This is a genomic window from Pseudoflavonifractor phocaeensis (assembly GCF_021531815.1).
GTDB classification, from domain to species: domain Bacteria; phylum Bacillota; class Clostridia; order Oscillospirales; family Oscillospiraceae; genus Lawsonibacter; species Lawsonibacter phocaeensis_A.
On sequence record NZ_JADYUM010000015.1, the window covers coordinates 1 to 57671 of the forward strand.

Consider the following 57671-nt stretch of genomic DNA (forward strand, 5'->3'; position numbering starts at 1 on the left):
CCCCCTCCTCTGCGCCCGGCCGGGGCGCAGAGGAGGGGGCGGCCTGAACAGGTATGCCTTGGGCTAAGCGCTCTTCCAGCCGGGCCACCCGGGCGGACAGGCCGGCAAAGGACTCGTCCAGCCGCTCGTCGCACAGGCGGATGAGGCAGAGCTCCGCGTCGGTGCGGCGGTTGCTGCTCCGGGCCAGGTCGGCGGTGGCCGACTGGAGCAGGGTCAGGACCTGAAGCAGCCGCTGGGCGGAGAATTGTTCCCCCAGGCCGCGCATGGTGGCCTCGTCATACCCGCCGGTGAGAAGGGCGGCGCTGCCCTGGGGGGCCGTCTTGCGCAGCAGCAGGTCCCGGGCCAGGGAGGACAGCTCGCTGAGCACCGAGCCCACGTCCTTGCCGTTGGCGTACAGCCGGGCCAGGGTGTCCAGGGCGGCGGCGGTGTCGTGGGCGGCGACACGCTCCATGAGCGCGGCGGTCTCCAGATTGCCCGCCAGCCCTAAGGTGTCTAAAATCTCCTGCTCATCCACGGTCTGCCGCCCGCCGGAGCACTGGTCCAGCAGGGACAGGGCGTCCCGCAGTCCGCCGTCGGCCAGCCGGGCCAGCAGGGCGGCTCCGCCGGCGGTGAGGCCGATGCCCTCCTGCTCCGCTACATAGCCCAGACGCTGGGCGATCTGGCCGGGGAGGATGCGCTTGAAGGAGAACTGCTGGCACCGGCTTTTGATGGTGGCGGGCACCTTGTGCAGCTCGGTGGTGGCCAGAATAAACATCAGGTGGGCGGGGGGCTCCTCCAGGATTTTCAGCAGGGCGTTGAAGGCGGGGGTGGACAGCATGTGGACCTCGTCCACGATATACACCCGCTTGCGGACGGCGGCGGGGGTGTACACCGCCTCGTCCCGGAGGGCGCGGACCTGGTCCACGCCGTTGTTGGAGGCGGCGTCCAGCTCCAGCACGTCCAGAATGGAGCCGTTTTCAATGCCCAGACAGGCGGGGCACTGGTTGCAGGGATTGCCGTTCTGGGGGTTCTGGCAGTTGACGGCCCGGGCCAGGATCTTGGCGCAGGTGGTCTTTCCGGTGCCCCGGGTCCCAGTAAAGAGGTAGGCGTGGGACAGCCGGTCGCCGGCCACCTGCTGCTTCAGGGTGTCGGTGATGTGGGACTGGCCCACCACGTCGTCGAAGGTGCGGGGGCGCCATTTGCGGTATAGGGCCTGGTACATCCAATCACCTCACGGAGAAAAATAGCCCCGCCGCTTGGGGCGGAGCGAAGATGAAACTGAGTGCCGCCGCAAAACCGTCTGGGCGGGCACGCCTTGGAAACAAGGAAAAGTGCGCTTCGGCGCGGAACAAGGCCGCACACCGGCCTTTGAAGCGGGCGGTATATCCGTTACCTGGACAGCCGGCTCAAGAACAGTGACCCCGCGGCACACGCGGCGGACCGCTTAGTGCTGCTCGGTTCCCCGCCTGACACGGTTCACGGAGCCGCGTTGCGCGGGACCGGTCTATCATCACTGCTTATCCAGGGCAGACGACACATCGCACGTCCGGGGGCCGGGATTCATCCCCGCTGCAGCGGATTGCGGGTACAGGGCACCGCTATCTCCCCAACTAGTGCGGCCTTGTTCCGCGCCGAAACGGCAACAAAGCTAAACTGTATTGTACTATAATTTCTCCGTTTTAGCAATGATAATTTTCGGAAGCGCCTGATTTTATGCCCGTGCCCGGAGAAGCGCGGTAAATTGGAATGGATCTGACAGCGCCATGGCAGGACGGCTCCAAGAGGCCGCCCTGCCACATGGTCAAGTAAGGCATCACATTCCGGTGTCCGGTTGATGGCGCGGCCCGGAAGAAAATAACATGGCCGGGTACGCGACAAACTGTTTGCCATTCCCATATAAATCCTGTATACTGGGGTGGAAAGAAAGACGAGGTGTTGTCCAGTGGGTGAGCTTACCTTTGCCATTCCCACATTATTTGGACTGGAGGGCCTGTGCGCTGACGAGGCGCGGCGGCTGGGGCTGCCGGGGGTCTGGGCGGAGAACGGCCGGGTGCTGTGCGCCGGTTCGGAGGCCGACCTGCCCCGACTGAACCTGAACCTGCGCACGGGGGAGCGGGTGCTGCTGGTGCTGGGGACCTTTCCGGCGGAGGACTTCGACGCCCTGTTCGAGGGGACCCGGGCCCTGCCCTGGGAGCGGTTCATCCCGAAAAACGGCCAGTTCCCCGTGAAGGGCCACTCGCTGAACTCTGCCCTCCACTCGGTGCCCGCCTGCCAGTCCATCATCAAGAAGGCGGTGGCGGCGCGGCTGGGGGCCAAGTATGGCATGAGCACCCTGCCGGAGACCGGGAACCTGTACCAGATCCAGTTTTCCATTATGAAGGACACCGCCACCCTGATGCTGGACACCAGCGGGGCGGGACTCCACAAGCGGGGCTACCGGGCCAAAGGGGTGGACGCTCCCCTGCGGGAGACTTTGGCTGCGGCCATGGTGCTGCTGTCCCGGTACCGGGGGCGGGACCCTCTCTGCGACCCCTTCTGCGGGTCGGGCACCATCCCCATCGAGGCGGCCCTCATCGCCAAGAACCGGGCTCCCGGCCTGAACCGGAGTTTTTCCGCCCAGAAGTGGACATGGCTGGACAACAAGCTGTGGATGTCTGCCGCGGACGAGGCCATGGACCAGGAGTTTGACGGGGATTATGAGATCTGGGGCGGGGACATCGACCCCGCCGCCGTGGAGCTGGCCCGACACAACGCCGAACTGGCCGAGGTGGAGGACCTGATCTCTTTTGAGGTGTCGGACGCCCGCACCTTCCACTGGGGCGGGCTCCATGGCCGGGTGGTCACCAATCCCCCCTACGGCGAGCGCATCATGGAGCGCAGGGAGGCGGAGGAGCTGTATCGGGCCTTTGGAAAGGCGTGGGACAAGTTCCCCGAGGGCTGGAAGCTGTATCTGCTGTCCTCCCACACGGAGTTTGAGCGGACCTTCGGCAAGCGGGCCGACAGAAAGCGGAAGCTGTATAACGGCATGCTCAAGTGCGACCTGTTCATGTACCTGTGAGAGTTGGAATTCAGGAACTGGAAGTTCAAGTGCCGCCTTCGGCGGTGATTTGAAACAGTCCGGCGGAGCCGGACACCGAAACGCCTGATCCCGAATCAAAAGGGGGCGGCGCCGTGCGCCATCTGTTTATCATCAACCCCGCGGCGGGAAAAAAAGAGAGCACCGCCCGGCTGGAACAGCTGCTGGCGAACCTGAGCTTTGACCACGAGGTGGCCTACACCCGGAAAGAGGGGGACGCCCAGCGTATCGCCCGGGAGGCGGCCGACTCCGGAGAGAGAGTCCGGATCTACGCCTGCGGCGGCGACGGCACCCTGAACGAGGTGGTCAATGGCGCGGCGGGCCGGGAGAATGCGGCCATCACCTGCGTCCCCAAGGGGACGGGCAACGACTTCTTGAAAATTTTCGGCGCGGATTACCGGGAACTGTTTTACGACCTGGAGGCACTGGCCGGCGGGCCCCAGACTGCCTTTGACCTCATCGACTGCAACGGGAAGCTGGGTATTGACGTGGTGTGCGCCGGGGTGGACGCCCGTATTGCCGCCGACGTCCACCGGTACAAAAACTGGCCCCTGGTGTCCGGGATGGGGGCCTACATTCTGGCCCTGATGGAAAACGTGCTGATCAAGGGTATCGCCCGCCCCATGGCCGTCCGGATGGGGGAGCGGGATTGGAGCGGAGACACCGCCGTCCTGTGCGTGTGCAATGGACGGCACTACGGCGGAGGCTTCATGCCCGTGCCCGAGGCCATGCCCGATGACGGGGTGCTGGACATGCTGCTTATCCCCAAGGTCAGCCTGTTCACCTTTGCCCGGCTGGTGGGCAAGTACGCCCGGGGGCTGTACCGGCAGTACCCGGAGCTGATCTTCCACTACCACGGAGGCCGGGTGGACTGCGCCTCGGAGGAGGAGATGACCGCCGTGGTGGACGGGGAGGTCATGCGGGACACCCGGTTCACCATCCGCCTGTCGGAGAAAAAGGTGAATTTCTTCTACCCCGCCCGGGCGGGCTACGGCGCGCCCCTCCCAGAAGTGGCCATTGCCGGGGGGCAGCGGGGCCCGCGGGAGGACAGCCTGGTATCGTGAGGGGAAACACCTCTGGGCTAGCACTCAAAACAAGAGTTTGTGAACGAAATGTAAAACATGAAAAAATCAACCCCAATTTTTTGAAATTAGGGGTTGATTTTTTTGCCGGAAGCGGTTATTATCATACTTGTATTTGGCACTCGGATAAAATGAGTGCTAAACTGAGGGGCAGAACCCCTGTGAGGCCCGCTTTTCAATTTGTTTATACCAATATCTTATATAAGGAGGAACCCTATTATGAAACTCAAACCCTTAGCTGACCGTGTGATCGTGAAACTGGTGGAGGCCGAGGAAACCACCAAGGGCGGCATCATCCTGACTGGCGCCGCCAAGGAGAAGCCCGAGGTGGCCGAAGTCCTGGCTGTTGGCCCCGGCGGCATGGTGGACGGCAAGGAAGTCGTCATGACCGTGAAGGTGGGCGACAAGGTCATCACCAGCAAGTACGCCGGCACCCAGGTGAAGCTGGACGGCGAGGAAGTCACCATCGTCCGCCAGAATGACATTCTGGCTATCGTAGAGTAATCAAACAGATTGATTTGGAGGTAATGCTTTATGGCTAAAATTATTTGCTACGGCGAGGAAGCCCGCAAGGCTCTGGAGAAGGGCGTCAACCAACTGGCCGACACCGTGAAGATCACCATGGGCCCCAAGGGCCGCAACGTGGTGCTGGACAAGAAGTTCGGCGCTCCCCTGATCACCAACGACGGCGTGACCATCGCCAAGGAGATCGAGCTGGAGGACCCCTTTGAGAACATGGGCGCCCAGCTGGTGAAAGAAGTCTCCACCAAGACCAACGACGTGGCTGGCGACGGCACCACCACCGCTACCCTGCTGGCCCAGGCCATCATCCGCGAGGGCCTGAAGAACCTGGCCGCCGGCGCCAACCCCATGGTCATGAAGAAGGGCATTGCCAAGGCCACCGAGACCGCCATCGAGGCCATCAAGGGCAACAGCCAGAAGGTCAACGGCACCGCTGACATCGCCCGTGTCGGCACTGTTTCCTCCGGCGATGAGAGCATCGGCAAGCTGATTGCCGAGGCCATGGAGAAGGTGGGCCACGACGGTGTCATCACCATCGAGGAGTCCAAGACCGCCGAGACCTACTCCGAGGTCGTGGAAGGCATGCAGTTCGACCGGGGCTACATCACCCCCTATATGGTCACCGACACCGAGAAGATGGAGGCCACTCTGGACGACGCCCTCATCCTCATCACCGATAAGAAGATCTCCAACATCCAGGAGCTGCTGCCCATTCTGGAGCAGGTGGTCCAGTCCGGCAAGAAGCTGCTGATCATCGCCGAGGACGTGGAGGGCGACGCCCTGTCCACCCTGATCGTCAACCGTCTGCGCGGCACCCTGAACGTGGTGTGCGTCAAGGCCCCCGGCTTCGGCGACCGCCGCAAGGAGATGCTGCAGGACATCGCCATCTTGACCGGCGGCACCGTCATCTCCTCCGATGTGGGCCTGGAGCTGAAGGAAGCTCAGATGAACATGCTGGGCCAGGCCCGTCAGGTCAAGGTCACCAAGGAGAACACCACCATCGTCAACGGCGCCGGCAAGTCTGAGGACATCAAGGCACGCGTTGGCCAGATCAAGAGCCAGATCGAGGTGACCACCTCCGACTACGACCGCGAGAAGCTGCAGGAGCGGCTGGCCAAGCTGGCCGGCGGCGTGGCTGTCATCAAGGTCGGCGCTGCCACTGAGGTGGAGATGAAGGAGAAGAAGCTGCGCATCGAGGACGCCCTGAACGCCACCCGCGCCGCTGTGGAGGAAGGCATCGTGGCCGGCGGCGGCACCGCCTATATCAACGCCATCCCCGCCGTGGAGAAGCTGCTGGCTGAGACCGAGGGCGACGAGCGCACCGGCGTCAACATCATCGTCAAGGCTCTGACCGAGCCCGTGAAGCAGATTGCCGCCAACGCCGGCATCGACGGTTCCGTGGTTCTGGAGAAGATCAAGGAGTCCGGCAAGACCGGCTACGGCTTCGACGCCTACAACGAGACTTATGTGGACATGATCTCCGCCGGTATCGTGGATCCCACCAAGGTGACCCGCTCCGCTCTGGAGAATGCTGCCTCCATCGCCTCCGTCCTGCTGACCACCGAGTCCCTGGTGGCCGACAAGCCCCAGCCCCCCGCACCCGTGGCGGCTCCCGCTGACCCCGGGATGGGCGGCATGTATTGATCAAGTGACCCTGAAAGCCCGTGGCCTTACGGCCACGGGCTTTTTGCGGCTGGGGCTTGTCGGCCGGGGCCGACAGTGGGGTACCCGACGAAACCCGAGGGGATCTCGCCGGGGAGAGGAGGAGCAGCGGAATGAGCGAGACTTGCCGCATGCGGCGAGAGGAGCGATATGGAGCTTGCGACGACGAAGCCCCCCGCACCTGTGGCGGCCCCCGCTGACCCCGGGATGGGCGGCCATATATGGAGCACTTTACGCAGAACGCCCGGAACGAAAGTCCCGGGCGTTCTTTTGCATATTTTTGTGGAATAGGTGCAGAGCCGGGTCACAGATTCAGGAACCGCTGGGCATCCCGGTTGCTGCCCAGAATGAAGATCGTCTCATCCGCCCGGAAACAGTGGGCGGGGCCGGGCAGGGGCTCCAGCTTGCCGTTCTGTCTGGTGGCCAGGACGTTGATGTGGTATTTCTGCCGGACCGCCAGCTCCACGATGGTCTTGCCCACCCAGGAGGCGGGCACCGCCGTCTCAAAAATGGAGTGGTCCTCCGTCAGCTCGATGTAATCAAAAATGTGGTCGGCGCTGTACCGTACCGCCGCCCAGTTGGCCATCTGCTTTTCGGGGTAGATCACGTCGTCCGCGCCGTTGCGCAGCAGAAACTTGGCGTGGACGTCCCGGGCCGCCCGGGACAGCACGAAGGGGGCGCCCTGCTCTTTCAGCAGGGCGGTGGTCTCCAGGGAACTCTGAAAATCGTCTCCGATGGCCACTACGCACAGGTCGAAATTCCGGACCCCAAGGGAGGCGATAAACTGTTCATTGGTGCTGTCGCCGATCTGGGCGTTGGTCACCAGGGGGAGAATGTCGTTGACCCGGTCCTCGTTCCGGTCCACCGCCAGCACCTCGTGGTGCAGCTCCCGCAGCTTCTGGGCCATGTGCCGGCCAAACCGGCCCAGACCGATCAAAAGTACAGATTTCATCGTCAAATTCCTTTCTTATCCCACAGTCACCGGCTCCTGGGGGAACTGGGAGGCGGTGATCCCGTTCCCGGCTGTGACGGCGTAGATCAGGGTGAGGCCGCCCACCCGGCCGAAGTACATCAGAAAAATCAGAACGGACCTGGAAAACAGGGAGAACCGCGCCGTGCCGCCCAGAGACAGCCCCACGGTGCCGATGGCCGAGGCGGCTTCAAACAGGGCGTCCATCAGGGAAACGCCGTCCGCGCAGCAGATTAGGATGCCGCCGGTGAGAAACAGCAGAAGGTACAGCAGGAAAATGGCGCAGGCATTTTGGAGCGCGCCCTCCTGTACCCGCCGGCCGAAGCACTGGGCGCTGCGGCGGCGGCGAAACACCGCGGCGGCGCTGAGAAGCAGGACGGCGAAGGTGGTGGTTTTGAAGCCGCCAGCGGTGGAACCGGGGGAGCCGCCGGTGAGCATCAGCAGGATGGTCACCAGCTGGCTGGCTTCCGACATCCGGGACAGCTCCACCGTGTTGAAGCCGGCAGTCCTGGGGGTCACGGACTGAAACAGGGCGGCCAGCACCCGATCCCCCGGAGAGAGCCCCTCCCACTGGGGAAGCCGGAATTCATAGAGCAGGAAAAACAGAAAACCGGACAGTAGCAGGGCGGCGGTGGTCACCAGGATGAGCTTGCTTTGCAGCCGGTACTCCTGGAACCGGAGACAGCGGGAGGCGATGTCCCGCCAGGTAAGGAAGCCCAGACCGCCCACCACGATCAGCAGCATGACCGCCAGGTTGACCACGGGGTCCCCCACATAGTCCGTGAGGGAGGAGAAGGGGCCTCCCGGCCCATCAGGTCAAAGCCGGCGTTGCAGAAGGCGGAGACGGCGTGAAACAGGGCGTACCACAGCCCCCGCCAGAAGCCGAACCGGGGACAGAACCGGACCGCCAGCACCGCGGCCCCCAGCCCTTCGATGGCGAAGGCGGTCTTCAAAATGAAGCGGGTCTGCCGGACGATGCCGCCCACCTGGGGCGCGGAAATGGACTCCTGCATGACCCAGCGCTGCTTCAGACCGATCCGCCGCCCGGAGAAGATGAAGATGGCCACCGCCATGGTGACCACGCCCATGCCCCCCACCTGGATCAGAAACAGGATCACCAGCTGCCCGAAGCCGGACCAGTAGCTTGCGGTGTCATGGACCACCAGGCCTGTGACGCAGGTGGCGGAGGTGGCGGTGAACAGCGCGTCAAAAAAGGAGGCGCCGCCCTGGCCCCGGGTGGAACAGGGGAGCATCAGCAGCGCCGTCCCCAGCAGGATCAGCAGAAGAAATCCGCCAATGATGATGCGGGCGGGAGATACCCGGTCGCTTTTCCAAAAAGGTGCGGATACCGCCCGGAATTTTTCCCTGAACATGGGGTAAACGCCCCCTTTGAACGCCGGTATCGGAATCAATTTCATTATATCATGGAAAGGATGAGGAGTTTATTAGGGTTCTCAGCCCGGCATTAAAATTGCATTAAGGCGGAGGAAAGGACCGGATGGCGTTAATGCAATCTTAATCTCCCGCGGAAAACGCAAATCTCACCCATAGGCGTTTGCGTTTATAATGGAATCAGGAAAATGGTCGGATACTGTTTTCACTGTGGGAGGGATCGGTATGGAGGCCTTGGTGCTGATCGGCGGTTTCCTGTTGGTGGCCGGGGCGGGTTATGTTGCGGCCGGACGCCTTGGGCGCTTCCTGGAGAAAGACGGTATCTCGCCCTATTGGGACGAGGGGGAGGAATCCGCGGCCAAAGGGGAAAACAAGACGTGCGCCCGGGCGGACGCCCAAAAAACGCAAAACTGTTGCGGCGCGCCTGAATCCGATATATGATAGAGGCAGACCAAGAGAGAGGAGCGGTACCCATGCTGGAGGACCACCGTCCGGATCCCGGCCCGCGGATGCGGGGCGCGCAGCAGGTCCGGGGGCAGACCGGGGGGCGGCTGAAGATATTCTTTGGTTACGCGGCCGGCGTGGGCAAGACCTACGCCATGTTGGAGGCTGCCCGCCGGGCTAAAGTCTCCGGCATCGACGTGGTAGCGGGCTATATCGAGCCCCATACCCGACCGGAGACCATGGCCATACTGGAGGGATTGGAGCGGCTTCCTGTCATAACAATCCCGTATAAAGGAAGGACGCTGCGGGAGTTTGACCTGGACGCGGCGCTCAAGCGCCATCCCCAACTCATCCTGGTGGACGAGCTGGCCCACACCAACGCCGAGGGTAGCCGCCACGTCAAGCGCTACCAGGATGTGCAGGAGCTGCTGCGGGCGGGCATCGACGTCTATACCACCGTCAATGTCCAGCACCTGGAGAGCCTGAACGACAAGGTGGCCGCCATCACCGGTGTCTCGGTGGGGGAACGTATTCCGGACAGCGTGTTTGACTCCGCCGACCAGGTGGAGCTAGTGGACCTGGAGCCCTCCGACTTGTTGGAACGGCTGCGGGAGGGGAAGATTTACCGCCCCCAACAGGCTGGTCAGGCCATGGAGAACTTTTTCACGGACAAGAACCTGGCCTCCCTCCGGGAAATCGCCCTGCGGCGGACGGCAGACCGGCTGGATGCGGCCCCTTGGTTCGAGGGGGACGAGAAGCCCAAGGCGGGGGAACATATCCTGATCTGCCTGTCCGCCTCCCCCTCCAACGCCAAGGTCATCCGCACCGCCGCCCGCATGGCAAAGGCCTTCCATGGCGCGTTTACGGCCCTGTTTGTGGAGACGCCGGAGTTTGCCGACCTGTCCGAGGCGGACCGGAAGCGCATCAACGCCAATGTGCGCCTGGCGGAGGAGCTGGGCGCCAAGATCACCACCACCTACGGAGACGACCCGGCGGTCCAGATCGCGGAATATGCCCGCATCAGCGGCATTTCCAAGATCGTGCTGGGCCGCAGCCCCCGCCGGGAGGGGTTCCATCCCACAAAAAACCTGGTGGACCGGCTCAACGAGCTGGCGCCGGACCTGGACATCTATATCATTCCGGACCAGCGGGCACGCCAGAAGACGGGCCGCGCCTTCCGGCGCAGCCGCCATCAGGAGCAGTTTTCCGCCAGCGATGTGCTGAAGATGCTGGGGGTCCTGCTGCTGTGTACCCTGGGCGGCTACTTCTTCTCCTTCCTGGGGATCTCGGACACCAACATTATCATGCTCTACCTGCTGGGGGTGCTGGGCATCTCCATGATCACCACCGGCCGGAGTTACAGCCTGGTGGCCTCGCTGCTGTCGGTGCTGGCCTTCAACTTTTTCTTTACGGCTCCCTATTTCACCCTGCGGAGCGATCCCAGCTATATCGCCACTTTCGGCATCATGCTCCTGGTGTCCCTGCTCAGCAGCTCTCTGACCATCCGGGTCAAGACCCAGGCCAAGATGAACGCGGACAAGGCCTACCGCACCGCCATCCTGCTGGAGTCCACCCACAAGCTCCAAAGCGCGGAGCGGGCGGAGGATATTCTGACCATTGCGGCCCAGCAGCTGGGCCACCTGCTGGAGCGGGACCTGGTGGTATACCAGGCGGACGGCCAGGGCGGGCTGCTGCCGGCCATGCAGTTTCCGGTGGCGGAGGAGACGGACCTGTCCCCGCTGCTGACCCCCGCCGAGGAAGCCGCGGCGGAATGGGTGATGAAAAACAACAAGCACGCGGGCGCCACCACCAATACCCTCCCCAACGCCAAATGCCTGTACCTCTCCATCCAGGGCAACGGCGGCGCCCTGGCCGTGGTGGGCATCGCCGTCAAGGGCGGCCAACCCCTGCTGGCCTTTGAGAAGAACCTGATGGTGGCCCTGCTGGACGAGTGCGGGCTGGCGCTGGAGAAAGAGCGCTCCATGCGGGAGAAGCAGAAGGCGGAGGCCCAGGCCGACCAGGAGGCTCTGCGGGCCAATCTGCTGCGGGCCATCTCCCACGACCTGCGCACCCCCCTGACCAGCATCTCGGGCAACGCCAACATCCTGATGGAGCGGGCGGACCAGCTGGAGCCGGACAAGCGCCAGAGCCTGTTCACCGCCATCTATGATGACGCCATGTGGCTGATCAACCTGGTGGAGAACCTGCTGGCCATCACCAAGATCGAGGACAACCGCATCCATATGAACATGGAACCGGAGCTGCTGGAGGATGTTTTTGCCGAGGCCCTGTCCCACCTGGACCGGAACGCCGGCAAGCACCACATCCGGGTGGTCCTGGAGGATGATATGCTGATGGCGGACATGGACGCCCGGCTGATGGTACAGGTGGTCATCAACATCGTAAACAACGCCATCAAGTATACGCCCGAGGGTTCCCACATCACCCTATCCGCCCGGAAAGACAACCGGCTGGTGGTGGAGATCGCCGACGACGGACCGGGCATTTCCGGCGAGGCCAAGGGGAAGCTCTTTGACATGTTCTACACCGCCAACAACGAGCGGGGCGACGGGCGACGGGGCCTGGGCCTGGGCCTTGCCCTCTGCAAATCCATCGTCACCGCCCACGGCGGAACAATCGAGGTCCTGGACAATCATCCCCGGGGTGCGGTTTTCCGCTTCACATTGCGCGCATCGGAGGTAAAGCCCTATGAATAAACCGCAGATCCTGTTTGTGGAGGACGACACCGCCGTCGGAAACCTGATCGCCACCACCCTGGAGACCCAGAATTACCAGTTTCAGCGGGCCAAGAACGGACAGCAGGCGGTGCTGGACGCCCTGTCCTGCCGGCCGGACGTGATGCTGCTGGACCTGGGGCTTCCCGACATTGACGGCATCGAGATCATCAAGAAGATCCGCTCCTGGAGCAACATGCCCATCATCGTGGTGTCCGCCCGGTCCGATGACCGGGATAAGGTGGCCGCCCTGGACGCCGGAGCGGACGATTATCTCACCAAGCCCTTCTCCGTGGACGAGCTGCTGGCCCGCCTGCGGGTGGCCCTGCGCCGGGTGCGCTATGACAGCCAGCGCACCGGGGACGAGGCGGCGGTCTACCGCAACGGCGGCCTTGTTATCGACTATGCCGCCGGCTGCGCCTACCGGGACGGCCAGGAGCTCCATTTGACCCCCATCGAATATAAGCTTCTGTGCCTGCTGGCCAAGCATACCGGCAAGGTGCTGACCCATAACTATATCATCAGCGAGATCTGGGGCACTGCCTCGGAAAATATGTCCACGGAGCTGCCCTCCCTGCGGGTGTTTATGGCGACGCTGCGGAAAAAGCTGGAGCCGGACCAGAGCCATCCCCAATACATCCAGACCCATATCGGGGTGGGGTACCGGATGATCCAGAGCAACCGGGACAGCGAAGGGTAGGTAACCCCCCGCGGGGGACGGGGCCGCGGCAGGTGGAGGGGAAACGCCCGGGACCTCCTGCGGACCGGATACGGACAACTGGAACGGGAGGTCCCCCTGAGAGGATAAAACGGCAGGCCGAAGCGGCCTGCCGTTTCCTTTGCGCATGTTGCGGACATTTTGCGGGCAGGGCCTTGAATCTGGGATCATACCGCAAACAGCGCGGCCGGGAGAACTTTGCATGCTCCCGGCCGCGCCGTTTTTCTTTGCCCATGTTGTTGGGGGAACTTTGCTGTGTGTTCCGGGCCTTGGGTCCTATCCCGCCTGTTCCGCCGCCGCGCACCAGCGGTCCAGGATCTCGGTCCCCACCACGCCGGCGATGCTGGAGTAGGCCACGTCGTAGCTCAGCGCCCGGCATTGTGCCCGCAGCCCGGGGATCTGGTCGAAATCGATCAGCCGCGCGCCCTCCCGGAGCATCCGGTCCAGCGCTTCCTGATTCACCCGGTCCACATAGTCGGGCAGGATCTGGCGGCACTCCTCCGCCGCCTGCCACAGAATATCCTGGGCCGTATAGGAGAGGCTGTCCCAGGTGATCTTGCTGACATGCATACCGCCAATATATAAAAGGTGGCTGCTGTTGGTCATATATTTCTGCACTTCATAAAATTTCCGGTTATAGATCTGGTCGTAGGGGTTCTCCTGTCCCTGCACGCCTCCCTTTTGGAGGGCAAGGTAGACGTCCGCGATGTCCATGGACACCGTCTCCAGACCCAGGGCTTGCCAGAAGGCCACATGGTGCTCGTTGTACATGCAGCGGATGGTCATCCCCCTCAGGTCCGCCAGGGACTCCACCGGCTCGCTCAGGCTGAGATTCCGGAAGCCCTCGTCGGTGAGTGGGAGGAGGACCAGGCCTTTCTGGGCGTAGGCCTCCGCAAGATAATCAAAGAATACTGGGTCGGCCAGGGCGGCCCGGGCGTTTTCCAGGCTTTGGAACAGAAAGGGCATGTCGAACACCGCTGCCTCCGGGACAAAGGTGACCAAGGAAGCCGGGCTGGTAATCTGAATGTCCACCGTGCCATACTGGCAGTCCCGGACCACCTCCAGGTCGCTGCCCAGGATGCTGTCGCTGTAGATGTCGATGGTGATCTTGCCGCTGCTCAGCTGTTCCACCCGCTGTTTGTACTGCTGGGCCCAGTAGCCGTTGATGGAGGTCTCGGGGCCGGAGTAGCTGAGGACCAGGTTGATTTGGCTGATCTTGTCGGAGTCATAGGGGGAGCCGGAACTGGCGGCCGGGATTGGCGGCTCCGGCTCGGCTCTCTCCCCTTCGGCCTCTCCCTGGCAGCCGCTGAGCAAGCATGCCAGGAGCAGGAACAGGGCGCTGATTCGTTTCACGGCTGCTCCTCCTTGTGGTCGATACTCTGCCGGAATTGCTTCGGCGTCATGTTTGTGTGCTTCTTGAACACCCGGAAGAAGGTGGCCACGCTGCAGAAACCGGTCAGGTAGCCGATCTCCTGGGCGGGCATATCGGAGGTGGCCAGCAGCTTTTTGGCGTTTTCCACCCGGCAGTCGTTGAGGTAGGTGTTGAAATTTTGCTGCACAATGGTCTTGAAGATCCGGCTGAGATAGGCGGAGTTGATGCCAACATACTCCGCCGCACTCCAGCTTCAGCGCCTTGACCTGTTCCGGCAGCAGGTCGATGAGCAGCTGGTACAGCTGCCGCTTCATGCCGGGACCGGAGACGTCCCGGTCGATGTCGTACAGCAGCTTCAGCAGCGCGCCGGCCAGTTTGTCCGTCTCCTCTTGCCGGATGGTGGTCAGCAGGTTTCGGATCTCGCCGATGTAGATGGTGCGCTCCCGTTCTCCAGAAGTGGCCATATCGGGCAGGTCGGAGTGGTAGCGGTTGAATTCCAGCTTGTTTTTTGCGTCGGCCATGGAGTCGGCCAGCCGGAACAGGTCCGGCGCCGGGGTCCCCATGCCGAACACCGGCTTGCCCATCTCCAGCTTCAGGCGGGAGAGCTCCTCCCGCAGCCGGCGGTAGTCCTCCTCCTGCCGCTGGGGCCCGGGGAAGGCACAGATCACGCACAGGTCGGCGGGAGATTTCGTCTGGATATGGTAGGGGATCTCCTGCCCCTCCATGATCTTCTGCAGCTTGTTCCGCAGACTCAAAACCGCCAGCTCCTGGGCCAGCCGGTCCGGAATGGCCTCCTCCGACAGCTCAATGGAGATCAGGATCACCGCGCAGGGCAGTTCCTCCCGGAAGGGGCTGCGGATCAACTCCAGCTGCTGCCGGACCGCGTTGGGATTGATCTCCTCCCTGCGCAGCAGGTCCCGGAACAGCTGCTCATGAATGGAATCCGCCGCCAGGGGCAGGTATTGCTCCAACTCCTCCTTTTGGGACAGCAGGTGGGAATAGGACAGCTCCAGATACTCCCACTCGCTCTGGTTGCGGGGGATCTCAGCCCCCGCTGTGGCCTGGACCTTCTGCACCAGGGAGGAGATGGGGCGGCTGATCCGCTTGGCCGACCACAGACTGGCTGCCAGGAAGAACAGGCATACCGCCAGCGCCGCGATCACCAGCAGCTCGTTGGAATACAAGTAGTGGGCGCTGAGCTTGCCCACCGGCTGGGTCACATAGACGCTGGTCCAGCCGGTAAACGGGTCCGTGGAGTAGATCACATGGGAACAGGAGCCGTTCTCCCAGTCGTAGAGGAAGCTCCCGTCCCCCGTTTCCTCCTGCTTGATGCGCTGGTACAGGGCGTCTGAAAGGGTGGTGTCTGTATTCTTGGGCAAAAACATCCGCATCCCGCTGGCGTTGAAGAACATCAGCGATTCGTCCCCGGTGGAGTTGATGGTCTGGTAGAATTGATCTGAGTCCAGATGGAACAGAATGTAGCAGGAGCACTTCTCATATTTAATGTTGGAGAACCCCTGGATCAGGTAGATGTCGTTGTTCTCCGTATAGAAATAGGTGGCGGTGCCGTGAGCCTCATAGGGGACCATCTTGTTTTTCTTGGTCTGGAACCGGGCAAGTACCGCGGCGTAGGAATAGTCCTGATAGTTGGATAGCGTATAATCCGAGGAGAGGCCCAGGTCGCTGCGGGCGGAGTAGAGGTAGGCCGAGTCGATCAGGGTGGAGGAGTCGGCGGAGCTGGTCAGCGCGCTGTTGGCCTGCGCCCTGACCGTCTCCCTGGCCGGCTGCGGCAGCTCCGGCTCCAACAAGGGCGGTACGTCCGCCAACCAGTCCCCGGCCCCTGCCTCCAGCGGCAATGCCGCTTCCTCCGCCAGCGGCGCCGGCTCCAGCTACGCTGACGTGTTCAAAAAGTCCATTGAGATCATCTGCCCCTGGGCCGCCGGCGGCGGCGCGGACGGCAATGCCCGCCAGATCGGCGCTGTGGTGGGCGAGATGACCGGCCAGACCGTCACCGTCTCCAACCAGACCGGCGGCAGCGGCGCTGTAGGTTTCTCCGCCATCATGAACGCCGATCCCGACGGCAACACCATCGGCATCATCACCGCTGAGCTGAACACCCTGCCTCCCCAGGGCCTGGTCACCTTTACTTATGAGGACATGTATCCCCTGATCCGGCTGTGCACTCTGCCCTCCGTGGTGTCCGTTCCCGCCAGCTCCCCCTTCAACACTCTGGACGAGCTGGTTGAGTTTGCCAAGGCCAACCCCGGCAAGCTGAAGGTGGGCACTGTGGGCACCGGCTCCATCTGGCACATCTGCGCCGCCAAGCTGATGTCCGCCGCCGGTATCGAGCTGACCACTGTTCCCTATGACGGTGCTTCCTCCGCCGCCACCGCCATGCTGGCCGGCGAGATCGACATGACCACCACTGAGCTGGCCGTGGCCCACGCCTATGTCCAGTCCGGCGACATGAAGATCCTGGGCATTATGACCGAGGAGCGTCTGGAGGACTACCCCGATTATCCCACCTGCCGCGAGCAGGGCTACGACTGCGTGGGCGGCTCCTTCCAGGGTATGTTCTGCCCCAACGACGTGTCCGACGACCTCAAGGCCAGCTGGGAGGCCCTGCTGACCGACGCCTATAACTCTGACGCCTATCAGACCTACTGCAAGAACGCCGGTATGATCCCCGCTTACCTGGACCACGCCGGCTGGGAGGCCTTCCTGGCCGAGGACCTGGTCACGGTGGACGCCCTGATGAAGGATCTGGGCCTGGCCAAGTAATCAATCACCGCCTGTCTCAGGGGAAGAGGCCGCCGCAGGGCAGCCTCTTCCCCCTATCTGAAACCGATATAAAGGTGAGATCGACATGAAAAAAGCAAACGTCGCGGTGGGCTGTATGGGGATCCTGATCAGCGCTTACGTGATCTTCACGGCTTCCAAATTTCCGGAGAATCAAAGCGCGGTGGACCCCGGCGCGGCCTACTTTCCCACCCTGATGGGGTGGTTCGTCATCGCCCTTTGCCTTCTGCTCATTGTCCGGTCCCTGATGGGCAAAGGCGCCGACATCCAAGAGACTTTTTCCATCACCCCCGGCGTTAAGCGCGCGGGTCTCGGTATTCTGCTGTTTGTGGCCTACTGTTTCCTGCTCAAACCCCTGGGCTTCATTTTGGACTCCGTCGCCCTGTGCGTTGCCGGCATGCTGCTGCTGCAAAACCGGAAGTATATCCAGATCGCGGTGATCAGCGTAGTCACCTCCGTGGCAATCTATGTGGTCTTCGCCACCCTTCTGGGCGCGAAGCTCCCCGCCGGCGTACTGGGCGGGATCCTGTAACAGAAGGAGCGGTACGGCAATGACAAATCTTTCCTTGTTTTTCAGTTCCGTGGGGGAACTGCTGACCGACCCGAAGTGTCTGCTTTTGGTCTTTGTCGCAGTGGCCTGCGGCATCGTGGTGGGCGCCCTTCCCGGCCTGACCGCCACCATGGGCGTGGCCCTGATGGTCCCCTTTACTTACAGCATGGACATGCGGTATGGTCTTCCCATGCTGATGGGCATCTACTGCTCCGCCGTGTACGGCGGCTCCATCTCCGCCATCCTCCTCAACACCCCCGGCACCCCCGCCGCCGCCGCCACGGTCATGGACGGCTATACCATGGCGAAACGGGGCGAAGCCGGGCGGGCGCTGAGCATGTCCATCTTCGCCTCCACCGTGGGCGGACTGATCGGCGTGGCGGTCATGATTCTGGCGGCCCCCGCCATGTCCAAGATCGCCCTGCACTTCACCTCCGCGGAATTCGCGGTGATTGCCCTGTTCGGCCTGTCCGTCATCGTCAGTATCTCCGGCGACAGCCTGCTCAAGGGCTTTATTGCCGCCGGCCTGGGCCTGCTGCTGTGCTGCATCGGTCTGGACCCCATGGACGGCTATCCCCGCTTTACCTTCGGTTCCATGAACCTGTACAGCGGCTTTGAGCTGGTCCCCGTGCTCATCGGCCTGTTCGCCGTGTCCGAGTGCCTGGTGAGCATCGAGAACATTGAGCATGCCAAAACGGTGAAGAGCAAAATGGAGCGCCTGCTCTCGCCCCTCTCTGACATCAAGCGGTGTATGGGGCACATCATCAAGTCCGGCCTGCTGGGCACCTTCATCGGCTGCATCCCCGGCGCCGGGTCCGACATCGCCTGCTTTGTGGCTTACGGCGAGGCCAAGCGTTCCTCCAAGCACTCGGAGGAGTTTGGAACGGGCTGTATTGAGGGCGTGGCCGCCCCCGAGTCCGCCAACAACGCCGTGGGCGGAGGCGCCATGATCCCCATGCTCTCCCTGGGCGTGCCGGGCGACCCGGTCACCGCCGTCCTCATCGGCGCGCTGATGATCCAGGGCCTGACCCCTGGCCCGTTGCTCTACCGGGACCACCAGGACGTGGTGTACCTGATTTTCGCGGCCATGGTCATCGCCAACATCTTCATGTTCATCATCGCCACCGCCGGCCTGCCCCTGTTCACCAAGGTCATCTCCATCGACAAAAACATTTTGGTGCCTGTTATCTTCATCCTGTGTATGGTGGGCTCCTTCTCCCTGCGCAACAACATCTTTGATGTTTGGACCGCGCTGGCTTTCGGCGTCGTGGGTTACCTGATGCAGAAGGTCAAGCTGCCCGTGGCCCCCGTTCTGCTGGCCCTGATCCTTGGCCCCATGGCGGAGGAGAACCTGCGGCGCATGCTGGTGGCCAACGACGGCAGCTACATGCCGCTGACCAGCCCCATCTGCCTGGTGCTGTTTGCCCTGTCTGTCTTTATGGTTGTCTCCTCCCTGAGAAAACAGAAGAAGAACAAATCCAAATAAGCTTCCACAAAACGAAACGGGAGCGCCGCGGAATCTGTATTCCGCGGCGCTTTTGAATGAAAAAAGTCCTGTAGCCAGTATGGTTACAGGACTTTCTTCTGGCACCCCTTTCGTTTTGCGGGAGGAATCGGAAGCCCGGAGATTGGGATGAACCTGAGCTTCTTTATGGGACGGCAACGGCTGCGTTCACGGAAAAGCATGCGGCGAACGATACACAATCCGCCGGGCCGTTCCAAATTTATAGTTTCATATGTTCGTCTGAGCTTTGCTTCAAAAGCCCGAAGAAGTCGGTGATATATTGAGGGTAGGAGAGCATCTGATTATAAGCCAGTTCCGAACGGATGCTGTGTTCCAGACTGCGGACGGGGAGGGCGAAGAGCTTACGGTCACCGGAGCAAAAACTGTTGCCCTGATCAATCGCCGACAGGTAGATCTGTGGACAAAAAGAGGCTGCTTCCCCGATGCGGCAGATCCCCTCCAGGACCTGGTAATCGCTGACGGTCAATATGGTCTGGATGGAAACATCCGCCTTGGACATGTGTTCTTTCAAGAGCTGGTGGGTGGTACTTTTTTCCTGATTCATTGCAAAGGGCAGGCCGCGAAACTGTTCCAGCTCAACTTCGGTGCGGAAGTTGACCAGTTCATCGGGATCCCAGCCCAACTGGCGCTTCAGGTAGTGGGCGGAGGCGATCAGGTAAATACTCTCCGAACTCAGGGGCATGGCGGCAAGCGGAATGGAGTTTTCCCCGGAAGCTTTATCCGGAGGTCCCAATATGGGGCTGATCCGCCGCAGAGCGGGAATACAGAGGACCCCCGACAAGTAAAGCGCTGTCGGGGGTTCCGATTTAACTGTTTTACAAAAAAACAATATGCTTATCGGCTTAACTCAGCAAGCCACAACAACTTGATAAAGTCCATATTATCGGACAGGTGATATGAGATAATGTTCCCAGAACAAAAAGGGGGACATCATCATGGCGCACGCAGCAGCGATCACCTTCAAGGAATTTCGCCACCGTTACAATAGCGAGGACGCTTGCAGGGCGGAATTGTTCCGACTGCGCTTTCCAAATGGGTTTGTATGCCCTAAATGCGGCTGCGTGGAATACTATCCTATTCAAGGCCGGAATACCTGCCAGTGCCGTTCCTGTCGACACCAGACTTCTGTTATCGCCGGAACGGTCATGCACCGCACACACCTCCCCTTGACGATCTGGTTCTGGGCGATCTATCTGTGCGCAACGGATAAAAGAGGCATTTCTGCTGTTCAATTGAGCCGTACACTGGGAATCTGCTACGATTCCGCATGGCATTTACTGAATCGCATTCGCACCGCTATGGGCCAAAGAGATGAAAAATATCTGCTTTCAGGTATCGTAGAGTTGGATGACGGCTATGTTGGCGGACCATCTCAAAACGGCAAGCGTGGCCGTGGTACAGATAAAGCCAAGATTGTAGTAGCGGTGTCAAAAGCTGAAAATGGCATGCCGCTGTTTGCCAGGATGAAAGTGGTTGAAAACGTACAGGGCAAAACATTGCAGGAAATCATTGACCAGTACTTCGCTCCACAAACGAAGGTAGAGTGCGATGGGTACCGGAGTTACATGAATCTGGAAGGCGTGGAGCTGAAGGCAAAACGGTACGAGACCAACGATCTGCATTGGCTGCATAAGGCAATCAGCAATCTAAAGGCTTTCCTGCTGGGAACCTACCATGGAAGATGTACCAACCTTCAGGCATATCTGGATGAATACTGCTTCCGTTTCAACCGCCGTATGACTGGCAATCAGATATTCCTTCGCTTAACCAGAGCTGTTGCTACTTCTTGTGGTATGCTGAGTTAAGCCGATAAGCATTAAAAACAAAAATAATTATAATAATAATTGTTCATGCTTGTAAACATATATTCTGGAGATACACGGAGGCGGCTCGCAGGCCGAGTACTGGTGTTTACCCTGGCCGTGCAGTGCCTGAAGAAGCGGGAGTTCCAATTTGGCTATCTGGTGGCGAACTATCCGCCTTCTGACAATTATGAGGACCCCGCCGATAAACCGGGGATGGAAAACGATCCGGCCTTTATGGAAAAATGCCGTCAGTTCATGGAACTGTATTTTTAGGACCGGGAGGCGGAGGGGCACCAGCTCCTGGCCAGTCCCCGCTATGCGGATGACACATGGCTGCGCGGGTTCCCGGAGATCATGATCAATACAGCGAAGAACGCCCCCTACATACAGAGGCGGAGGAGTTCGGACTCCGGCTGGCCCGTCTGGGGACTCAGGTACATTTGCGCCAGTATCAAAACAGAGGCCACGGTTTTGTCATCTATGCGACCGGGGACGAGTGGCAGGAAGCGGAGCAGGAGATCGCAAAGGCTCTGCGGGGATTTTTCAACGAGGAAGAATAGGAGACAGACGCAATGGATGAGAAGAAGCTGAAAATTGACAATCAGCAGGCGGCCTATTATGTCGGCCTGATGGGTGCGTGCGGATACCGGGAGAAGGATCTCCGCAAGCCGTTGATCGGGATCGTAAACTCCTATACGGATGTGAACCCCAGACACAAGCCGCTGAAGGATCTGGCGGGGTATGTGAAGGAGGGCGTCTGGACGGCAGGCGGCACGCCGGGGGAGTTCAATGTTCCGGCTCCGTGCGACGGCATGTCCCAGGGAGTTGGGATGCACTGCGTCCTGCCCTCCCGGGATCTGATCGCTGCGTCCATCGAGTGCATGGCGAGAGCGCAGGGCTTTGACGGCCTGGCCTTTCTCTGTTCCTGCGATAAGATCGTGCCCGGTATGCTTCTGGCCGCTGCTGCGCTCGACCTGCCGTGTATGTTCCTGACAGCAGGATGCATGGTGCCCTATGAGGATGGGGAAAAGACCTATGTGACGCTGGACTTGAAGGAAGCCATCGGGGCATACAACGCGGAGAAGATCAGCGCCGAGGATCTTCACCTGTTTAAAGAGAATATCTGCTTCTCCTGCGGGACCTGCTCCATGTACGGCACGGCAAATACCATGGGGGTCTTTTCCGAGGTCATCGGGCTGACGCCCGTCGGTTCCACCACCACGCTGTTTTGTTCAGCCGCCAAAGTCCGTCAGGCACGGGACGTGGGGGAGCGTGTGGTGGAGCTGGTGCGGGAGAACATCCGGTTCAGCGACATCGTCACGAAAGCTTCTATTATCAATGGCTTGCGCCATGTATCCGCCACCGGCGGCTCCACCAACGCACAGCTGCACGTCTGCGCGCTGGCCAATGTGATGGGAATTGATTTTTCCCTGAAAGAATTTGACGAGGTACAGGCAGATATCCCTGTGATCGCAAAGTTCAAACCATCCTCCCAATATAATATCAGCGATTACCATAAGGCGGGCGGTGTGGCGGCCACACTGAATGCGATCCGCCGGCATTTGAATCTGGATGCGAAGCTGGCGGCGGGAGGTACTCTGGGAGAGTATCTGGACGGGTTCCATGGCCGGGTGGATCCAAAGGTGATCCATACAGAGCAGGACCCCCTTTATCCCAATGGATGCTACACGGTGCTTTACGGAAACATTGCTCCCGGCGGCTGCATCGTGAAAAAGAGCGGGGTGGAGCCGTCCATGTTCCGCCATACAGGGCCTGCGGTCTGCTTTGACTCGGAAGAGGACCTGCGCAAGTACATGGTCGGGAAAAAGATCCGGCCGGGCTGCGTCCTGGTCATCCGGTACGAGGGGCCGAAGGGCGGTCCGGGCATGCGGGAAATGTCCATCCCGGCGGCCATGCTGGTGGGTATGGGGCTGCATACCTCGGTGGCCATGATCACGGACGGACGCTACTCCGGTGCCACCCGCGGGCCGTGTATTGGACATATCTCACCGGAAGCATGGGATGGAGGCCCCATCGCGGCGATTCAGGATGGCAATATGATCACCATCAATCTGGATGAAAAAACCATCAACGTCGCATTGAGCGACGAAGAGATCGCGGAGCGCCTGAAGCATGTGGTAAAACCAGACCATCCCGCAAAGGGCATATTGCAGGCATACCGGAACGGCGTCTCCAGTTCTGATTCCGGAGCGCTGTGGCTGTACTCAAAAGCAGAGAAAGAAGGCAGCGGGAAATAAAAGTGTGCGTCTGTGGGTGCTGTGAAACGGTATACATTTAATGCAAAATTACGGAAACAGCGGCGCAGAACGTATGGCCAGGATAATTCAAAGCTGGCCTACCGTAAAATCATATTGACGAACGGGGCAGAACTGAAATAAAACGAAAAGGCTTTCCGCCAACGCGGAAAGCCTTTTTCGTGGAAAGCGCGAACAGTTTCGAGACGCCAATTTTCCGGTTTGCACCCAAAACCAAATCACAACCCAGCGAAGCGGTTGTGATTTGGAAAGGAGGAGCAGCGGAATGAGCGCGCGCTGACTTTTAAAAAAAGTCGAAGCAAGCGATATGCAGCTTGCTCCGACGTGGTACGCCCGAAGGGACTCGAACCCCCAACATTCAGAACCGGAATCTGACGCTCTATCCATTGAACTACGGGCGCATTTTCATTTGACGCTCCGTTATTATAGCAGGATTTTCACGGATTGTAAAGGGGAATTTTCACGCAAATTTTCACAAAGTCATCCATTGGATGTCTTCGGGCGGCTGTTCCAGTCCGCAGGCCGCGCCCCGCCAACCCGCACCGCAGTAGGTGCGGAACCAGAGACCGTCCTGCTCCATCAGGAGGCCCTCCCCGGTGGGAAGGGGGACCTGAATGGCGGAAATGGGGTGGGTCAACCCGGTGCCCCGCTGCTTGACCAAGCTTTCTTTCAGTGCCCATAGCTGGCAGAACCGCTCCCAAAAATCCGGCCCCTCGCCCAGCCATGCCAGCTCACGCGGGGAGCATACCCGTCTGGGCAGGCCGGGACGCCAGGCGCGGACGATTTGGATGTCCACGCCCACCGGTGTTCCGCCCAACGCGCACAGGGCCAGGGAACCGCTGTGAGAGAGGTTGAAGGTCAGATCCTCCCGCCCGGGGAAAAAGGGTTTGCCCTTGGGACCGCGCTCCAGAGGCGGAAGGGGAAAGAGTCCCCAATGGGTCTCCGCCGCCTTGGCCAGAAGGTCGTGGGCCTGTTGCCGCTGGGTCAAACCTGACGCGCCATATAGGATCATGTCTCCGCCCCCTCTCGGCGTGCCTGCCGAACGGACCGTGGAAGGTGGTCCGCTGCAACCGCTATGGTATATTATAGAAAATGGAGGGGTGCTGTGTCAAATAAATGCGGGATATTCAGCAGGGAAGGGAGAGCCAGGCGCTGGACAGGGAAAGGTCGGCAAACAGGGTCAGGCGGGGCGGCCAGAGGGTGAACAGCAGGATGGCGGTGGCCAGTAGAGCGGTCAGCAGGGGTGGGAGCAGCCATAAAGGTCCTTCAAACGGGCCGGAAAACCGGGTGGGGAACCAAAATCCGAGAACCATCAGCAGGACGAACAGTAGAATGTCCACCCATAAGGCCCGTCCTCCCAGAAGGATATGGTATCCAAAGCCCAGCAGAAGCATCAGCGCGCAGATCATCAGCAGGGAAAGGCACCAGGGACGCGTCCCGCCGGGGCGGCCGCGGTTGAGCCACAGGGCAGCCAGGAGGTAGGGCCAAAATATAATTTTGAGGTGCTCCCAGAGACTCTCACAGACAGGGGAGAACAGGGCGGTGGCCCCATTGGGACACCAGGAATAGAGAAAATGAAGGGCTGTCCCCAGCAGGAGGGACAGAAACGCGGTAAAGAACAGCTGACGTTTGGGATAATACAAAACCATCACCTCCACAGCATGATTTTATGCTGAGGCCGCAGGCTTTATGAGCGGCGGCGCATAAACTGCGGAGGCCGGGAGACACTAGAGGGCAAGAACCGGACAGGAAAGGACTGGGGCAACAATGACAAATCAGGATTATGGAAAGCTGGTGGACGAGCACGCAAAGCCGTCGCCCATGGGGAAAGACCTGGTGTGGGCTTTTTTGGTGGGGGGCGCCATCTGCACCATTGGCCAGGGGTTGTCCAACCTGTATCAAAACTGGGGCTTGGACAAAGAACAGGCGGGCACCGCCGTCTCCGTCACGCTGATCCTGGCAGCAGCCCTGCTCACCGGACTGGGGTGGTTTGATAAACTGGCCAAGCACGCCGGCGCCGGCACCTTGGTGCCCATTACCGGATTTGCCAACGCCATGGTTTCCCCGGCTGTGGAGTTCAAAAGCGAGGGGCTGGTCACCGGTACCGCGGCCAAGCTGTTTACAGTGGCCGGACCCGTGCTGGTGTTCGGGATCAGCGCCAGTGTGATCTATGGGATGATCTTGTGCCTGTTTCAGGCGTGAGCGGGCAAACTGTAAAACGCAGATGCGTCCTTCGGCGCATCTGCGTTGTGATTTCGGAAACCGTTCTTGGGGGAAGGACAGCCGGTGTTGATGCAACGTTAAGAAGAATTGCCGGAAGCCAACATCGCGGGTCAAGACACCGATAGGGGCTTTGGCAAGAATGGACAACAAAAAAGAGAGATTCTTTCGAATCTCTCTTTTGGTGCGCGAGGCGGGAGTCGAACCCGCACGCCCTTGCGAGCACTGGCACCTGAAGCCAGCGAGTCTACCAATTCCACCACTCGCGCATCCTTATTGTTTGCGCCGTTTCGCTCAGCGCAAGATGTATATTATCACAGACGCCCCCATCTGTCAACACTTTTCCGCAAAAAATTTTCGGCGGGAAATCTTTTCTTGGCGCCGGCGCCGCGAACAAAAAGCAAAGGCGGGGCGGCGCCGGAAAAATAGGTTGACAAGGGGGCAGTCCCGTGGTACCCTGTCCCTACAAAAGTAAGGGAGTAGTCGGCGCGGGAGCGCGGCCCGGTCAACATGCTGGAGAGGGTGTCTCTCCTGGCTGGACCTGAAATGATGAGACTTACCTGTCCGGAGGGGACGGGTGGGTCTTTTTCTTTACGTTTCTTTGCGCCGGAAGGAGGAGACAACATGAGCTTGTGGGAGCTGTTTGTCATTGCGGTGGGGCTGTCCATGGACGCCTTTGCCGTATCTGTTTGTAAAGGGCTGTCGGTGACCCGGGTGCGGCTGGGCCACAGTCTGACCTGTGGGGCGTATTTCGGGGCCTTCCAGGCGCTGATGCCGTTGGCGGGGTGGCTGCTGGGGGTCCAGTTCCAGGGGATGATCACCAGTGTGGACCATTGGATCGCCTTTGTCCTGCTGGGGCTGATCGGGGTGAACATGGTGCGGGAGTCCCGGGGAGAGGAGGAGGCCATAGACGCCTCCTTCACGCCCGGCGCCATGCTGCCCCTGGCAGTAGCCACCAGCATCGACGCCCTGGCCGTGGGAGTTACCTTCGCTTTTCTCCAGGTCAGCATCCTGCCCGCGGTCTGCTTCATCGGCGCCACCACCTTTGTGCTGTCGGCAGTGGGTGTCCGGGTGGGGGCGGCCTTCGGGGCGCGGTTCCGGAACCGGGCTGAACTGGCGGGAGGCGTGATCCTGATCCTCATGGGCGTCAAGATCCTGCTGGAGCACCTGGGGTTCCTGGGCTGAGAGGTGCCGGAACAGAGATCTGCCCGCAGCAGTTTCCAGTTTTATATTCCAAAATCCCCGGACGTATGTCCGGGAATTTTTTGTCACAGGCCGGTCTGGGCGGGGTTGTCGATGAGGTTTCCGTCGCAGTCGAACCGGGAGCCGTGGCAGGGGCAGTCCCAGGTGTGCTCCTCTGGGTTCCAATTCAGCTGGCAGCCCAGGTGGGCGCACCGGGGGGAAGTCAGATGGACCTGGCCGTCGGGCTCCCGGTAAGCCGCCACCTTTTTTCCGTGCCAGGTGACCACCGCCCCCTGGCCGGCAGGGAGCTGGTCCAAGAACATTCCGGGGCGCCACAACCAGCCGCGGAGCAGGCCCTTGGCGGCGCGGCCGCTCTCTCCGGCCAGGCTCCGGGCCGCTGTCCAGCTGAACCGCCGGGGGGAGAGAACGGAGGAGAGGGGGTGTTCCTGTCCGGTTATCTGGGCGGAAATAAGGTCCGCGGCCACCATGGAGGCGGTCATGCCCCATTTTTGGAATCCGGTGGCCACATACCAGTGGGGACGGGAGGGGCTGAATACGCCGATATAGGGCAGGCCGTCCAGGGTGACGCAGTCCTGGGCGGACCAACGGGCTGCCGGGACGGCTTGGGGCCAGAAGGACCTGGCCTGGGCCTCCAGCATGTCGTAGGGACTCCGTTCCGCACCCTTGCCGGTGGGGTGGCCGCCGCCGCCCACCAGAAGGTAGGCTCCGGCGTTCCGGAAGGACAGCCCGCCGGGGTCCACGCCGTAGTAGATGCCGTCCAGCTGGGGAGCGCCTGACACCGCCGCCACATAGCTGCGCTCCTGGTGCATCCGGGCAAAGTAGAGGCCGGGAAAATTGACAAAGGGGTAGTGGCAGGCGAATACCACATACCGGGCGGTCACCCGCCCCCGGGGAGTGGTCAGACGGGCTTCCTCTGCGGTCAGAACAGGGGTGTGCTCATAGACCTCCAGTCCTTGGGCGGCTCCGTACAGAAATTTCAGGGGGTGGAGCATGGCCTGTCTCTCCATCCGCACCGCGCCCTTGACCGGAAAGGGCAGGGTCGTGGTCACGGTGAAGGCGGTCTCCAGCCCCAGGGCGCGGCAGGCCACGTCCTCCCGGACCAGGGGCAGCTCCCGGGAGCGGGAGTAGAGGTAGGCGGGGCAGTCCATGAAGTCGCAGCGGATGCCGGAGCGGGCCAGCCGGCGGTACTCCTCCACCGCCTCCTGGTTGGCCTGGGCATACAGCCGGGCCCGGGACTCGCCTAGTTGCCGGATGAGCCGGGTATAGATCAGGCCGTGCTGGGCGGTGATCTTGGCGGTGGTGTTCCCGGTCTGTCCGCTGCCCAGGGTGCGGGCCTCCAGTATCACGGTATGCAGTCCCGCCCCGGCCAAGGCCCGGGCGGTGAGCACCCCCGCCATTCCTCCGCCGATGACCGCGGCGTCTACCGTCAGATCGCCGCCCAAGGACCGTCCGCCGGGAGCCGCGGCATCCCATCGCCAAAGAGATTCCATGTTACCGCCTCCTTGCGCATCCAGCATGCGCCGGAGACGGCGGTTTTATTCTGGTTTAAAGACGTTCCGTCTCTTGGGGTAGGATATGCTCCGCCTCCCGGACCCGGAAGCGCTGGGAGTGGATCTTGTCCTCCTCCAGAAAGTCCTGGACGTAGTCGATAAACGCCTGGACCAGGCCGGAGGGCTGCTGGGCCTTGCTCCACACCAGCACATATTCCGCCTGTCGGGCGGGCTGGGTGACCACCTTAGACACCACCAGGTCGTTGGGGGTATAGGTGGTCTGAGGGAAGATGCTGATGCCCACCCCCTGCTCCGCCAGCGCCACCGCGTCCACATAGTTGGACATTTCGCAGAAAATGTCGGGTTCCGCCCCGATCTCGCCGAACCACTTTCGGATGGCCTCGATCCGGGATTTCCGGGTGGGGACGATCAGGGGCTGGCCCACCAGCCGGGCCAGGGGCAGCTGGTCCCCGGGCAGCTGGGCCAGGGGGTGCTTCCGGGGGATGATGGCCACCCAGGGCTCCCGGCCCACAGGGAAGCCCTCCAGATGCTCCGTGTCGTAGGGGGCGGCGATGACCGCCAGGTCGGCTAGCCCCCTGTGCAGGCGGTCCAGCACGTCGTCGCTGCTGCCGTTCCACAGGCTGTACCGAACCAGGGGGAATTCCTCCCGGAAGCCCGCGATCCACCGGGCGGTGAGATAGGGCGCCCGGCCCTCCACCAGGCCCAAAACGATGGTGCCTGACACGCCGCTTTTCATGGCTGCCAGTTCCTGGCGGGTCTTCTCCTCCAGATCCAGCAGCTGGACGGCCCGGCGGAGGAGGAGGCTGCCCTCGTCGGTGAGGGTCAGCCGCCGCTTGCCCCGGATGAAGAGGGGGGCTCCCAGCTCCTCCTCCAGACCCCGGATCTGGTTGCTCAGGGGTGGCTGGCTCATATTCAATTTTTCCGCGGCCCGGGTGATGTTCAGCTCCTGGGCCACCGTGATAAAGTAACGGAGGGTACGCAGTTCCATTCCCATTCACCTCGGACTTATCATATCAAAAAAATATGGTAAATGCAATGATATATGTATTTCCTTTTTTAAACCGTTGGTGTTAGGATAAGGGCGTCCAAAGGGAACAGAAAGATTTCCCAAAGCAAAGAGCAGTAAAACGGAACGGAGGTCCTGATAATGGAACAGAATGTTTTACGTCACGTCGTCGGCGCGGGTCATGGGAATTGTCAGACTTCCCAGTACGCACGATAAGAAGCAAGCACCGGATCTCAAAATGAGCAGAAAGGAGCGTAACACCATGAAGAGCCTGGCCGCCCTGCTGAGTGATTACTACCGCACCTTCTCCCGCTGAGGGAAACGTAGGTGGAACTGATAAACCGGACTTGATCTTGAAAGGAGATTTTCGTTATGAAAAGCCTGTCCAGCCTGCTGAGTGATTATTACCGCACCTTCTCCCGCTAAGCGGAACGGCGCGCGGAAACCGATATACCGATTTTGATGTGAAAGGAGATCATCCCCATGAAAAAGCTGTCCAGCTTCCTGGCTGCCTATTATGGTTCCTTTGCCCGGTAAAGAAATGCCTTCTTCCCTTTGTGTGATCCATCCGTCACTCAAAGTAAAAAAACACGGCCCGAACAGCACCTCTCCGCTGTTCGGACCGTGTTTTGTTTTGGTTGGGAGATGGAGAACCGATGGGAGCCGCCGTTTACTGGATCTTCAGTTGGCGGCGCAGCTCTTTGATGCGGTCCCGACCGATGGGCAGGGGGATGTCGGCCCCCCGGACCCGCAGGGCGAAGCTGTTGTTGTTCCAAGGGAAGATGTCCTGGATAAATTTCAGCTGGACCAGGCAGGTCTTGTGGATGCGGTAGAAGCCCTGGCCGTTCAGCCGGCTCTCATACTCGGAGAGGGAGGCGTTGTCGGTATACTCCTTGCCGGACAGGGTGTGGAGGACGCAGCCCCGCCCGGAGCCGTCCGTCTCGATATAGGTGATGTCGCCCACATCCAGCAGGATGGTGTGGCGGTTGCTGCTGATGGCCAGCCGGTCCAGGGGCTGGGGGGAGGCCGGAGGCTCTGCGGCGGCGCTGGGGAGGCAGTGGTCCAGCACCTGGTCCAGCCGCTCCGGGTCGAAGGGTTTGAGGATGTAGTCGTTTACCTGAAGCTCAAAGGCCCGCACCGCGTATTCGGAGTAGGCGGTGGCGAAGACGATCTTGGCTTGGGGCATGAGCTTCCGGGCCAGGGCGGCCACGGTGGTCCCCTCCATGTCTCCCAGGTGGACGTCGATGAACAGCAGGTCGAAGGTCTGCCGCTCCAGCAGGGCCATGGCCTGCACGCCGCTGCCCGCCTCGGCGATCTCCGCCTGGGGCAGGCGCTTCCGGAGCTGGTGGATCAGCTCCACCCGGGAATATTTTTCATCATCGATCACAGCGATCCGCATAGGGTCATCTTCCTTCCGACAGAGTTTGGGCGGCGGTGGGGGGCTCCAGGGGGATGGAGAGATAGAAGGTGGAGCCGTGGTCGGTGCTCTGGATGTCAAAGACGCACTGGTCGCCGTAAATGCTGCGCAGCCGCTTTTGTACGTTGAACAGGCCGGAGTAGCTGGGGTCGTCGGGGTCGTGGAATTTGGCCAGCACCTCCGGCGGGAAGCCGTGCCCCCGGTCGGAGATCCAGATCTGGGCGCGGGTCTGGTCCTGCTCGATCCGGATGTCCACATACCGGTGGCCGTCGGAGGACCCGCCGTGGCGGATGGCGTTTTCCACCAAGGGCTGCAGGAGCAGGGGCGGGAGCCGCAGCCGCTCCAGGTCATCGGGGAGCTGGCGGGTGACGTGGACGGTCCCCTCAAACCGTGCTTCGGTGAGGAAGAGGTAGTTGTCCACGTTAGACAGCTCCTGGGACAGGGTGACGAAGCTCTCGTTGATGGATAGGGTCTGGCGGAAATACCGGGCCAGGACCAGGATGGTCTCCCGGGCCCGGTCCGGGTCGGTGAGACAGAGGGCGGAGATGGTGTTCAAGGCGTTGAACAGAAAATGGGGGTTGATCTGGGACTGAAGCGCCCGGAACTCCGCCTGGTGGCGCAGGTCCACCTGGTGCTGCAGCTCTCCCAGCTCCAGCATGGAGGAGAACAGCTGGGCCAGACTCTCGGCGGTGAGCAGGTCCGCCTCCAGGATCAGGTTGGGGCCTGTGGGCGTCAGCAGGATCAGTGCTCCCACCGCCCGCTGGTCCCAGACCAAAGGGGCGGCGATGGCCGCCTTCTCCTGAAAACGGCGGGATTGGCGTTCTCCCTGGTAGTTGCGGATGACGGACAGCTTTCTGGACTCTTCGGCCTGCCGGACGAAATCGGGGAGGGGCTGTCCCGCCAGGGACATCCCGCTGGCCACCAGGATCTGCTCCCGGTCGGCGATGGCCACCTGGAAGTTGGGCAGGTTGCGCCGCACTGTGTCCGCCGCCTTTTGGAGGGCCTCCCGGTTGCTCAAGCCCTCCCGGAGGTAGGGAAGGCACTCCTGGGCCACAAACAGGGCCGCCGAGCGCTGCTCCACCAGCTCAAAGGTCAGGTTGCGGTTCAGGCGGTCCAGCATCCCCATGAAGATGACCAGCCCCACGGAGTTGACCGCCATTTTGGGCAGGAGGATGGCTTGTTCCAGGGCCACCGCGGCGGGGAAGGGCTTGGCCATCACCAGGATGATCCCGCACTGGATCATCTCAGACAGGACCGCAATGCCCACCAGAGCGGCATTCCGGTGGGAGATCCGGGGGAGCCAGCGGTAGAAAAAGGCGCCGATAACGCCGAAACAGAAGGTGCCCACGCCGCAGGCCAGGGAGGTAAAGCCGGCCGGATTATAGAGGTAGCGGTGCACGCCGCTGAGCAGGCCGGCGCAGATCCCGGAGAGGGGTCCGCCCACCAGTCCGGCGGCCACGGTGCTGATGACCCGGGTGTTGACCACGGCGCCCTGAAACTGCAGGCCGGTGTAGGTGCAGCTGATGGACAGCAGGCCGAAGATAAGCCCCAGAAGCAGCTGGTTGCTTACGGAGCGCTCCTGACGTTTCAGGATGGTGCGCAGGGGCTTGATCTCGGTCAGCGCGGTTGCCGTCAGCATCAAAAGCCCCAGATTCAGCAGCAGATACCCCAGCAGGCTGTCATCCAGCATACGACACGTCTCCCTTTTTGTCCGCTCATTGTTTACAAAATTTTAACGGAAACAGTGTAACACGGAACAGGAACCATTGCAAGAACCAGCTATCCGTTCTCACCCGGATTTTTACCGTTCCCCCGCCAAAAATGACCGTACCCGGCAGTTTTGTTGACAGAAGGGTAGAATACACATAAAATGCGGATGTCCCGAGAGAAGATTTGTGTGTTTTGCGTTTCCGCGGTCACGCCGCTGAAATAAAACTGAGAAACTTTTGAGAAAGGGAGAGACTAAAATGAAAATGAAGAAGATCCTGGCCCTGGCCCTTGCATTGTGCATGACCATGTCCCTGGTCGCCTGCGGAGGCGGAGGCAGCAAGAGCTCCGCTTCCAGCGACAAGCCCGCCGCTTCCGGTGCCAGCAGCGAGGGCGCCTCCACCGGCCTGACCGAGGCCGAGCGCGCCAAAGAGTTCGTCACCGTAGCCACCGGCCCGACCTCCGGCATTTACTATCCCATCGGCGGCGCCTTCGCCACCGCTCTGGGTGATTGGGGCTACACCACCAGCGCTCAGGCCACTGCCGCCTCCGCTGAGAACATCCAGCTGATCCTGGACGGCGACGCCGAGATCGCCATCGCCATGCAGGACTCCGTCATGCAGGCCTATGAGGGCTTCGGCGCTTACGAGGGCAAGGAGCCTGCCAGCGACCTGCGCGCCCTGATGCGCCTGTGGCCCAACTACGTGCAGCTGGTCACCACCGCCAACACCGGCATCAAGTCCGTGGAGGACCTGAAGGGCAAGCGCGTGGGCGTTGGCGCCGCCAACTCCGGCGTGGAACTGAACGCCCGCATGATCTTTGAGGCCTATGGCATGAGCTATGACGACTGCACCGTGGACTACCTGGCTTACGGCGAGGCCATCGACAACATGAAGAACGGCCAGTGCGACGCCGTGTTCGTCACCTCCGGCCTGCCCAACGCCACCGTCACTGAGCTGGCCACCAGCTATGACATGGTCATCGTGCCCATCGACGGCGCCGGCCGTGACAACCTGATCTCCAAGTACCCCTTCTATGCCGAGACCGTCATCCCCGCTGATACTTACAACAACACCGAGGACGTCCAGAGCGTTTTCGTGTACAACATCATGCTGGTGCGCGGGGACCTGTCCGATGAGATGGTCTACGATATGCTGACCGGTATCTTCGAGAACATCGACACCATCCAGGCCTCCCACAACGCCGCCAACAAGAACATCTATCTGGATGTGGGCGTCAGCGACATTCAGCTGCCCCTCCACGACGGCGCCGCCAAGTTCTGGGCCGATCACGGCTTTGAGCAGTAATCAGTGACCTTTCTCAGCCGGCACGCGGTATGTCCCTGACCTCTGCCGCGTGCCGGCTGTCCATTCCATCCGGACAAAGGAGCGGTGATCCGGTATGCCGGCGTCTCCGGAGAAGTGGCGCAGATGCGTCCTGGCCGTCCTGCTGGTGACGGCCTGCGTACTTGGCGCCACCCTGCTTTTCACCGGACGGGATCCGGTGATGACCCTGCGCCTGTCTTATCAGAAGACGGGTGAGATCATTTTGGAGCGGCAGATCCAACCGGGGGATACCCTGACGGTGGAGCTGACCCACTCCTTCGAGCATGTTCCTTGGAACGAATACTACGTGGTCCAGGAGGATGGGAGCTTCCTCCTCCAGCGCATCGAGGTCGGAGGCTTCGGCGCGGGTATCCCGGCGGAAATGGACGTCCCCACCTACGTGGGGGAGGACGGGCTGGTCCATATGGATGACATCAACAGCGTCTTTTTCCGGTTTAACTGGATCACTTCTCAAATCAATATGAAGGATCTGCTGCTGAACGGCGAGCCGGTCCTGGCGTTTTCCTCGCTGCCCCACCACAGCTTTGTGACCTGTGAAACCGTTGTTCAAAGGAGGTTGTTCCACTTTGGCTGAAGAAAACAATATTTTCGCCACAGAATTGTCTGCGGAAGAATTGGCCAAGCAGGAGGCCATGCTGGAAAAGCATGAAAAATCTGCACGCACCCGCAAATTTGATTCCCCCACGATGAAAAAGGCCCTGTCCCTGTTCTGTTTCCTGTTCACGGTCTACCACCTGGTCTATGCGGCCGGCCTGCTGACCATGGTGAACCTGTGGCACCACTCCATCCACGTGGGCCTGATCCTGATCCTGAGCTTCGTGCTCTACCCCGCCTACGAGAAGGCGTCCCGGAAGAAAGTCGCCTGGTATGACGTCATCTTCGCCGTCCTGTCCCTGGCGGAGCCCATCTACGTGCTGGCCCGGTACAACGCGTTCATGTCCACCGGCTTCAAGCCCTCCACCCTGGATATTATCATGGGCACCATCCTGGTGATCCTGGTGTTGGAGGCCACCCGCCGGATCAGCGGCCCGGCCCTGCCCATTCTGTGTATCATCTTCCTGCTGTACGGTCTGTTCGGCCGCTATGTGCCCGGCATCTTTATGCACCGCGGCTACTCCTGGACCAAGATCATCCAGTATCTGACCATCGACATCTACGGCATCTACGGTTCCTCCATCAAAGTTTCCGCCACCTACATTGTCATCTTCATCATCTTCGGTGAAGTCATGAACAAGTGCGGCATGGGCCAGCTGTTCAACGACCTGGCCAGCGCCATCGCCGGCGGCACCAAGGGCGGCCCCGCCAAGGTGGGCGTCATCGCCTCCGGCCTGCTGGGCATGATCAACGGCGCCGCCGTGGCCGTGGTGGTCACCACCGGTTCCTTCACCATCCCCCTGATGAAGAAGAGCGGCTATACCGACGAGTTCTCCGGCGCCGTAGTGGCCACCGCCTCCGTGGGCGGCCAGCTGATGCCCCCCATCATGGGCGCCGCGGCCTTCGTTATGGCCGAGACCCTGGGCGTCAAGTATTCCGTCATCGTGAAAGCCGCTGTGATCCCCGCCATCGTCTATTACGCCGGCATCCTGTTCCAGGTCCAGCTGCGCGCCAACAAGGAGAAGATGTTCGGCCTGCCCAAGGACCAGCTGCCCAAGATCGGCGGCGTTTTGAAGGAGCGGGGCCACCTGATCATCCCCATCGCCTTCCTGGTCATCATGATGTTCGCCTCCGGCTGGACGGTTCTGAAGATCGCCTTCTGGACCATCATTCTGACCATCGTTGTGGCTGAACTGCGGCCCGTCAGCCGGATGAGCCTGAAGGACATCTATGACGCCTTTGCCCAGTCCGCCCGTTCCACCGTCTCCGTGGCCATCAGCTGCGCCTGCGTAGGTATCATCGTGGGCGTTTGCTCCCTGACCGGTTTCGCCCTGAACATCGCCAGCGCCATCATCAGCATCGGCCAGAGCAGCATCTTCCTGACCCTGCTGTTCACCATGGTGACCTGTATGATCCTGGGCATGGGCCTGCCTTCCATCCCCTCTTACCTGATCACCGCCACCATCGCGGCTCCCGCTCTGGTGAAGCTGGGCATCCCCGACCTGTCCGCCCACATGTTCTGCTTCTACTTCGCCATGTTCGCCAACCTGACGCCTCCCGTGGCCCTGGCCTCCTTCGCCGCGGCCGGCATCTCCGGCGGCAACCCCATGAAGACGGGCTGGGTGTCTGTGAAGCTGGCAATCGCGGGCTTCATCGTCCCCTACATGTTCGTCTACAACCAGGGCCTGCTGCTGGACGGCGTGACGCTGCTCAGCGGTATCTGGATCCTGATCACCTCCGTCATTGGCGTGTTCCTGATCAGCGTGGCCGCCGAGGGCTACCTGTTCGCCAAGGTGCCCATCCTGATCCGTGCGGTATCCGCCGTCACGGCCCTGCTGCTGATCAACAGCAGCATTGCCACCGACGTGGTTGGCCTGGCCCTGTGCGCCGCTATCGTGGTGTTCCAGGTGGCCAACGCCAAACGCCAGGGCTTGAAGATCGCCTTCTGAGTACCCGGCGAAACTAAATCATAAAAACGGGACGGACCTCTTGGGTCCGTCCCGTTTTTGCGTGGGAGAAAACCGGTTCATACCGGGGCGTCCGTCCGTGCTTCGTGTTTGATGAGGAGATAGACTGTCAAGTACATGACGGCCACAAATATCACGAAGACCAGCGTGGACCGGGCTGTCCCGCTCATACAGCAGTAGCCATCGCATCCCACATCGTTCCCGCCGGGTCCTATGACCGGGTCTATGACGCGGCCCTGGACCGGGACCTGGTGGACCCTACCAGCTACCACTCCGTGGACCGCAACTCCACCACCATCTTCGGCCTGCTTATGGCAATATACGGTTTATTTTTTCAATAAGTGCCGCGTTACCACATGTATGGAGAAGTATACGTTCCGGTCCGAAAACTTTTCTATAGAAAAAATAACGATACAGACTGATTTGAAGGAACACAGATGAACGATTTTGATGTAGTGGGACGAATTAAAGAAGTATATGCGTCTCGTTCCTGGAGTTACTACCGTATGGTAAAAGAAGCGGGGCATTGAAAGCCATTCGGAATGGCCGGGTAAGGCGGCTTCCTAAAACCACCATTTATGAGTGCATCGTCAAGGCGGCGGGGATCAAGACTCCATGGTGTTTACGGTTATTTTGCAGAAAACAATAAGCTGGACACTGAGTGTCCAGCTTACATGGAGCAATAGAGGAAAGATCAAAAGGTATGGAAAAATCAGACATCGCCGGGGCCGAATGGGAAGGATTGATACGCCGGAATCTCCAGAGCTTCGGCTATATCAAACAAGGTGTCCAGGGCAATGGCCTTTTTAATGTTGGGAGCTTCCGTGTGGCTGGTGAAGGCTGGAGTCAGTCCAACCCTCCACAAGCCGCTCCCGGGCCGACCACACAGCTTATGGCAGTATGAGATATCCAAAACCATTTAAAGGCAGTTCCCTGCGTGTTTTACTCTTGTAGCAATTGTCCCGATGATGATATCGCAGCGAATCGCGCCACTAATTGGCAGAGCTTTCGTTCTTTCATCACCTCTAACAGATCGTAAAATATAATGATAAGAGCGGGAGATCAGCAGATGAACCCGAACGAGGGGAAAACGCCAGGCTGCTGGCTAAGGAATGAGCGTATGAATTAGCGCAGGATTCACCTCATCACTTGCAACCGGATCGTGATTTTCCGCGCAGAGTTTATTTCTCCATTGCTTTGATAAGCCGTAAAATATCTTCCAGAGTACGCTGATAATGCTCGCTGGTCCTGTGTGCGTATTGGGTAAAGGCTACAGCCTCCCTGTCGATCCCAAACATAGCCGTAACACCTAAATCATAGGCCTCACTGGCACTGTCTGCGATGCCTCCCACCACAGCCACTAAAGGTACTTTCCGAGGCTTGGTTCGCTTTGCGATTCCAGAGATTACCTTTCCGTGAACGCTCTGGGAGTCGATGCGGCCCTCACCGGTGATGACCAGGTCGGCTCCATCCAGACACCGGTCAAATTCCACCATATCCAGCACAGCTTCAATGCCAGATTTCAACTCAGCACACAGAAAGGCCACACAGCCCGCTCCCATGCCGCCGGCAGCTCCGGTACCGGGCATCTGTGCCACGGGCAGTCCAAGCTCCTGCTGAATCAGTTGATCCAGACAGCGCAGCTGGTTGTCGAGCCGTTCCACCATGGCCTCATCTGCGCCCTTTTGAGGCGCAAAGACATAGGCCGCTCCTGTAGGTCCATGCAAAGGATTGTCCACATCACACATCACAGTGATCTTGACCTTCTCCAGCAGTTTTCGGGCCTCAGATACATCAATATGACAAATTTGGTCCAGCGTTCCGCCCACCGGCACAAAGTGATTTCCGTTTCGGTTGCAGAACTTGACTCCCAGGGCTGCGGCACAGCCGCAGCCGCCGTCGTTGGTGGCACTGCCGCCCAGCCCGAGCAGGATCTCCGTGCAGCCGCTCTCGACTGCGTGGCGGATTACCGTTCCAACGCCAAACGTGGTCGTGGCCTCCGGATTCTGCCGTTCTCCTACCATAGGCAGTCCGGCCGCACAGGCCATCTCCACCACGGCTTTGGATCCGCTGCGGGCGTAAGTGGCCTGGATGTTCTCCCCATAAGGGCCGGTGGTTGTGACGGTCACCGGGACAGCATGGATTGCTTCGATAAAGCACTCTACAGTACCCTCGCCGCCATCGGCCACCGGTACGGTAACCACTTCACACTCAGGAAAAAAACGGGGAACCGACTGACGGGCAATCCGGCAAATCTCCAAACTGGACAAGGTCCCTTTGAAGGAGTCGGAAATGACAATGCATTTTTTCATCGTGCCTTACCTGTTGACCACGTTGACGGGAGCGCCTTCGATATAGGCCTTGACGTTGGCTACGGCGCAGTCCATGATACGCTGACGGCTCTCCTTGGGGGCCCAGGAGATATGGGGGGTGATGATGCAGTTTTTGGCCTTCAGTAAGGGGTTATCCGCCTTGATAGGTTCGGTGTACACCACGTCCAGGCCAGCAGCGCCCATCTTGCCGCTGTTTAAGGCGTCAGCCACATCCTGCTCGTTGATGAGCTGGCCCCGTGCGTTATTGATGAGGATGACACCATCCTTCATTTTGGAGATGGTGTCCTTGTTAATCATGCCGGTGTTTTCAGGAGTCAGGTTGCAGTGCAGGGTGATGACGTCGGCCTTGGCATACAAGGTGTCCAGGTCCACATATTTCCCGATGACTTTACCAGACTCATTGGGATAGACATCATAGGCCAGTACGTTCATACCCAGGGCCTTAGCTACCCGGCCCTCCGCCTGGCCGATGCGGCCGAAGCCAATGATGCCGATGGTCTTATCCTCCAGCTCCATCAGGGGATAGTCCCAGTAGCACCAGTCGATGCAGTTGGCCCAATCGCCGGCATGGACAGAGGCGTCATGATGGCCGATGTGGTGGCAGATCTCCAGCAGCAGGGCAATGGAGAACTGGCTGACTGAGGCGGTGCCGTAAGTAGGCACATTGGTGACGGGGATACCTTTCTCCTTGGCGTACACATAATCCACCACGTTGTAGCCGGTGGCCAAAAGGGAGATGAATTTCATGCTGGGGCAGGCGTCGATCACTTTCCTGGTGATGGGGGTCTTGTTGGTGAAGACGATCTCAGCATCTCCAATACGGGCGATGGCCTCGTTCTCGTCGGTGAGACTGGTACGGTCATAGACCGTCAACTCGCCCAGCTTGCCCAGCTCATCCCAACTCAAATCGCCGGGGTTCTCCGTGTATCCGTCCAAAACAACAATTTTCATGGTTCAACCCTCCGTGTCATTATCTTAGCCGAATTGTTAGGATAAATCAATCCTCCAAAAGCGCCCAGGCCCGTTTCAGTATCCACTTTGGGTTGGCCGGCGCAATATCCTCATCCTCGCCGGGACGCAGAGTACGGATCACAAACCGCTGGTCTTATAGGTGGTGGGAAAATGACGCAGATCTACTAATCGATGGCGTTTGGATTGAGCTTAGGGCCCAGCAAGCGGTGCTTGAAGTTAAGAGCTTTCCACATTTGATTGAAGAGAAAATCTTCCCCGGAAACTCGTTATGCGTTACAAACAATGGTTCTGTTGGTTGCGCCTTTTATCAACCCATTCCGTTTACATGCAGTCACGATGTAAATCCGCTATATTTCTTGGATGGCGATATTAATGTGTTTAATGCACTCTTCGTCGCTACAGTGATTGAAATGGATAAATACCGCTGGGCATATGGCCGCAAGTGGAGACCTGAGCGTATGGTAAAATCAACAATTCGTCTACCTGCTAAATTAGTCGCTGGCGAATATATTCCTGACTGGGACGCTATGGAAAAATATATTAAGGATTTGCCCTATAACAAAACAATATGATAAAAGAGCGGCCAAGGCATAAAACCTTGACCGCTCTCTTGTTATCGGTATCACAACCACACCGTCACGGCGAAGCCGCCGCGAAAATAGTAGGTGTTCGTGTAATACCCCTTTGGTGGAGGCGGGGAGAGTTGAACTCCCGTCCGAAAACGCATCCACAAGAACTTCTCCGGGCGCAGACGGTTATTGCGGGAGTCTTGCTCTCCCCGTTCCCCTCGCCCCGGGCAAGCCGTCACGCCCGGGGGTCAGGTGAGCTTCATGATGCATGGTACGCGCAAAGCTTAGCGTACGCACGTCCGCCACTAAACGACGCCTGATCCGGGCTCGTGGCCCTTCCCGGTCAGACGGCCGCCTTTAATTAGGCAGCGTAAGCGTATTCGTTGTTGTTCTTTAATTTATAAAGAATGCCCGTTTTAAGGTGGCCAGGCGCCACCGCCCGCTATTCCTGCTTCAACGTCCCCGTCGAAACCGGTACGCCCCCTCGTCGTCGACGCAAGCTTCCTATCATTCGCTTCTGTGCAGGCACGAAAGCTCATTCATTCCGCTGCTCCTCCGCTTCGTACCGAAGCCGCTGGCGCTGGGCTTCGGCACGATGGGCGGCGGTGCCGCCCGGGGAGGTGACCTGGAGGTCTTGATTCGCGCGGAGCGGGCTTTTCCGCCCCGCGCGGTACGAAACGCTTATATTGTAAACCGGATAGACCGGAATTACACCTTCTCAGGCTCGGGGTACGCCACCCCGAAGGTATCCACAGTGACCTTCTTCATCTTCTGCTCCTGGCGGGGGCGGTCGTTCCAGTCGGTCTTGGTGGACACGATGGCGTCGGCCACGTCCATGCCCTCGATGACCTTGCCGAAGGCGGCGTACTGACCGTCCAGGTGGGGAGCCTTTTCCACCATGATAAAGAACTGGCTGCCGGCGGAGTTGGGATTCATGGCCCGGGCCATGGACAGCACGCCCCGGTCATGGGCCAGGTCATTCTGAAAACCGTTGCCGGTGAACTCGCCCTTGATGGAGTAGCCGGGGCCGCCCATGCCGGTGCCCTGGGGGCAGCCGCCCTGGATCATAAAGCCGGGGATAACACGGTGGAAGATCAGGCCGTCATAAAAGCCCTTCTGGATCAAGCTGATGAAGTTGTTTACGCTGTTGGGGGCCACCTCGGGGAACAGCTCGGCCTTGATGACGCCGCCGTTTTCCATCTCAATGGTGACGATGGGGTTCTGTGCCATGTAGATCATCCTTTCCAAAATATCTGAAGTACCGTCAGCGGTTCCGGGTCTTCATGGCCCGGTCCATCTCCCGTTTCGCGTCCTTCCGGGCGGCGGATTCCCGCTTGTCGTAGAGCTTTTTGCCCTTGGCCAGGCCGATCTCCAGCTTGACCCGGGGACCTTTGAAATAGACAGCCAGGGGGATGAGGGAGTAGCCGTCCTGCTTGATGCGGCCGAAGAGCCGCAGGATCTCCCGCTTGTGCATCAGCAGCCGGCGGGGACGGCGGGGGTCCTTGTTGAAGATGTTGCCCTTCTCGTAGGGGCTGATGTGCATGCCAAGGACGGACAACTGCCCCTCCTTGATGATGCAGAAGGAATCCTTCAGATTCACGTTGCCCAGGCGGATGGACTTGACCTCGGTGCCCGCCAGTTCGATACCGGCCTCGTATTTCTCCTCGATAAAATAATCGTGGTAGGCTTTGCTGTTTTTCGCGATGATCTTGACGGCTTCGCCCATGGCCGGCACCTCCTCTCAGGGAAACGTGGTATGTTAATGTAACATATTTGCGGGAAAAAAGCAAGGGGAAAAGGTGGAAGCCGGTCAGGCCCCGGCGGGGCCGCTCTGTGGCCACAGCTGGGGGAGCAGGGTATAGAAGTCTCCCCGGTCCTCCCAGACCAGAATGAGGGAGCCGCGCTCCACGGTGACCTTGGCCTGGACGCCCAAAAACTCGTTGCTGACCCCCAGGGGGAAGCTGCCCGACATGGTGTAGCGGTCCAGGGGGTATTTCAGGTTGGACAGGGTGACCCCCTCCGCCGTGCCGCTGTTGCAGAACACGGACAGGTAGCCGGACATGGAGGCGGGGAAGGTGATGGAGCCGTTCCGGAGGGCGGTGGCCACCGTCTTTTCCCCGGCCAGGAAGCCGGCGGCACCTTGGGTGGTCAGCCAGTCCAGCAACTGGAGGTTGCCCAGAGTGTGCTCCAGCCGGCCGCCCACGCCGCCCAGCAGGACGAAGCGGCGGTACCCCAGCTCCAGGCCCTTCCGCAGGGCGTAGACCATGTCGGTGTCGTCCTTTTCGGCGGGGAGCCGGGTGACGTTGGGGTGCTTGGGGGCGTAACCCAGGGAGTCAAAATCACCCACCACAAGATCGGGCGTCACGCCGTATGCCATGAGGGAGTCATAGCCCCGGTCGGCGGCGATGACATAGTCTCCGGGGGCGGGGAAGGGGCGCAGGGCGAGGGACAGGGACATGGCCCCCACCACATAACAGATACGGTCGCGGTTTGCCATAATATGACCTTCTTTATCCCGTGGTGATTTTCGGCGGCGGCAGGCCGCGGGGGTTAAACCGGGAAGCGATTTGCTCAACAGTTATCATTATAGCACAAGGAAAGACGTTTGTGGAGGGCTTCTTTCAACTTTTCCCAGCCGGCCGGGCCGGAAGAGGGGACTGCTACCTTAAAAATAAAGAAAAGGGCCTGCCCGCCTTGACTTTCCCCGGTGCAGCGGATAGAATGGCATGTGCTTGGCGTTGCACTTCGGGGAAGCCCGGAGAAAACGCGGGAAATCGAGAGAAAACGGAGACGAGAGCCATGGTGCATTATCTGGACAACGCGGCCACCACCCCGGTGCGGCCGGAGGCCATCCAGGCGGCGGTGGAGGCCATGGGCGAGGGCTGGGGCAACCCCTCCGCCCGCTACGCCCTGGGCGGCCAGGCGGCCGCACGGGTGAAGGAGTGGCGTGCCGACGTGGCCGGGGCTTTGGGCTGCGCCCCGGAGGAGGTGGTGTTCACCTCCTGCGGCACCGAGAGCGACAACTGGGCCATTCAGGCCGCCGCGGAGCTGGGAAAGCGGAAGGGGAAGCACATCATCACCACCGCCATCGAGCACGCCGCGGTGCTGGAGCCCTGCAAGGCGCTGGAGCGCCAGGGCTATGAGGTGACCTACCTCCGGCCTGACCGCCAGGGGAACATCTCCGCCGCCGATCTGGAGCAGGCCCTTCGCCCGGACACGGTGCTGGTGTCCATGATGCTGGTGAACAACGAGCTGGGCACCGTCCTGCCTGTGGCGGAGGCGGCCCGGGCCATCCAGCGCGCCGGCTGTCCCGCCCTGCTCCACTGTGACGCGGTCCAGGGCTTTTTGAAGGTGCCCTTCACCCCCAAGGAGCTGGGGGTGGACCTGCTGTCTCTCAGCGGCCACAAGATCCACGCTCCCAAGGGCATCGGGGCCATGTACATCCGGAAGGGGCTGAAGCTCCCGCCCCTGATCCGGGGGGGCGGCCAGGAGGAGGGGCTGCGCTCGGGCACCGAGGCCACCAGCCAGATCGCCGCCTTCGCCGCCGCCTGCCGGCTGGGCAGGGAGAGCCTGGACCGGGACCTGGCCCACATGGAGTCGCTGAACGCCTACGCCCGGACCCTACTGCCCCAGGCGGTCCCCGGTCTGCGGGCCCTGACCGGGGGGGGCGCCCCCCACATCCTGCCCATCACCCTGCCGGGATACAAGAGCGAGGTGGTGGTCCGGTTCCTCAGCGACCGGGGGATCTGCGTCTCCTCCGGCTCCGCCTGCCACAAGGGCAAGCCCAGCCACGTCTACGGAGCGCTGAAGCTGCCCAAGAAGGAGCAGGACGGCGTGCTGCGGGTCAGCTTCTCCTACGACACCAGCCGGGAGGACGTGGACGCTCTGGCCGAAGGTCTGAAGGCGGCGGGGGAGCAGCTGTTCACCAGCCTGTCGTAAACAAAAGGGGGCAAAGGGGCCCTGTTCACTCGTGGTGTACAAAGGAGTATGAGCCATGTTTTCCTATATGCGGCGGGGGCCGGGCTTTTACCGGCAGGTGCTGGTGCTGGCCGCCCCCATCGTTCTGCAAAATCTGATTACCAGCACCCTAGCCATGGCGGACACCTTCATGGTGGGGATGCTGGGGGAGCTGCCCATGGCGGCGGTGACCCTGGCAAACATCCCCCTGTTTGTGGTCCAGCTGTTCATCTTCGGCGTCCAGAGCGGCTCCACCGTCCTGGCCAGCCAATACTGGGGCAAGCAGGACCTGGACGCCATCAACCGGGTGATGGGGGTGGCCATGTGGCTGGTGTTTCTGGTCTCCGCCGCCTTCGCTGCCGTGCTGCTGGTCCGGCCGGTGGAGTTCCTCAGCTTGTTCGGCAACCAGCGGGAGGTCATCGAGTTGGCCGCCCGGTACGGCAGGATCGCCGGGCTGTCCTATGTGTTTGACGCCCTGGTGATGATGTATGTGGCGGCCTACCGGAGCATGGAGCGGCCCCAGCTGGGCATGTACATCCTGGTGGCCTCCATGGTGGTCAACACCTTCCTGAACTGGGTGCTCATCTTCGGAAAGCTGGGGGCCCCCGCCCTAGGGGTGGAGGGGGCCGCCTTGGCCACCCTCACCGCCCGGGTGCTGGAGCTGGTCATTATGGTGGTCCACATGGCCTGCAGCCGCTTCTTCCGGGTGCGCCTGGGACTGCTGCTGCGGCCGGGGGCGGACATGGTCCGCCGCTTCCTGCGGTACGGCGGCATGGTGGTGTGCAACGAGACCATGTGGGGCCTGGGCACCTCCATGTTCCCCACCATCATGGGCCACATGGCGGGGAGCACTGAGATCCTGGCCGCTTACACCATCGCGGGCAACGTGGAGAAGATCTGCATGGTGGTGGCCTTCGGCATCGGTGCCACCGCCTCCATCATCATCGGCCGGGAGATCGGCGCCGGACGGCAGGACCAGCTCTACGGCACCGGGCTGGCCCTGGATACCCTGGCGGTGCTGGGCGGGACCGTGCTGGGGGTCCTGCTGCTGCTCTTTGTCACCTTTGTAGCGCCGGAGTGGGTGTTCCCCCTGTTCAAACTGTCCCCGGGGGCGGAATCGGTGGCCACCATGATGATCACCACCATGGCGCTGTATATGCCCCTGAAGGACTTCAACAGCGTCAATATCGTGGGCGTCCTCCGGGGCGGGGGAGACGTGAAAGCCTCCACCATGATCGACATCGGCCCCCTGTGGCTGTGCGCCATTCCCTATGCCGCCTTCTGCGGCCTGGTGCTGAGGACCCCGGTGTTCTGGGTCTACATGGCCTTCCCCCTGGAACAGGTGGTCAAGTGCTTCATCGGCGTCTGGCGGCTGCGCTCCGGCAGGTGGGTCCGGGACCTGACCCGTCCGGTGGGTGAGTAGGGGCGCATCACGATGCGCCCGCCGCTGCCCTATCCCCACGCCGTCCGAATACGTACCGGAGGGAAATGACTGCTGCGTTCTGAAATGATGTTTTAGCAATGACCGGGCTTTTCTGCGAAGAATAGCCCGGTCACGTTTGTTTAAAATAAATTCATAAACTTCCTATTGACAATTTTGGGGGTGGGTGGTACATTATCTTTAGCACTCAGGAAGATGGAGTGCTAAACCAAGACGAGAAAGCTGGGTGGCGCAAGATGGAATTGACAGACCGGAAGAAGCGCATCCTTCGGGCCATTGTGGAGACCTATATCGCCACCGCTGAGCCGGTGGGCTCCAAAATGGTGTCCGAGAAGGCGGGATTGGACGTCTCCACCGCCACCATCCGCAACGAGATGGCGGACCTGACGGAGCTGGGCTATCTGGAACAGCCCCACACCTCCGCCGGGCGTATCCCCTCTGCCGCCGGCTACCGGCTGTACGTCAACGAGCTGATGGACCGCCAGCAGCTCACCCTTCAGGAGACGGAGCGCATCAACCAGGCCCTGAACCTGAAGATGGAGGAGCTGGACCGGGTCATTGACCGGGCGGGCAAGGTGCTCTCCCAGATCAGCGACTACCCGGTGTTCACCGCCGCCACCACGGTGGAGCGGGTCACGGTGAAACGGTTCGACCTGCTGATGGTGGAGGACAACGCCTTCATCGCCGTGGTCATGACAGACAACTCCATCGTGAAGAACAAGCTTGTGCGGATGCCCGACCGGCTGTCCGACACCCAGCTCCAGCTGCTCTCCGCCGTGCTGAACAGCTCCTTCGTGGGGCTGAGCCGGGAGGAGATGGAGCAGGCCCTGGACAAGATGGAGACCCGCACCGCCCCCGCCGCCTTTGAGCTCATCTCCCTGGTGGTGGAGTTCGCGGTGGAGGTGCTGGCCGAGCAGACCCAGCGCAAGGTACACACCGCCGGCATCACCCACCTGCTGGAGCACCCCGAATACCACAGCCTAGACAAGGCCAAGCCCCTGATGACCTACCTCAGCGAGGAGAACGAGACTTCCAAGCTGCCCATGACCCTGGATAAGGGCAAAAACATGAACATTCTGATCGGTCCGGAAAACGTGAACGACGCTTTGAAGGACACCAGCGTGGTCATGGCGAGCTACGACATCGGGGACAATATGAAGGGCGTCATCGGTGTGGTGGGTCCCACCCGGATGGATTACGCAAAAGTCACCGCCCGCCTGTCCTACTTCGCCGACAGCCTGACCCGGATGTTCGGCAAGGGGGAGCTTCCCCCGGCAGGCCAGGATGGGAACGAGGAATAAGATAAAAGGAGCGCGCGATCGTGAGCAAGAAGAATCAGAACGAAGCACCCGGCCAGGAGCAGGAAGTGCTGGAGGAGCAGACGGATCAGACCGCCGAAACCGCCCAGCAGCCCGAGGCCCAGACTGAGGCCCCCGATCCCCTGCTGACCGAGCTGGAGTCCCTGAAGGACCAGGTGGCCCAGCAGGAGGATAAATACCTGCGGCTGGCCGCGGAATATGACAACTACCGCAAGCGGACCGCCAAGGAGAAAGAGGCTATGTGGAGCGACGCCAAGGCGGACACCGCCGGCGCCTTCCTCCCGGTCTATGACAACCTGGAGCGGGCCCTAAAGCAGGAGACCGCCGACGAGGCCTTCAAGAAGGGCGTGGAGATGACCATGAACCAGCTCAAGGAGGTCCTCTCCAAGCTGGGCATCACCGAGATCCCCGCCCTGGGCCAGACCTTCGACCCCAACCTCCACAACGCCGTCATGCACATTGATGACGAGAACTTTGGAGAGAATGAGGTGGCTGAGGTCTTCCAGGCCGGCTTCCAATGCGGCGAGAAGGTCATCCGGTTCGCCATGGTGAAGGTAGCCAATTAACCTGCGCAAAGCACAGAAAGGAGACGGTACGGTGCGTCATAAAATGGCATGCAGGAGATCCTGTTGGCAAGACGTTTGCAGGAACCCGGGACCCTATCTGTTGTTTTTCACGTCCGGCGTACTGTTTCTGTTTTCCCTTGTGTTCTATCTCATTTCACAAGTTATCCTTTGACCCTGTAAACACAAAACGTTTCATATAGGAGGAACAAGATTATGTCTAAGATCATCGGTATCGACCTCGGTACAACTAATAGCTGTGTGGCCGTCATGGAAGGCGGCGACGCCGTTGTCATCCCCAACGCGGAAGGCAACCGGACCACCCCCTCTGTGGTGGCCTTCTCCAAGGACGGCGAGCGCATGGTGGGCCAGGTGGCCAAGCGCCAGGCCATCACCAATCCCGACCGCACCGTCATTTCCATCAAGCGTGAGATGGGCTCCGACTACAAGGTGTCCATCGACGGTAAGAAGTACACCCCCCAGGAGATCAGCGCCATGATCCTCCAGAAGCTGAAGGCGGACGCCGAGGCTTACCTGGGCCAGACCGTCACCGAGGCGGTCATCACCGTCCCCGCCTACTTCACCGACGCCCAGCGTCAGGCCACCAAGGACGCCGGCAAGATCGCCGGCCTGGACGTGAAGCGTATCATCAATGAGCCCACCGCCGCCGCCCTGGCCTACGGCGTGGATAAGGAGACTGCCCAGAAGGTCATGGTCTACGACCTGGGCGGCGGCACCTTCGATGTGTCCATCCTGGACATCGACGACGGCGTCATCGAGGTGCTGGCCACCGCCGGCAACAACCGGCTGGGCGGCGACGACTTCGATAAGTGCATCATGGATTGGATGGCCGCTGAGTTCAAGCGTACCGAGGGCGTGGACCTGACCGGCGACAAGGTGGCCATGCAGCGCCTGAAGGAGGCCGCCGAGAAGGCCAAGATCGAGCTGTCCGGCGTCACCTCCACCAGCATCAACCTGCCCTATATCACCGCCGACGCCACCGGCCCCAAGCATCTGGACCTGACCCTGACACGGGCCAAGTTTGACCAGCTGACTGCCCACCTGGTGGAGGCCACCGCCGGCCCCGTCCGTCAGGCCCTGTCCGACGCTGGCCTGTCCGGCAATGATCTGGCCAAGGTGCTGATGGTGGGCGGCTCCAGCCGTATCCCCGCCGTCCAGGACATGGTCAAGAAGCTCACCGGCAAGGAGGGCTTCAAGGGCATCAACCCCGACGAGTGCGTGGCCATGGGCGCAGCCCTCCAGGGCGGCGTGTTCACCGGCGACGTGAAGGACCTGCTGCTGCTGGACGTCACCCCCCTGTCCCTGGGCATCGAGACCATGGGCGGCGTGATGACCAAGCTCATCGACCGCAACACCACCATCCCCGTGAAGAAGAGCCAGACCTTCACCACCGCCGCCGACAACCAGACCTCCGTTGAGGTCCACGTCCTCCAGGGCGAGCGTGAGATGGCCCAGTACAACAAGACTCTGGGCAAGTTCCACCTGGACGGCATCGCTCCCGCCCGCCGGGGCGTGCCTCAGATCGAGGTCACCTTCGACATCGACGCCAACGGCATCGTGAATGTCTCCGCCAAGGACCTGGGCACCGGCAAGGAGCAGCACATCACCATCACCTCCTCCACCAACATGTCCAAGGACGACATCGACAAGGCCGTCCGGGAGGCCGAGCAGTTCGCAGCCGAGGACGCCAAGCGCAAGGAGGAAGTGGACGTCCGCAACCAGGGCGACCAGATGGTCTATCAGACTGAGAAGACCCTGGAGGAGATGGGAGACAAGATCCCCGCTTCCGACAAGGCCGGCGTGGAGAGCGCGCTGGGCAAGCTGAAGGAGACCCTGAAGGGCAACGACACCCAGGCCATCAAGAACGCCACCGAGGAGCTGACCCGCGCGTTCTACGCCGTCAGCGAGAAGCTGTACCAGCAGCAGGGCGGCCAGGCCGGCCCCGGCCCCGACATGGGCGGCGCCAACTTCGGCGGCGGCCAGCAGGCCCAGGGCGGCTCCGGCCCCGATGTGGTGGACGCCGACTACACCGTGGTGGACGACGACAACAAGTAAATCCGATTGCTTTGGGCGAGGTGAGAAACTCACCTCGCCCAGCGTTGGATTTATCAAAAGATAGGAGATCCGGAGAATCAGACCGGACGGCAGGCAGCCAAGCCCGCCCTTCTGGCGGCGCTGTTGCGCTGATTTTCCTTCTCTTATCGTTCCTAGAGGTGATACTATGCCAGAACAGAAACGAGATTATTACGAGGTGCTGGGCGTCAGCAAGGGCGCCTCGGATGATGAGATCAAAAAGGCCTACCGGAAGCTGGCCAAGAAATACCACCCCGATATGAATCCCGACAACAAGGAGGCCGAGGCCAAGTTCAAGGAAGTCAACGAGGCCTATGAGGTGCTGTCCAACCCGGAAAAGCGCTCCAAGTACGACCAGTTCGGCCACGCCGGGGTAGACCCCAACTTCGGAGCGGGCGGCTTCGGCGGCGGCTTCGACATGGGAGACATCGACCTGGGCGACATCTTCGGTTCCTTCTTCGGCGGGGGCTTCGGCGGCGGATACAGCGGACAGCAGCGGGCCAACGCCCCCCAAAAGGGCGAGAGCCTGCGGGCCAACCTGACCATCTCCTTTGAGGAGGCCGCCTTCGGCTGTGAGAAGGAGATCGAGCTGAACCGGACTGAGGTCTGCTCCGACTGCCACGGCTCCGGCTGCCAGCCGGGCACCACCGCCGAGACCTGTCCCGACTGCCGGGGCACCGGCGTGGTCCGGATCCAGCGGGGGGGCGGCGGCTTCACCTTCTCCAGCACCGGACCCTGTACCCGGTGCCGGGGCACCGGCAGGCTGATCCACAGCCCCTGCCGGAGCTGCGGCGGCGAGGGCAGCGTCCGGAAGAAACAGCGCATCAAGGTGACCATCCCCGCCGGCATCGACAACGGCCAGGCGGTGTCCCTCCGGGGCCAGGGCAACGCGGGCAAAAACGGCGGTCCCGCCGGCGACCTGATCGTGGGCGTGCGCATCAAGCCCCATCCCCAGTTCCAGCGGGAAGGGACCACGGTGCTCTATGAGCAGCCGGTCTCCTTCTACCAGGCGGCTATGGGCGCCGAGCTGGAGATCCCCACCATCGACGGCAAGGTGAAGTACACCCTGCCCGCCGGGACCCAGACGGGGACCACCTTCCGTCTCCGGGGTAAGGGCATCCCCTCCCTTCAGGGCCGGGGCCGGGGCGACCAGTACGTCACCGTCAAGGTCCAGGTGCCCACCAACCTGACCACAGAGCAGCGGGAGGCCCTGCGGGCCTTCGGCGAGGCCATGGGGGAGAATATCTCCGAGGGCAGCATCAAGAGCTTCTTCGACAAGCACAAGAAGAAAAAGTGACCGGAACATACGGGCGCGGCCGAAAGGCCGCGCCCGTTTTTGCGCGCCGGGATGCGCTGGAAGCTTTTTCAGAAAAAATTCGATTACCCGCTTCCCTTCCTCGGAAAAAAGTAGTATAATTTAGCTAGAAGAGAAAGAGAAAATGGGGGTCTATTTAGGCGAAACAACAAAATTTGGAGAAAGGAGCAGGACATGTTGGAAATGCTTTGCAGCGCCCTTTACTTGGGCTCAAATTTGCTGCTGATCGCTTTGCTGCTGCTGCCCGCGATCGGTATGGTGGTGGTGACTCTGCTCTGCTTCCTCTCCGATGGGATCGGGTGGTTCCGGCGCAGACGAACTCTGCTGTGACAGGCCCTTTCCTCCGCGACCGTTCGGCCGGGGCGCTTGAACAAGCGCCCCGGTCTTTTTACCGTTTGACCGAAAAAAGGTTGCGTTTCCAGTCTTGCGGATTTGTCCGGCATGGATTATAATTGGGGTGCTGAAAAGCTTGCGGCGGAACGCCGTTTTACTGCCCGGACGGGCCTGTTCTCCCAGGAACCGTTTTCGGGACTTTGTAAGGAAGAAGGAGACGCTATGACAGCCAATGAAAAAAAGCAACTGATGGCAATGGCCTGCAAGGTGCGCATGGGTATCATTGAGAGCATCCACGCGGCCAAGGCCGGCCATCCCGGCGGAAGCCTGTCCGCCGCCGACCTGTTTGCCTATTTGTACTGCAAGGAGCTGAAGGTGGACCCCGCCAATCCCAAGTGGGAGGACCGGGACCGTTTCGTCCTGTCCAAGGGCCACACCACCCCCGGCCTGTATGCCGCTTTGGCCCTCCGGGGCTTCTTCCCCGTGGAGGACCTGAAGACCCTGCGTCAGATCGGCAGCCATCTCCAGGGCCACCCCAACATGAATATGACCCCCGGCGTGGACATGTCCACCGGCTCCCTGGGCCAGGGCATCTCCGCCGCCTGCGGCATGGCCCTGACCGGCAAGATCAAGAACAAGGATTACCGGGTGTACGCCCTGCTGGGTGACGGCGAGATCGAGGAGGGCCAGGTCTGGGAGGCCATGATGTTCGCCCACCACTACAAGCTGGACAACCTGTGCGTCATCATCGACAACAACGGCCTCCAGCTGGACGGCAAACTGGATGACATTATGAGTCCCTATCCCATCCCCGAGAAGCTGCGCGCCTTCGGGTTCGAGGTCGCGGAGATCGACGGAAATGACTTTGACCAGATGGAGGAGGCCTTTGCCAAGGCCCGCGCCACCAAGGGCGTCCCCTTCGCCATCGTCATGAAGACCGTCAAGGGCAAGGGCGTCAGCTACATGGAGAACCAGGTGGGCTGGCACGGCAAGGCCCCCAACGACGCGGAATTCGAGCAGGCCATGTCTGAGCTGAAGGCCCAGCTGGCGGAAGTGGAGGCGATGTAAGATGGCAGACGTGAAGAAGATCGCGACCCGTGAGAGCTACGGCAACGCCCTGAAGGAGCTGGCCGCCCAGCACGAGGACCTCATCGTCTTTGACGCCGACCTGGCCGGCGCCACCAAGACCGGTATCTTTAAGAAAGCCTATCCTGACCGCCACTTCAACTGCGGCATCGCCGAGGGCAACATGATGGCCGTGGCCGCCGGCGCCGCCGCCGCGGGGATGGTCCCCTTTGCCTCCACCTTCGCCATGTTCGCCGCCGGGCGGGCCTTTGAGCAGGTGCGCAACTCCATCGGCTATCCCCATCTGAACGTGAAGATCGGCGCCACCCACGGCGGCATCTCCGTGGGCGAGGACGGCGCTTCCCACCAGTGCTGCGAGGACTTCGCCCTGATGCGGTCCATCCCCGGCATGGTGGTCATGTCTCCCTCCGACGACGTGGAGGCCCGGGCCATGGTGAAGGCCGCCTATGAGCATGTGGGTCCCGTCTATATGCGCTTTGGCCGCTCCGCCGTCCCCGTGTTCCACGAGGAGGAGGGCTACAACTTCCAGATCGGCAAGGGCGAGGTGCTCCAGGACGGCGCCGACGTGGCTATCATCGCCAACGGCCTGCTGGTGGCCGAGGCTGTGGAGGCCGGCAAGGCTTTGAAGGAGCTGGGCATCAGCGCCCGGGTCATCAATATGGCTACCATCAAGCCCCTGGATGAGGAGCTGGTGATCAAGGCCGCCAAGGAGTGCGGCAAGGTCATCACCTGCGAGGAGCACAACGTCATCGGCGGCCTGGGCGAGGCGGTCTGCGGCGTGCTCAGCGAGAAGTGCCCCACGTTGGTCCGCCGCATCGGCGTCAACGACGAGTTCGGCCACTCCGGCCCCGCCGCCGCCCTGCTCAAGCAGTTCGGCCTGTCCGCCGACCACATTGTGGAAGTGGCCAAGGAGCTGTGCGGCAAGTAAAGGAAAAACCCATCCAAAAACGGACCGTCTTTTAAGACGGTCCGTTTTTTCATCGTTATACCAGAGGTCCCAGAAGCAAGGGCTGGAGCTGGCGGCCCTCCAGAGCGGCCTGGGCGGCGTCGGCCACCTGGCTGAAATCAGCCGTCAGGGAGGTGGGCTTTTTCTGGGGATCGTCCTGGCCGAAGGGGACGAAATAGATGTATTTCCGGGCAAGCAGCGTGCCGATGGTGGAGGCGGAGGCGGACAGTCCGTCGTTGGTGGAGGGAGCGATGAGCAGGGGACGGCCGTTGCGCAGATGGGCCTTGGCGGCCATAGTGACGCTGGTGTCGGTGACTCCGGCGGCCAGCTTGCCCAGGGTGTTGCCGGTACAGGGGCAGATGATCAGCAGGTCCAGCAGTTTCTGGGGGCCGATGGGCTCCGCCCCCTTGACGGTGGAGATCACCCGGTGGTCGCAGATGCGCTCCATCTCCCGCATCAGGTCGTGGGCCGTGCCGAAGCGGGTGTCGGTTTCGGCGGTGCACTCCGAGACGATGGGAACTACGGTCCGCCAGCGGGCGCGGACCTGTTCCAGGGCGGACATGGCTCTGGCGTGGGTGCAGAAGGACCCGCACACGGCGAATCCAATGACAGCGTTTTCCAAGAATTTCCCTTCCTTTCCAGGGCCTAGCGGCCCAATTCGCGGAGCATGTTGTAGATGGTGCTGCGGATGGCGGCGCCGGCGGTCACCGGGGCCACCTTCCCCGGCAGGGACAGGGCCCAGATGACCGTGAGCCCCAGCTCCCCGGCGGCGGCCAGGTCCACCCCGCCGGGCTTGGATGCCAGGTCCAGGATGAGGCAGTCGGGCTTCAGGTCCTCCAGCTCTGGGCGGTTGAGTACCGGGGCGGGGACGGTGTTGACCACCAGGTCATAGCCGCACAGCCAGCCGGCCAGCCGGCCCAGCTCCTCGGCCCCGAAGCCCATGGCCTGGGCCCAGGCAAGCTGTTCGTACTTCCGGGCGGCGACGCTGACCTTGGCCCCCAGGGCGGCGAAGCGCTGGGCGGTGATCCGCCCCACCCGGCCGAAGCCCACCACCAGCACCCGGGAGCCGTGGATGGTGATGGGCAGGTGCTCCATGGCCAGCTGGACCGCTCCCTCGGCGGTGGGGACGGCGTTGGCCACCGCCAGCTCCTCCCGGGCGAAGTAGTCGTGGATGATGAGTCCCCGTTCCCGGGCCAGGGCCTCCGTCTCCGGGTCGATCCGCCCGCCGCAGAGGAACTGCCGGGGGACCAGCCGGTCCAGAATGGGGGCCAGGGGGTGTTCGGACAGGGAGAGGGGGGCGTTGAGCAATCCGCCCCCCGTGCTGACGGTGAGGGGCAGGACCACGCAGTCGGCCCGGCCCGCCTGATTGAGGTTTTGCTCCTGGATCAGCCCGGGGACCGGCTCGGGGCCGGGGTCCAGGGCGTAAGTATGGACCGTGTGGCCGTCGTCAGAGAGCAGCTGGGCCAGCTTGACCTGCCGCATGTCGCCCCCCACCACCCAGAAATTCAGTTCGTGTTTCATAAGGATCCCTCCGGGACCGCCCTGCCGGGCGGCAGGTTTCTGCTCTATTGTATGAGGGCGGGGAAGCGGGGGTGCGGAAACAAGATGAACCGTGGGTGTTCCCGTTGTACAGAAGGCCAGGGGGCTTTTCAGCTTGTCAATAAACCCTGATTCTTTAAGGATTCGGAGGGAAGGATAGTTTGAAAGGGAACCGTCAGGGTTCCCTTTCTTTTCAATCAGTACAAATTTGAAAACATTTTTTAATGTTTTCAAATTTGTTCAGTCTGTCGAAAAAGCTTTTTCGACAGACTGAAAAGCCCCCTGTTTCCAAATGGAAACAGGGGGCTTTTTGGTTGTATGAGGGGAGCGCCCTTCTTACTTGGCGGCCTTGGCAGCCTTGATGGCCTCGATCAGCATGGGGGTGACCTTGAACAGGTCGCCGCAGATGCCGTAGTCGGCGATCTCGAAGATGGGAGCGGTCTCGTTCTTGTTCACGGCGATGATGCACTCGGAGTCCTGCATGCCGGCCTTGTGCTGGATAGCGCCGGAGATGCCCAGAGCGACATAGATCTTGGGGTGAACGGTCTTGCCGGTCTGACCGACCTGGTGGTCGGCGGACAGCCAGCCGGAGTCGATGGTGGCACGGGAGCCGCCCACGACGCCGCCCAGGACCTCAGCCAGCTCCTCAGCCAGCTTGATGCCGCCCTCGACGTCCTTGCTGATGCCGCGGCCCACGGAGACGACCACGTCAGCGCCGATCAGGTCGACCAGCTTCTTGGCGGCCTTGACGACCTCCACGACCTGGGTGTCCATATCGTCCTCGGTCAGGGAGAAGTTGGGCTTGATGATCTCGCAGGCGTCAGCCTTGGCCTGGTCGAAGGGGGCCTTCTTCATAACGCCGGGACGGACGGTGGCCATGGCGGGACGGAAGCGGGGGCAGATGATGGAGGCCATCAGGTGGCCGCCGAAAGCGGGACGGGTCATCTTCAGGTCGCGGGACACGTCGTGCTTCTCGCCCAGGACCATGGCGGTGTTCAGACCGTCGATCTTCTCGGGGGCCAGAGTGGAGGCCTCACGCAGGAAGTCCTTGTAGATGCCCATGTCCACGTCCAGGTGGGTACAGTCGGCGCACAGGCCGGTGTGCAGGCGGGCGGCGCAGCGGGGGCCCAGGTCACGGCCGATGTTGGTGGCGCCGATGAGCATCATCTCGGGCTTGTACTCCGCGACCACGTCGCAGATGACCTTGGTGTAGCCGTCGGTGGTGTAGTTCTCCAGCAGGGGGTGGTCGCAGACATAGACGCCGTCGGCGCCGTAGCCGCCCAGCTCCTTGGCGATACCCTCGATGTTGTGGCCCAGCAGGATACCATATAGCTTGGTGCCCAGCTCGTCAGCCAGCTTGCGGCCCTCGGAGATCAGCTCGAAAGAGGTGGGCATCATGGTGCCCTGACGCTGCTCACAGAAAACCCACACGCCGCCGTTGAAGGCAGCGATATCAGCGCTGTTGAAAGTAGACATATTCTTCAATTCTCCCTTCTATCAGATCATGTGCTTGGCAGCCAGGATTCCGGCCAGCTTTTCGCAGGTCTCCTTGTCGGCGCCCTCCAGCATCATGCCGGCGCCCTTCTGAGGAGGAGTGAAAGAGGTCAGAATGTTGGTGGGAGAGCCCTTCAGACCGATGGTGGCGGGATCGATGAGGGGATCGTCCTTCAGAGTGTTGTAATCGAAGACCTCGTAGGGCTTGGAGTAGCACTCGAAGATGCCGCCCACGCTCATGTAGCGGGGAACGTTCAGCTCCTTGATGCAGGTGATCAGGCAGGGGGTCTTGACCTTGATGGTCATGTAGCCGTCCTCCAGCATCCGCTTGATGGTGAGGGTGTCGCCCTCCTTCTTGATGTCGGCGGCGTAGGACACCTGGGGCAGGCCCAGCTTCTCAGCGATCTGGGGACCGACCTGGGCGGTGTCGCCGTCGATGGCCTGACGGCCGCACATGACGATGTCGTCGTCCTCGACGCCGATCTTGTTGATGGCGGCGGCCAGGATCTGGGAGGTGGCGTAAGTATCGGAACCGCCGAACTCGCGGCCGGAGACCAGGACGGCGCGGTCAGCGCCGCGGGCCAGGATCTCACGCAGCATAGCCTCTGCGGGCGGGGGACCCATGGAGACGATCACGACCTCGGCGCCGGTCTGCTCCTTCAGGGTCAGGGCGGCCTCGACGGCGTTCAGGTCATCGGGGTTGGTGATGGCGGCCATGGAGGCACGGTTCAGGGTGCCATCGGGGTTGACGGCCACCTTACCGGAGGTATCGGGGACCTGCTTGACACAAACAATGATTTTCATTTCAATCTGCCTCCTAACTTATTTCACGCCCAGGTGGCTGGAAATGACCATGCGCTGGACCTCGGAAGTGCCCTCGTAGATCTCGGTGATCTTGGCGTCGCGCATCATGCGCTCCACGGGGTACTCGCGGGTGTAGCCGTAACCGCCGAACAGCTGGACAGCGCGGCGGGTCACGTCGGAAGCGGCCTCGGCGGCGAACAGCTTGGCCATGGCGGCGTCCATGGAGTAGGGCTCATGGTTCTGCTTCTTCATCGCGGCGGAGTAGACCAGGAACTGGGCGGCCTGCATACGGGTGTGCATGTCGGCCAGCTGGAACTGGGTGTTCTGGAACTGGGACAGGCGCTTCTTGAACTGGACGCGCTCCTGGGTGTACTTGATGGCCTCGTTGACGGCGCCCTCGCCCAGACCCAGAGCCTGAGCGGCGATGCCGATACGGCCGCCGTCCAGGGTCATCATGGCGATCTTGAAGCCCTGGCCTTCCTTACCCAGCAGGTTTTCCTTGGGAACGATGCAGTCCTCAAAGATCAGGTCGCAGGTGGAGGAGCCGCGGATACCCATCTTCTTCTCGTGCTTGCCGGTGGAGAAGCCGGGGAACTCCTTCTCCACGATGAAGGCGGAGATGCCGTGGTTGCCCAGCTTGGGATCGGTCATGGCGAAGACCACGAAGGTGTCGGCCACGTTGCCGTTGGTGATGAAGCACTTGGAGCCGTTGAGCACATAGTGGTCACCGTCCAGAACGGCGGTGGTCTGCTGGCCGGAGGCGTCGGTACCGGCGTTGGGCTCGGTCAGACCGAAAGCGCCGATCTTCTTGCCGGACAGCAGGTCGGGCAGGTACTTCATTTTCTGCTCCTCGGTGCCGTGCTCAAAGATGGGGGCGCAGCACAGGGAGGTGTGGGCGGACACGATGACGGCGGTGGTGCCGCACACCTTGGCCAGCTCCTCCACGCACATGGCGTAGGACAGCACGTCGCCGCCGGCGCCGCCGTACTGCTTGGGGAAGTAGATGCCCATCATGCCCAGCTTGGCCA

At 61.1% G+C, this 57671-nt stretch carries 51 protein-coding genes, 2 tRNA genes, 2 other RNA genes and 1 pseudogene (1 of these 56 running past the window's edge); 31 read left to right on the forward strand and 25 right to left on the reverse strand.

Annotation, left to right across the window (positions count from 1 at the left end; all coding sequences use genetic code 11):
- Nucleotides 1-1201 (reverse strand): DNA polymerase III subunit gamma/tau (gene dnaX, locus I6E42_RS09595; RefSeq protein WP_235371702.1); only part of this gene is annotated, 1201 nt, incomplete at its 3' end.
- Nucleotides 1202-1333: 132 nt separating this feature from the next.
- An RNA gene (gene ffs / locus I6E42_RS09600) (signal recognition particle sRNA large type) lies at nucleotides 1334-1598 on the reverse strand.
- Between the two features lie 323 nt (nucleotides 1599-1921).
- Between ffs and I6E42_RS09605 the strand changes: the two genes are divergently transcribed.
- The 4 genes from I6E42_RS09605 (at nucleotide 1922) to groL (ending at nucleotide 6303) form a co-directional block, all read left to right on the forward strand.
- Nucleotides 1922-3037 (forward strand): THUMP domain-containing class I SAM-dependent RNA methyltransferase, encoded by a 1116-nt coding sequence (locus I6E42_RS09605; protein WP_235371703.1) that lies wholly within the window; start codon nucleotides 1922-1924, stop codon nucleotides 3035-3037.
- A 113-nt stretch (nucleotides 3038-3150) separates the two neighbouring features.
- Nucleotides 3151-4119 carry a diacylglycerol/lipid kinase family protein gene (locus tag I6E42_RS09610; RefSeq protein WP_235371704.1) on the forward strand — a complete coding sequence of 323 codons (969 nt, stop codon included), beginning with the start codon at nucleotides 3151-3153 and terminating at the stop codon, nucleotides 4117-4119.
- Nucleotides 4120-4356: 237 nt separating this feature from the next.
- Nucleotides 4357-4641 (forward strand): co-chaperone GroES, encoded by a 285-nt coding sequence (locus tag I6E42_RS09615; protein ID WP_235371705.1) that lies wholly within the window; start codon nucleotides 4357-4359, stop codon nucleotides 4639-4641.
- Nucleotides 4642-4671: 30 nt separating this feature from the next.
- On the forward strand, nucleotides 4672-6303 hold the full coding sequence (gene groL, locus I6E42_RS09620) for a chaperonin GroEL (RefSeq protein WP_235371706.1): 1632 nt from the start codon (nucleotides 4672-4674) through the stop codon (nucleotides 6301-6303).
- A 322-nt stretch (nucleotides 6304-6625) separates the two neighbouring features.
- On the opposite strand, the gene I6E42_RS09625 is transcribed toward groL, so the two are convergent.
- Together I6E42_RS09625 and I6E42_RS09630 are read right to left on the reverse strand one after the other, a co-directional pair.
- Entirely contained in the window at nucleotides 6626-7273 is a 648-nt protein-coding gene (locus tag I6E42_RS09625) for a potassium channel family protein (protein ID WP_235371707.1), read from the reverse strand.
- 15 nt (nucleotides 7274-7288) lie between these two features.
- Nucleotides 7289-8664: pseudogene (locus I6E42_RS09630) on the reverse strand (TrkH family potassium uptake protein).
- A gap of 244 nt (nucleotides 8665-8908) precedes the next feature.
- Here I6E42_RS09630 and I6E42_RS09635 point away from each other — a divergent pair.
- The 3 genes from I6E42_RS09635 to I6E42_RS09645 are packed head-to-tail and all read left to right on the forward strand — an operon-like array spanning nucleotide 8909 to nucleotide 12562.
- Nucleotides 8909-9124, forward strand: coding sequence for a hypothetical protein (locus I6E42_RS09635; protein WP_235371708.1), 216 nt, complete (start codon nucleotides 8909-8911; stop codon nucleotides 9122-9124).
- Between the two features lie 35 nt (nucleotides 9125-9159).
- Entirely contained in the window at nucleotides 9160-11844 is a 2685-nt protein-coding gene (locus I6E42_RS09640) for a DUF4118 domain-containing protein (RefSeq protein WP_412761301.1), read from the forward strand.
- Nucleotides 11837-12562, forward strand: a complete 726-nt coding sequence (locus I6E42_RS09645) for a response regulator (RefSeq protein ID WP_235371710.1) — start codon at nucleotides 11837-11839, stop codon at nucleotides 12560-12562. The genes I6E42_RS09640 and I6E42_RS09645 overlap by 8 nt, the downstream gene beginning before the upstream one ends.
- A 294-nt stretch (nucleotides 12563-12856) precedes the next feature.
- Here I6E42_RS09645 and I6E42_RS12965 read toward each other — a convergent pair whose 3' ends face one another.
- Nucleotides 12857-15760, reverse strand: coding sequence for a TRAP transporter substrate-binding protein (locus I6E42_RS12965; protein WP_235371711.1), 2904 nt, complete (start codon nucleotides 15758-15760; stop codon nucleotides 12857-12859).
- Here I6E42_RS12965 and I6E42_RS09655 point away from each other — a divergent pair.
- From I6E42_RS09655 to I6E42_RS09665, 3 genes are all read left to right on the forward strand, one after another.
- On the forward strand, nucleotides 15672-16733 hold the full coding sequence (locus tag I6E42_RS09655; protein ID WP_235371712.1) for a tripartite tricarboxylate transporter substrate binding protein: 1062 nt from the start codon (nucleotides 15672-15674) through the stop codon (nucleotides 16731-16733). The two genes, I6E42_RS12965 and I6E42_RS09655, sit on opposite strands and share 89 nt — an antisense overlap.
- A gap of 85 nt (nucleotides 16734-16818) precedes the next feature.
- Nucleotides 16819-17283, forward strand: a complete 465-nt coding sequence (locus tag I6E42_RS09660; RefSeq protein ID WP_235371713.1) for a tripartite tricarboxylate transporter TctB family protein — start codon at nucleotides 16819-16821, stop codon at nucleotides 17281-17283.
- A 19-nt stretch (nucleotides 17284-17302) separates the two neighbouring features.
- Nucleotides 17303-18787 (forward strand): tripartite tricarboxylate transporter permease, encoded by a 1485-nt coding sequence (locus I6E42_RS09665; RefSeq protein ID WP_235371714.1) that lies wholly within the window; start codon nucleotides 17303-17305, stop codon nucleotides 18785-18787.
- Between the two features lie 238 nt (nucleotides 18788-19025).
- On the opposite strand, the gene I6E42_RS09670 is transcribed toward I6E42_RS09665, so the two are convergent.
- The gene (locus I6E42_RS09670; protein WP_235371715.1) at nucleotides 19026-19655 is read right to left on the reverse strand and encodes a LysR substrate-binding domain-containing protein; all 630 of its coding nucleotides are present in this window, start codon (nucleotides 19653-19655) and stop codon (nucleotides 19026-19028) included.
- A gap of 106 nt (nucleotides 19656-19761) precedes the next feature.
- Here I6E42_RS09670 and I6E42_RS09675 point away from each other — a divergent pair, with 106 nt between their 5' ends.
- The 4 genes from I6E42_RS09675 (at nucleotide 19762) to ilvD (ending at nucleotide 22889) form a co-directional block, all read left to right on the forward strand.
- Entirely contained in the window at nucleotides 19762-20631 is an 870-nt protein-coding gene (locus I6E42_RS09675; RefSeq protein WP_235371716.1) for an IS1595 family transposase, read from the forward strand.
- Nucleotides 20632-20733: 102 nt separating this feature from the next.
- On the forward strand, nucleotides 20734-20904 hold the full coding sequence (locus tag I6E42_RS09680) for a hypothetical protein (RefSeq protein WP_235371717.1): 171 nt from the start codon (nucleotides 20734-20736) through the stop codon (nucleotides 20902-20904).
- 56 nt (nucleotides 20905-20960) lie between these two features.
- Complete coding sequence (locus I6E42_RS09685; protein WP_235371718.1) at nucleotides 20961-21191, forward strand: hypothetical protein; 231 nt, start codon at nucleotides 20961-20963, stop codon at nucleotides 21189-21191.
- Between the two features lie 12 nt (nucleotides 21192-21203).
- The gene (ilvD, locus tag I6E42_RS09690; RefSeq protein ID WP_235371719.1) at nucleotides 21204-22889 is read left to right on the forward strand and encodes a dihydroxy-acid dehydratase; all 1686 of its coding nucleotides are present in this window, start codon (nucleotides 21204-21206) and stop codon (nucleotides 22887-22889) included.
- A gap of 343 nt (nucleotides 22890-23232) precedes the next feature.
- On the opposite strand, the gene I6E42_RS09695 is transcribed toward ilvD, so the two are convergent.
- The 3 genes from I6E42_RS09695 to I6E42_RS09705 all read right to left on the reverse strand — a co-directional run bounded on the left by I6E42_RS09695 (nucleotide 23233) and on the right by I6E42_RS09705 (nucleotide 24550).
- Nucleotides 23233-23308, reverse strand: a tRNA-Arg gene (locus I6E42_RS09695).
- Nucleotides 23309-23379: 71 nt separating this feature from the next.
- Nucleotides 23380-23919, reverse strand: coding sequence for a 4'-phosphopantetheinyl transferase family protein (locus tag I6E42_RS09700; protein ID WP_235371720.1), 540 nt, complete (start codon nucleotides 23917-23919; stop codon nucleotides 23380-23382).
- 115 nt (nucleotides 23920-24034) lie between these two features.
- Nucleotides 24035-24550 (reverse strand): DUF6512 family protein, encoded by a 516-nt coding sequence (locus I6E42_RS09705; RefSeq protein WP_235371721.1) that lies wholly within the window; start codon nucleotides 24548-24550, stop codon nucleotides 24035-24037.
- Between the two features lie 124 nt (nucleotides 24551-24674).
- Here I6E42_RS09705 and spoVAC point away from each other — a divergent pair, with 124 nt between their 5' ends.
- A complete protein-coding gene (gene spoVAC / locus I6E42_RS09710) occupies nucleotides 24675-25109 on the forward strand; it encodes a stage V sporulation protein AC (protein WP_235371722.1) in 435 nt (144 codons plus the stop codon).
- A gap of 200 nt (nucleotides 25110-25309) precedes the next feature.
- On the opposite strand, the gene I6E42_RS09715 is transcribed toward spoVAC, so the two are convergent.
- Nucleotides 25310-25396, reverse strand: a tRNA-Leu gene (locus I6E42_RS09715).
- A 355-nt stretch (nucleotides 25397-25751) separates the two neighbouring features.
- Between I6E42_RS09715 and I6E42_RS09720 the strand changes: the two genes are divergently transcribed.
- Nucleotides 25752-26312 (forward strand): manganese efflux pump MntP, encoded by a 561-nt coding sequence (locus I6E42_RS09720; protein WP_235371723.1) that lies wholly within the window; start codon nucleotides 25752-25754, stop codon nucleotides 26310-26312.
- 83 nt (nucleotides 26313-26395) lie between these two features.
- Here I6E42_RS09720 and I6E42_RS09725 read toward each other — a convergent pair whose 3' ends face one another.
- From I6E42_RS09725 to I6E42_RS09740, 4 genes are all read right to left on the reverse strand, one after another.
- Entirely contained in the window at nucleotides 26396-27820 is a 1425-nt protein-coding gene (locus I6E42_RS09725; protein WP_235371724.1) for an FAD-dependent oxidoreductase, read from the reverse strand.
- Between the two features lie 55 nt (nucleotides 27821-27875).
- On the reverse strand, nucleotides 27876-28829 hold the full coding sequence (locus tag I6E42_RS09730; protein WP_235371725.1) for a LysR family transcriptional regulator: 954 nt from the start codon (nucleotides 28827-28829) through the stop codon (nucleotides 27876-27878).
- Between the two features lie 688 nt (nucleotides 28830-29517).
- Nucleotides 29518-30246, reverse strand: coding sequence for a LytR/AlgR family response regulator transcription factor (locus I6E42_RS09735; RefSeq protein WP_235371726.1), 729 nt, complete (start codon nucleotides 30244-30246; stop codon nucleotides 29518-29520).
- Between the two features lie 4 nt (nucleotides 30247-30250).
- On the reverse strand, nucleotides 30251-31954 hold the full coding sequence (locus I6E42_RS09740; RefSeq protein WP_235371727.1) for a LytS/YhcK type 5TM receptor domain-containing protein: 1704 nt from the start codon (nucleotides 31952-31954) through the stop codon (nucleotides 30251-30253).
- Nucleotides 31955-32231: 277 nt separating this feature from the next.
- Here I6E42_RS09740 and I6E42_RS09745 point away from each other — a divergent pair, with 277 nt between their 5' ends.
- The 5 genes from I6E42_RS09745 (at nucleotide 32232) to I6E42_RS09765 (ending at nucleotide 36782) form a co-directional block, all read left to right on the forward strand.
- Nucleotides 32232-33278, forward strand: coding sequence for a TAXI family TRAP transporter solute-binding subunit (locus tag I6E42_RS09745; RefSeq protein WP_235371728.1), 1047 nt, complete (start codon nucleotides 32232-32234; stop codon nucleotides 33276-33278).
- 94 nt (nucleotides 33279-33372) lie between these two features.
- The gene (locus I6E42_RS09750) at nucleotides 33373-33891 is read left to right on the forward strand and encodes a DUF1850 domain-containing protein (protein ID WP_235371729.1); all 519 of its coding nucleotides are present in this window, start codon (nucleotides 33373-33375) and stop codon (nucleotides 33889-33891) included.
- Nucleotides 33884-35860, forward strand: a complete 1977-nt coding sequence (locus I6E42_RS09755; RefSeq protein WP_235371730.1) for a TRAP transporter permease — start codon at nucleotides 33884-33886, stop codon at nucleotides 35858-35860. The genes I6E42_RS09750 and I6E42_RS09755 overlap by 8 nt, the downstream gene beginning before the upstream one ends.
- Before the next feature lie 104 nt (nucleotides 35861-35964).
- Complete coding sequence (locus I6E42_RS09760; RefSeq protein WP_235371731.1) at nucleotides 35965-36219, forward strand: hypothetical protein; 255 nt, start codon at nucleotides 35965-35967, stop codon at nucleotides 36217-36219.
- Between the two features lie 362 nt (nucleotides 36220-36581).
- Nucleotides 36582-36782 carry a hypothetical protein gene (locus tag I6E42_RS09765; RefSeq protein WP_235371732.1) on the forward strand — a complete coding sequence of 67 codons (201 nt, stop codon included), beginning with the start codon at nucleotides 36582-36584 and terminating at the stop codon, nucleotides 36780-36782.
- Nucleotides 36783-37059: 277 nt separating this feature from the next.
- On the opposite strand, the gene I6E42_RS09770 is transcribed toward I6E42_RS09765, so the two are convergent.
- A complete protein-coding gene (locus I6E42_RS09770; protein ID WP_235371733.1) occupies nucleotides 37060-38190 on the reverse strand; it encodes a glycerate kinase family protein in 1131 nt (376 codons plus the stop codon).
- Between the two features lie 6 nt (nucleotides 38191-38196).
- Entirely contained in the window at nucleotides 38197-39162 is a 966-nt protein-coding gene (locus tag I6E42_RS09775) for a D-2-hydroxyacid dehydrogenase (protein WP_235371734.1), read from the reverse strand.
- A gap of 227 nt (nucleotides 39163-39389) precedes the next feature.
- Between I6E42_RS09775 and I6E42_RS09780 the strand changes: the two genes are divergently transcribed.
- Nucleotides 39390-39755, forward strand: a complete 366-nt coding sequence (locus tag I6E42_RS09780; protein WP_328284101.1) for a restriction endonuclease subunit S — start codon at nucleotides 39390-39392, stop codon at nucleotides 39753-39755.
- 113 nt (nucleotides 39756-39868) lie between these two features.
- On the opposite strand, the gene ssrA is transcribed toward I6E42_RS09780, so the two are convergent.
- The 4 genes from ssrA to I6E42_RS09800 all read right to left on the reverse strand — a co-directional run bounded on the left by ssrA (nucleotide 39869) and on the right by I6E42_RS09800 (nucleotide 42249).
- Nucleotides 39869-40236, reverse strand: a transfer-messenger RNA (tmRNA) gene (gene ssrA, locus I6E42_RS09785).
- A 224-nt stretch (nucleotides 40237-40460) separates the two neighbouring features.
- Nucleotides 40461-40982, reverse strand: coding sequence for a peptidylprolyl isomerase (locus tag I6E42_RS09790; protein ID WP_235371736.1), 522 nt, complete (start codon nucleotides 40980-40982; stop codon nucleotides 40461-40463).
- A gap of 34 nt (nucleotides 40983-41016) precedes the next feature.
- Nucleotides 41017-41478: an SsrA-binding protein SmpB gene (gene smpB / locus I6E42_RS09795; RefSeq protein WP_235371737.1), complete on the reverse strand. Its 462-nt coding sequence runs from the start codon at nucleotides 41476-41478 to the stop codon at nucleotides 41017-41019.
- Nucleotides 41479-41562: 84 nt separating this feature from the next.
- On the reverse strand, nucleotides 41563-42249 hold the full coding sequence (locus I6E42_RS09800; protein WP_235371738.1) for a thiamine diphosphokinase: 687 nt from the start codon (nucleotides 42247-42249) through the stop codon (nucleotides 41563-41565).
- Nucleotides 42250-42554: 305 nt separating this feature from the next.
- On the opposite strand from I6E42_RS09800, the gene I6E42_RS09805 reads away from it, so the two are divergent.
- From I6E42_RS09805 to I6E42_RS09845, 9 genes are all read left to right on the forward strand, one after another.
- Nucleotides 42555-43691 carry a cysteine desulfurase family protein gene (locus I6E42_RS09805; protein ID WP_412761304.1) on the forward strand — a complete coding sequence of 379 codons (1137 nt, stop codon included), beginning with the start codon at nucleotides 42555-42557 and terminating at the stop codon, nucleotides 43689-43691.
- 55 nt (nucleotides 43692-43746) lie between these two features.
- Nucleotides 43747-45132, forward strand: coding sequence for an MATE family efflux transporter (locus I6E42_RS09810; protein WP_235371740.1), 1386 nt, complete (start codon nucleotides 43747-43749; stop codon nucleotides 45130-45132).
- Between the two features lie 254 nt (nucleotides 45133-45386).
- The gene (hrcA, locus tag I6E42_RS09815) at nucleotides 45387-46451 is read left to right on the forward strand and encodes a heat-inducible transcriptional repressor HrcA (protein WP_235371741.1); all 1065 of its coding nucleotides are present in this window, start codon (nucleotides 45387-45389) and stop codon (nucleotides 46449-46451) included.
- A 20-nt stretch (nucleotides 46452-46471) separates the two neighbouring features.
- Nucleotides 46472-47035: a nucleotide exchange factor GrpE gene (grpE, locus tag I6E42_RS09820; RefSeq protein WP_235371742.1), complete on the forward strand. Its 564-nt coding sequence runs from the start codon at nucleotides 46472-46474 to the stop codon at nucleotides 47033-47035.
- Between the two features lie 213 nt (nucleotides 47036-47248).
- The gene (gene dnaK / locus I6E42_RS09825) at nucleotides 47249-49108 is read left to right on the forward strand and encodes a molecular chaperone DnaK (RefSeq protein WP_235371743.1); all 1860 of its coding nucleotides are present in this window, start codon (nucleotides 47249-47251) and stop codon (nucleotides 49106-49108) included.
- Nucleotides 49109-49274: 166 nt separating this feature from the next.
- Nucleotides 49275-50423 carry a molecular chaperone DnaJ gene (dnaJ, locus tag I6E42_RS09830; RefSeq protein WP_235371744.1) on the forward strand — a complete coding sequence of 383 codons (1149 nt, stop codon included), beginning with the start codon at nucleotides 49275-49277 and terminating at the stop codon, nucleotides 50421-50423.
- Nucleotides 50424-50615: 192 nt separating this feature from the next.
- Complete coding sequence (locus I6E42_RS09835; protein WP_235371745.1) at nucleotides 50616-50771, forward strand: hypothetical protein; 156 nt, start codon at nucleotides 50616-50618, stop codon at nucleotides 50769-50771.
- A 225-nt stretch (nucleotides 50772-50996) separates the two neighbouring features.
- Nucleotides 50997-51842 carry a transketolase gene (locus I6E42_RS09840; RefSeq protein ID WP_235371746.1) on the forward strand — a complete coding sequence of 282 codons (846 nt, stop codon included), beginning with the start codon at nucleotides 50997-50999 and terminating at the stop codon, nucleotides 51840-51842.
- A 1-nt stretch (nucleotide 51843) separates the two neighbouring features.
- Nucleotides 51844-52788 (forward strand): transketolase family protein, encoded by a 945-nt coding sequence (locus tag I6E42_RS09845; protein WP_235371748.1) that lies wholly within the window; start codon nucleotides 51844-51846, stop codon nucleotides 52786-52788.
- A 55-nt stretch (nucleotides 52789-52843) separates the two neighbouring features.
- Here the strand turns inward: I6E42_RS09845 and I6E42_RS09850 are convergent, their stop codons facing one another.
- The 5 genes from I6E42_RS09850 to I6E42_RS09870 form a co-directional block, all read right to left on the reverse strand.
- Nucleotides 52844-53428, reverse strand: coding sequence for a dipicolinate synthase subunit B (locus I6E42_RS09850; RefSeq protein ID WP_235371749.1), 585 nt, complete (start codon nucleotides 53426-53428; stop codon nucleotides 52844-52846).
- A gap of 23 nt (nucleotides 53429-53451) precedes the next feature.
- Nucleotides 53452-54327, reverse strand: coding sequence for a dipicolinate synthase subunit DpsA (dpsA, locus tag I6E42_RS09855; protein WP_235371753.1), 876 nt, complete (start codon nucleotides 54325-54327; stop codon nucleotides 53452-53454).
- 354 nt (nucleotides 54328-54681) lie between these two features.
- Entirely contained in the window at nucleotides 54682-55821 is a 1140-nt protein-coding gene (acrA, locus tag I6E42_RS09860) for an acryloyl-CoA reductase electron transfer subunit beta (RefSeq protein ID WP_235371755.1), read from the reverse strand.
- 21 nt (nucleotides 55822-55842) lie between these two features.
- Entirely contained in the window at nucleotides 55843-56643 is an 801-nt protein-coding gene (gene acrB, locus I6E42_RS09865; RefSeq protein ID WP_235371756.1) for an acryloyl-CoA reductase electron transfer subunit gamma, read from the reverse strand.
- A gap of 18 nt (nucleotides 56644-56661) precedes the next feature.
- Nucleotides 56662-57671, reverse strand: the 3' portion of a protein-coding gene (locus tag I6E42_RS09870; protein ID WP_235371758.1) for an acyl-CoA dehydrogenase. The gene runs 133 nt beyond the window's last position; the window shows 1010 of its 1143 coding nt (coding positions 134-1143); the start codon falls outside the window, past its right edge; its stop codon occupies nucleotides 56662-56664.

Coding starts and splice junctions, on each gene's coding strand:
- I6E42_RS09685 (WP_235371718.1), top strand. CDS start 20,961: ATGGCTGCGCGGGTTCCCGGAGATCATGATCAATACAGCGAAGAACGC.
- smpB (WP_235371737.1), bottom strand. CDS start 41,478: ATGGGCGAAGCCGTCAAGATCATCGCGAAAAACAGCAAAGCCTACCAC.
- dnaK (WP_235371743.1), top strand. CDS start 47,249: ATGTCTAAGATCATCGGTATCGACCTCGGTACAACTAATAGCTGTGTG.
- groL (WP_235371706.1), top strand. CDS start 4,672: ATGGCTAAAATTATTTGCTACGGCGAGGAAGCCCGCAAGGCTCTGGAG.
- I6E42_RS09730 (WP_235371725.1), bottom strand. CDS start 28,829: ATGGAACTGCGTACCCTCCGTTACTTTATCACGGTGGCCCAGGAGCTG.
- I6E42_RS09635 (WP_235371708.1), top strand. CDS start 8,909: ATGGAGGCCTTGGTGCTGATCGGCGGTTTCCTGTTGGTGGCCGGGGCG.
- I6E42_RS09750 (WP_235371729.1), top strand. CDS start 33,373: ATGCCGGCGTCTCCGGAGAAGTGGCGCAGATGCGTCCTGGCCGTCCTG.
- I6E42_RS09615 (WP_235371705.1), top strand. CDS start 4,357: ATGAAACTCAAACCCTTAGCTGACCGTGTGATCGTGAAACTGGTGGAG.
- I6E42_RS09725 (WP_235371724.1), bottom strand. CDS start 27,820: ATGGAATCTCTTTGGCGATGGGATGCCGCGGCTCCCGGCGGACGGTCC.
- dpsA (WP_235371753.1), bottom strand. CDS start 54,327: ATGAAACACGAACTGAATTTCTGGGTGGTGGGGGGCGACATGCGGCAG.
- I6E42_RS09660 (WP_235371713.1), top strand. CDS start 16,819: ATGAAAAAAGCAAACGTCGCGGTGGGCTGTATGGGGATCCTGATCAGC.
- I6E42_RS09665 (WP_235371714.1), top strand. CDS start 17,303: ATGACAAATCTTTCCTTGTTTTTCAGTTCCGTGGGGGAACTGCTGACC.
- I6E42_RS09740 (WP_235371727.1), bottom strand. CDS start 31,954: ATGCTGGATGACAGCCTGCTGGGGTATCTGCTGCTGAATCTGGGGCTT.
- I6E42_RS09765 (WP_235371732.1), top strand. CDS start 36,582: ATGGAAAAATCAGACATCGCCGGGGCCGAATGGGAAGGATTGATACGC.
- I6E42_RS09840 (WP_235371746.1), top strand. CDS start 50,997: ATGACAGCCAATGAAAAAAAGCAACTGATGGCAATGGCCTGCAAGGTG.
- acrA (WP_235371755.1), bottom strand. CDS start 55,821: ATGTCTACTTTCAACAGCGCTGATATCGCTGCCTTCAACGGCGGCGTG.
- I6E42_RS09770 (WP_235371733.1), bottom strand. CDS start 38,190: ATGAAAAAATGCATTGTCATTTCCGACTCCTTCAAAGGGACCTTGTCC.
- acrB (WP_235371756.1), bottom strand. CDS start 56,643: ATGAAAATCATTGTTTGTGTCAAGCAGGTCCCCGATACCTCCGGTAAG.
- I6E42_RS09700 (WP_235371720.1), bottom strand. CDS start 23,919: ATGATCCTATATGGCGCGTCAGGTTTGACCCAGCGGCAACAGGCCCAC.
- I6E42_RS09790 (WP_235371736.1), bottom strand. CDS start 40,982: ATGGCACAGAACCCCATCGTCACCATTGAGATGGAAAACGGCGGCGTC.
- I6E42_RS09735 (WP_235371726.1), bottom strand. CDS start 30,246: ATGCGGATCGCTGTGATCGATGATGAAAAATATTCCCGGGTGGAGCTG.
- I6E42_RS09810 (WP_235371740.1), top strand. CDS start 43,747: ATGTTTTCCTATATGCGGCGGGGGCCGGGCTTTTACCGGCAGGTGCTG.
- I6E42_RS09720 (WP_235371723.1), top strand. CDS start 25,752: ATGAGCTTGTGGGAGCTGTTTGTCATTGCGGTGGGGCTGTCCATGGAC.
- I6E42_RS09800 (WP_235371738.1), bottom strand. CDS start 42,249: ATGGCAAACCGCGACCGTATCTGTTATGTGGTGGGGGCCATGTCCCTG.
- I6E42_RS09775 (WP_235371734.1), bottom strand. CDS start 39,162: ATGAAAATTGTTGTTTTGGACGGATACACGGAGAACCCCGGCGATTTG.
- ilvD (WP_235371719.1), top strand. CDS start 21,204: ATGGATGAGAAGAAGCTGAAAATTGACAATCAGCAGGCGGCCTATTAT.
- spoVAC (WP_235371722.1), top strand. CDS start 24,675: ATGACAAATCAGGATTATGGAAAGCTGGTGGACGAGCACGCAAAGCCG.
- I6E42_RS09675 (WP_235371716.1), top strand. CDS start 19,762: ATGGCGCACGCAGCAGCGATCACCTTCAAGGAATTTCGCCACCGTTAC.
- I6E42_RS09835 (WP_235371745.1), top strand. CDS start 50,616: ATGTTGGAAATGCTTTGCAGCGCCCTTTACTTGGGCTCAAATTTGCTG.
- I6E42_RS09845 (WP_235371748.1), top strand. CDS start 51,844: ATGGCAGACGTGAAGAAGATCGCGACCCGTGAGAGCTACGGCAACGCC.
- I6E42_RS09645 (WP_235371710.1), top strand. CDS start 11,837: ATGAATAAACCGCAGATCCTGTTTGTGGAGGACGACACCGCCGTCGGA.
- dnaJ (WP_235371744.1), top strand. CDS start 49,275: ATGCCAGAACAGAAACGAGATTATTACGAGGTGCTGGGCGTCAGCAAG.
- hrcA (WP_235371741.1), top strand. CDS start 45,387: ATGGAATTGACAGACCGGAAGAAGCGCATCCTTCGGGCCATTGTGGAG.
- I6E42_RS09625 (WP_235371707.1), bottom strand. CDS start 7,273: ATGAAATCTGTACTTTTGATCGGTCTGGGCCGGTTTGGCCGGCACATG.
- I6E42_RS09745 (WP_235371728.1), top strand. CDS start 32,232: ATGAAAATGAAGAAGATCCTGGCCCTGGCCCTTGCATTGTGCATGACC.